Consider the following 57,671-nt stretch of genomic DNA (forward strand, 5'->3'; position numbering starts at 1 on the left):
TGATTGTTGAAAGGGTTGCGTCATGATTTCCGTTCAATAATGTGATGTTCCAACAGGCGATTGCGTGCTGCAAGAAAGCTCTCAAGGTCGATATTTGACTTCTGAATGATGTCGAAAAGGGTGTGTTTGCCGTCCGAATAGTTGAGCAACCACATCATGGCCTTCAGCTCATCCGACTTGTTTCCCACGGCACTCAACGTGGGATAGAGCCCTCGTTTGCCTAATTGCACTTCGCAATAGGGCATGAGATTGACGAACGTTTCGTTGTTCTCGAGGGTGTCGATGATGCGTTCAAGCAGGTCGGCTGAGCCCAAAATGGCATCAAAAGAGATGAAAGATTTGTCGTCTTTTGACGTGTGATATTCTTTGTATTGCTCATACATCGTTCGCGTGATGGAGCAGAAAGGAAGGTTGATTCCGGGCGAACAGTATTGTCGTTCGTCGCTTCCGCCTGAAGGAAAGAAGTCGATAAGCGTGCCTTTTGTTTGCTGAATGTAATAGCTTGCGATGCGGTCGATGTCGGAATCGCCTATTCGTGACTTCTTCAACGAGAAGTTTCCGCGGTCGCCTACGCAGGTAAGAACGATGCCTGCAAGCGTGTTTTGCTGCATCTTCCGATAGTGTTCAGAGAGATACCAAATGCTTCCGATGGTCTCGGGCATGAGCAAAAACTTATAGGTGTAGCGCAGATGCTTTCGCTTTAGGCGCTGATAGAGTTCCAAAAGCAGCAGCGGTCCCGACAATTCATTGTTGGCCATGGAGGGATGACAGATGTAAGAGGTGAGGTAAACGCACTTCTCCGAGTCGCCCTTTAAGGTGGCCTCGCCCACAGTCATGCTGCCTTTTTCGTCTAAACGGCTGTCAATGAACACCTCATACTGGGCGTCTTTGTCGAGCTTGTCGAACTGATTTTGCGACATACAAAAGCCCCATCGCCGTGCATAATAGGATGTGCGGTAGGGGATAGCGTCGGGGAAATCGGGCAAAGTGTAGAGGTGATTGCGCAACGATTCGAATGACATTGTCTCGTGAATCGGTATAGAATAGCCCAAAAGATGCAGGTTATTGTCTTTGAAATCGATAGCTTTTTCTCCTTTATCGTTTTTAATCCATGCCTCGGTTACGTTCCATTCGGGAGGAATAGTCCAATCAAAGCAGGTAGTTCCGCTGGGGATTTCGCGCATAGTGAAGGGCATATAGCGATTTAAAATGGCGAAAGACTGACGGTTACCTTCGCCCGAAAGACTTCGGTTTAAGGGCCAAAGTTCGTCGAAAATAGCTTCTAATTCGGTTGTATTCATGTCAATGGCAATTCACGATTTGCATTCATAATGATGCGTTCAACAAACTCTCGGAAGACACCTTCGCCTCCTTTTTTCTCTAAATCAATGCTGCCATAGGCGCGGATGTAGGCCGAAGCGCTACTTGGAACGCCCGTGATTCCGCCGGCATCGCGCACGGCTTTGAGCACAGACAGGTCGCCTAAATCATCGCCGATATAAGCGATTTCGGCAAGGGTGATATGAAGCTCGTGGCAAATCTCGTGCACCACTTTCAATTTGTCACTGATGCCTTGATAGAGAAAGTCCACCTTTAGTTTCTTGGCTCTGCGTGCAACAATCTCGGTATCTTCGCCTGTGATGATGCCAACGGGGATGGAAAGGCGGTGAGAAAACAGCACGCCTGCACTGTCGGCAGTGTTGAATCGTTTCCATTCATTGCCCGTCTGGTCGTAGTACATGCCGCCATCGGTCCACACACCATCAATATCTGTGAGGATAATTTTGGGGAGCTTTGTCATCAATCCAAATACTTAGGATAAATAATTTCGTTTTTGGGAACGGCCGTTTTGAGCGTCTTTCCGATGAGTTGCGTGCGCTCTGCCCATTTAAAACCATCGCCGGGGCTGAGCATGTGAATGTCATCTTCGGTGATGATGTGTCCCACTTCCAAATCTTTATTCGATGCAATGGAGCGTTCAAGTTTCACCTTTGAGGCGGCAACACTGCGGTCGATATAAAGGTCTTCTGTGCCTAACCAATGTTCAACCAAGCGGATATCGCGCACCATTCTGCGCACACCATCAGGACCTAAAGAGCCTTTTTGGTCGGTACCTTTCATGCCCCGGTCAATGGTGATATGCTTTTCGATAATCTTTGCGCCCATACCTACGGCTACAATTGGGGCAGCAATACCAATCGTATGGTCGCTAAAGCCAATGGTATATTGACCATAATGCTTCTGTAGATAGCGAATGGTGAGAAGGTTTAGATTATCGGGTTCGGTTGGATATTGCGATACACAATGCAGAATAGCGACGTTATCGTGATACTTTGTTATCACTTCTAAAGCTTCATCTAATTCTTTTTTACCCGCCATACCCGTTGAAAGAATAATGGGTATACGCGTTTCGGCTAAGGCTTCCAATAGCGGAAGGTTGGTTAAGTCACGACTGGCAACTTTCAATCTGTCGGGTGTGAAGAGATGAAGTAGTGACAAACAGCCTTTTGCACATAACGTTTCGACGAAGTCTAAGCCCAAAGACTTGGCATATTTATAGACCTCGTAGTGCTCTTCATCGCTGAGTTCTAAGAACTGACGATGCTCACCATAAGTCTTTCCAAAGGAGTTTGGCGTGTCATAGGGGCGATTCATCTGCGATGATGATAGCTCTTCTGCGAGGTCTCTCTTAGTCAGTTTGACCGCATCTATAGGCATAAGGGCTAAGCCGAAATCTTCTTCTGTAATCGGACGTGATACTAATTCTGTTAAAAGTTTGGCGATATCGACTGAGCCATTATGGTTTTGTCCAATCTCACCTATTATATATGTCGCTTCCATATCGTTACGTTTATTTGCTATTCTGCTTGATTTGCGCTTCCATTTGCTGATAGAATGCGGGGTGATGATCTAAGAAATCGATTACTTCGGCAATGGAAGGATAGGGGTTTTTGCTGCATAATGCACTATAAACCTGCTGTGCTGTCTCGAAATCCGAGCGTGTGTCGGTAGTTAATCTCACGTGAGAATGAGTAGCCAAAACCGCAGGACCGTCTAACCATTCAATGGAAAAATCATCGGGATGGCTATAGATGTAGTTCGTGACATGCTCGTGATAGAGTGGCTCTTGCGTGGCGTTCTTCACACATTCCAAGGCATTGCGCGTCACATATTCTGTCCAAAAGCCATAGTGTGTTTTAATCGATGGTGTTCCATTGATATTGAAACTCATATAATCGCAATTGCTCTGCCGTGCTTTTTCCACCAATTGCCGGATGGAATGAAGCTCTAAAAAGGGATTGTCAGAGCAGATGCGAATGAGTCTTTCTGCATCAAAGGCATGGGCCGCATCGATAAATCGTTGTAATACATCGTTCTCTTCGCCTCGGAAACAATGCACACCTTCTTGCTTAGCCAACGCTTCTATCGCATCGTTTTGCGGGTCCTTAGAGGTCGCTATCACGATATTCGTACCTTCAACCTGCTTGAGTTTATCAAGCAACAGTTGCAAAATACACTTGTTTTCATAGAAAGGCAGGAGTATTTTGTTGGGTAATCGCGTTGAACCCACACGCGCCTGAATCATAAATGTAATCATAAGCCCGTTCTTTTATTATAATTTCCAACCACTTGTCTTATTTTATTCTATCCTAATCTCTTCTGAACAAGTCTCTTGTATAAACCTTTTCTTTGACATCTTCCAGACAATTATCGTAGCGATTAGCTATGATAGCCTGACAACGCTGTTTGAACACGTCAAGATTATTAATGACTTTGCTGCCAAAGAACGTTGAACCGTCTTCAAGTGTAGGCTCGTAGATGATGACATCGGCTCCCTTCGCCTTGATACGCTTCATTACACCCTGAATACTTGACTGGCGGAAATTGTCGCTGTTGCTTTTCATCGTCAGTCGATAAACGCCGATGACACATTGCCGCTCTTGTTTTGAATCATAATCTCCACGATGATAATAGTCATAGTAGCCTGCTTTGTGGAGCACACGATCTGCAATGAAATCCTTACGTGTGCGATTACTTTCCACAATAGCCTCAATCAGGTTTTCAGGAACATCTGCATAGTTGGCCAATAACTGCTTCGTATCTTTGGGAAGACAATAGCCTCCATAGCCGAAAGAAGGATTATTATAGAACGTACCAATGCGTGGGTCAAGCCCTACCCCTTCAATTATATCCTTACTCTTGAGTCCTTTCATCTCAGCATAAGTATCCAATTCATTGAAGTAGCTGACACGCAAGGCAAGATAGGTGTTGGCAAAAAGCTTAACGGCCTCGGCTTCCGTCAATCCCATGAACAATGTTTCGATATTTCGCTTGATAGCACCCTCTTGCAAGAGGCTGGCGAAACAGTGTGCCGCCTTATCCAATCGCTCATCTCCTTCAGGTCGGCCGACAATAATGCGACTGGGATAGAGATTATCATAGAGTGCCTTACTCTCGCGCAGGAATTCTGGCGCGAAAATGATATTATCGGAATGGTATTTTGCACGAACGCCTTCGGTATAGCCCACAGGAATCGTGGACTTAATCACCATGATGGCCTGTGGATTCACCTGTAAGACAAGTTCGATAACCTCTTCCACATGCCGGGTATCGAAATAGTTTTTTACGGGATCGTAGTTGGTAGGCGTGGCTATCACTACGAAATCGACATCTTTGTAGGCCGAAGCAGCATCGAGTGTGGCTGTCAAATCCAGCTTTTTTTCGGCGAAATACTTCTCAATATACTCGTCCTGAATGGGTGAAACGCGCCTGTTCAGCACCTCCACTTTTTCGGGTATGACGTCTACCGCCACCACATGATGATGTTGTGCCAACAACGTTGCGATACTGAGTCCCACATATCCGGTACCCGCAATAGCTATTTTCATATTATTATTTTCCATTGATAACTTTTAATTTATGGCAAATTAGAATCCCGTCTATCCCCAACCGGATAGTAAAACCGTACTGACAAGAACTCTCCTCCTACTCACTCCATGCTTATGGAATAAGTAGTACGAGAACATGCACGTAATCAAACCACATATAAGAGCGTCCGTAAGGATAGAGAAAGAATGGCGTAGAAAGGCAAATCGTGCTAACTATATCTGCAATACACCTATAAATTTTGTCGTTTTATAACCTTATAATTCTCTAATTCCTTGCTCTGCAACCTTGTTTTATCTAAAATTGCGTCACAACCATCTTACAGTCTGATCAATAGTTTGTTCATAACAGACCTTGCAAAAATACAAAAAAAACACATAAAACCATCATAAGTCGGTCTGTAAAATCAATCACATGCAGGTTTCTTTGTGTTTTTTCTTTGCTAATAGCCGAATGCTGTATGTAAATATGGCTTACATTCCTTTCTATCTCCTCTGTTTTACGACACAATATGACCAAGCCAAGGAGGTGGCATCATTGGAATTGAATATATATACATGACTGTTTGAGCGGACACGTGAGCTGTACGTCCCTACAATTTATTCAAGCTGTTTGGAATACCAGTTATATTGACTATCAACAGCTTATGACTTGCATTTCAATCTCACCCATATTACGTTCTAATATCAGTCATTTTAGACTGTAATATCAGCTATATCAAGCTGTAAAATAGCTAAGATTACGTTCTAAATCTCACAACGTGAGTGTCACAACCGTATAAACAAAAAACATGAGTCCGATACACCACGTACCGAACTCATGCATTATTTATCTTTTAACTACCTTTTTTATCGGGGGGACAAGGATTCTGTCACCCCAAAAAGGTCCTCTATGGATTTAATTCTTGCTTTATTTTACGTAGATTATAGCAAGACGGTTAGAAGTAATGCCTTGAACACCCTTACCATCAGCCTTTTCTACGGTCACACCCTTATTCTTCAAGTAGTTAGCAACAACGTTTGCACGGTTCTGAGAAAGTCTATTGTTGAATGAGGTTGAGCCTTCAGGAGAAGACGTACCAACAATCTGAACCTTGCTACCCTGTGCAATATTATCAAGAACTTTCTTGGCATCGCTTGTAAGTTTAGACTTGCCTTGAGCGAATGTTACGAACAGAGGATTGGTGCAAGCAGTGTTTCCTTCAGCAGGAACTTCCTTAACAACCTCTCTGATAACCTCTTTTGGCTTCTTTGCAAGTTCGTCACGAAGATCACTAATCTGTGAATTGAGTGCATCAATTTCGCTCTGATCACGCAATGTTGCAATCTTGAAGTTATGAGTACCGTTAGAAGTCTTGAACTTGTAAACCAAACCGGCATTCAACTGCACAAAGCTGTGATTTACATTGTACTGGATAAGGTCGTTACCCAAGTTGTAAGGAGTGTTGGACCTGTCGTTGAGACCATAGATGATAGCCGGCTCGACATAAATCTGCCATGCTTTGTCTGCACCTAAGTTGAAAGCGAAGTCAAGTCCCAACTTTGAAGTAAGGTCATTGTGGCACTTAGCTGCTTTATACTGCTTCGTATTACCGAACAGATGGCCCCAACCAATACCGCCGACAGCAACAACTTCGAACGTACGTGGCTGACCTTTATAACCGCCAAACCAGTTGCTCAGATTAACAGTACCGAGAAGGCTTGTATTCAAAAAGCGAACAAATGTGCCAGTTGACTTCCAAGGCTTATTTGAGAAATAAGCATTGCTTTCAACAGCCAAGCCAAATACTGGGGTGAACCAACGACCTACGCGGATACCTGCATTGGGATCCAAAGCCTTCACAGCACCCTTTACTCCACCATTTTCTGTTGTCTTGGTTGCGACACCACCGTTGATACCAACATAGATGTTATCGAACGTCTTGCTCTCCTCTACAGTTTGCGCAGAAGCAGACACTGCTATAGTAGCCGCAGCGAACAATAAAACTAACTTTTTCATGTCTCTCTAAAAATTAATTAATGATTATTGAATTTATTCTTTTTCTTATTTTACGGGTACAAAGTAATTAAAAAATATTGGAACCACCAAATTTTTACAAATAAAATTATGCTACAAAGCATAAAAAGTGAGAAAAAACAATTGACTTTATCAATTTTATACCTTTTTCTCTATTGTTTCTTAAGTCATCATCGGTTCTTAGATAAGTTTTTATTATCTTCGCATCATGAAAAAAATTATACTGATTACCGGCGGACAACGGTCTGGTAAAAGCATGTATGCCGAACAATTGGCGCTATCGCTTTCTGACAATCCTATTTATATGGCTACAGCGCACATATGGGACGAAGAATTCAAAGAACGCGTAAACCGACATCGGGAACGTAGAGGAGCAAACTGGACGAACATAGAAGAAGAGAAATATCTGTCAAGGCACTATATATATAATAAGGTGTGCGTGATTGACTGTATCACGCTTTGGTGTACAAACTTCTTTTATGATAAAGATAGAAAAGTAGGAGAACAGCCCGGAGTTGACGAAGCCTTGGAGGCTATCGAAAGAGAATTCGATAAATTCACAGCCCAAGAGGCAACATTTATCTTCGTAACCAATGAAATCGGGAGCGGTGGCGTCAGTGATAATGCCATTCAAAGAAGCTTTACCGATTTGGAAGGCTGGATGAACCAATATGTAGCAGCCAAAGCCGACGAAGTTATCTTGATGGTTGCAGGGATTCCGGTTAAAATCAAATAGAGATGAAGTTCAATATAGAAGCACCCAAAGAGGATATCAAAGCTTTACTTGTCGAGAAGATTGACAATCTGAATAAACCTAAGGGTTCTTTAGGGAGATTAGAAGAACTGGCCCTGCAAATCGGACTTATTCAACAAACATTTTCTCCTACACTTTCCCACCCTTGCCATTTGCTCTTCGGAGGAGACCACGGCATTGAACGCGAAGGCGTATCGGCCTCTCCCCGCGACGTGACATGGCAACAGATGATTAATTTCACTAAAGGTGGTGGCGGAGTCAACATGCTATGCCGGCAGCATGGCTTCAAACTACATATCATTGATATGGGAATAGACCATGAACTCACGGCCTATCCCACCATCATCGACCGTAAGATAGCCTATGGCACTAAGAACTTTCTGCATGGTCCGGCCATGACGGAAGAAGAATTCGACCGAGCCATCAGTACAGGGAAAGAAATGACCGACCGCTGTTTTGAAGAAGGATGCACCGTTATTTGCATGGGAGAAATGGGGATTGCTAATACATGTCCGTCGAGTATCTGGATGAGTCTTTTCGGAAACATTCCACTAAGCGAATGTATCGGGGCCGGTTCGGGACTCGACAACGAAGGCATACGCTACAAAAAAAACGTTTTGAAGAATGCCCTAATCCGCTTTAATGCTCGTTCCTACCAAACAATTGACGCCATTCGCTATTTCGGAGGCTTTGAGATGGTAGGAGCTATCGGGGCTATGCTCCGTGCTGCCGAGCACCACATGATCATCATGGTTGATGGCTTTATTATGACGGCCTGCATGCTGGCGGCATCAAGATTATATCCGAACATTCTACATTATGCCGTCTTTGGTCATTGCAGTGGCGAAAGCGGGCACCGCAGAATGCTCGACTGCATGAACGCCAAGCCTCTACTATCCTTAGGTATGAGGCTCGGCGAAGGTACTGGAGCCCTGTGCGCTTATCCCATTATCGAATCTTCCGTACGCATGATGAACGAGATGAACAACTTCGACAATGCCCATATCACTAAATATTTCTGACCGATGAATATTCGTCTTCCATGGCGCGACCGCCTTTTCGCCGCTTTCATATTCTTCACTCGCCTACCTTTCTGGCGTATCTATCAACCCCGAAAAGAAGCCTACGAAACCGTAGTCGAACTATGGCCGCTCACTGGCTGGCTCACCGCCGGTTGCATGGCAGCCACCCTTTACTTTGGTTCGTTCATTGTGCCCACAGCGTTGGCCGCCACAGTAGCCATCATCGTGCGCATTCTCATCACCGGAGCCTTGCATGAAGACGGACTTGCCGACTTCATCGACGGCTTCGGTGGAGGCGGAACCGACCGCAGACGCATTCTCGACATCATGAAAGACAGCCACATCGGCACCTATGGCGTCGTGGGGCTCATCCTCTATTTCATGCTGCTCCATCAAAGTCTGACGATACTCCCGCCACGCATCACGGCACTGATGATACTTGCAGCAGACCCTTTCTTCAAGATGATGACCGCCCAACTCATTCAGATGATGCCTTACGCACGGACGGCCGAAACGGCAAAAGGCCAAGTAGTCTACCGCAAAATAAGCATCAAAGCCGGTTTGTTGCTCCTCATACAAGGCACACTTCCCGCCATCGGCTTGTGGTATTTCGCAGGCCTGCCCTACCTCTGCATCGCCATACCTGCACTCGTGTTCTATCTGCTCTACCTATTGATGCATCGCCGTATCAACGGCTACACAGGCGACTGTTGCGGAGCCGTGTTCCTGCTGACCGAACTCACTTTCTATCTCACCTACATCACACTCAATTCATGAAAGTAACACTCATCAGACATACCAAGGTGGCCCTCCCCGAAGGTACATGCTATGGCTGGAGCGACGTAGCTCTTGCCGACACATTCGAGCAAGAGGCTGCTGCCACCAAGTACAACCTTCAAAAGAACCTACCTTTCGATGCCATCTTCTCTTCGCCGCTGACGCGTGCCCGCCAGTTGGCGGCCTACTGTGGCTACCCCACCCCTACGCTCGACGACCGTCTCAAGGAGATAAACATGGGCGAATGGGAGATGCGTCGCTACGATGACATCGAACGCGAAGACCCGCATATTCTTGCGTGGTACGAAGACTATATGCACCTCGAAGCTACCGGCGGCGAGAGTTTTCCCATGCTCTACCGTCGCGTCGCGGCCTTTCTCGACCAACTCAAAACTCGCTCCTACAACCGTGTCGCCGTGTTTTCTCATGGCGGAGTCCTCATCTGTGCCGGCATCTACAGCGGTTTGTTCACTAAGGAAAATGCCTTCGAGAACCTCGTGCCATTCGGAGGAATCGAAGAGATTGAAATATAAAACTAAAATCTTGGAACAACACCAAGCCGTCATAACTCGGGCGACCCGTTGATTTATAGTCCTTGGTACAGACGATTTCCATAATACTTCGTAGGGGGAAGTCCGGTCGGTTATCCTGTCCGTCTGGGAGGAATGAGCACACCATCACCATGAGCTACAGCGGCAAGATGACGAAGGCATAAAACGCCAATCCCCCCGAAACAAGAAAACCAAAGGGGCGCGGGGCTTCCACCATGGTGGAAAGGGGGTGAACAGAGAAAAAACGCCCGTCTTCCATGGAAGAAATAAAAAAATGTAAAAAAGACGCTCGTCTTCCATGGAAGACGAAGGATATTTTAACGGAAAACATTTTCTTTCACGGGAGAAACAAAAAAATGTAAAAAGAACGGTCGTCTTCCATGGAAGACAAAGGATTTTTTAACAATCACCTCTTTTCTTCCATGGAAGACGACAAAAAAACAAGAAATAACCCTTGTCTTCCATGGAATACATTAAAAAAAGAAACAAAAAACATTCGTCTTCCATGGAAGATGACAACGAAAATAAAAAATATCACAGAGATACGGCAGATTGACGCTACTCGCGACGAATCGTATTGCGCCCTGCAATTCACAGTGCGGGCGGCCAAGCATCGCCGTGCGGCTGATAGTATCGTCGCTAATCATTCCACGCCCCACAATGCGGACAGCGTCCCTTTCGGCGCATCGCACGGCCACAGTTGCCGCAGATGAACGATGTGCCCGATTTTGTGGCATAGCGATACAGCGCAAAATAGACATAGGCCGCCAGCAGCAGATAGCCGATATAATAAAGCGACAAAATGCTGAAAACAATATAATCCACAGCGCAGACACCTATCAACCCACATATATAAAGCACGGCCTCGGCCGCAGGGAGTTTATGGAAAGTGTCGTCCACGGCAGCGATGCCCACGATAAGCATAGCCCATACGGAGGAAAGGAAGATAGCGAGCAACGGCGGAACGGAACAGGGATTGAGCGTCGGATGGAAATAGAAATGCCGCCACACGTCGGGGGCGAAGTTCTGTATGCCGGCATAGAGGGCTGCGGCCGACGCGACGATGAGGGTCAGCAACGTAGGGTAAAAGGAATCGATGTCGCGGAAATGCACCAGATGGGCATTCTTGCGCATGAGTTTGCGAATGACGTAGCCGGCCAATATCCCGACAATGACAATCAGGAATATCAGCAGATGGATATCGGAGAAGGTGGAGATGAACTGCGAAATCGGGTCGTCGGGCACCACCTTGGGCAGCAGATAGGATTCCCGTTGCCAGCCGAACGTGGATTGGTCGCGCGCCACCTGCACCCAGACCGAGTCTATCGAGTCTGTGGGCATGATTCTGATATCAGCCACGACCAGATGATCGTGCTTGCGGACATAAATCGTGTCGGTGGGTAGCAGGGCCGACACCTCTTCGGGCTGCTGTCGGATAAGGGCCAGCGAGTCGGCCTTCACAATGAAATTAAAATTGTTGGTGTAGTGGTGCTTGGTTTGAAACGACAGAGAGTCGAGCTGCTTCGCATTATACGTCACCGCAGCATCGTGCGTGGTCTGCTTGCGGTGGTAGCACGAGGTCAGCAGCAAGATTGCCGCCACCGCGCATGCACAGCGGAAAAGCTGTCGGACCGTATGGTTTCTGTCAATGTTCATATCTTTTTTTATTCTGCATAGATGTTCATTTGGCACGCCGCACAGTTGAATTCCAGTCGGAAACGTCGTCCGTCTCCCAACCGGAGATAAAGCGGCTCCGTCCATGTGGGTTGTTTGCCGCCTCGCTTGACACAAAAGCCCAGCGAATATTTAATGCAATGCCGGCACTGCATAATCAAGGGTTCCTTCGTCGGCGCCAATTCAAAAGCCGGACGGATGTTTTCTAATCCGTGCGCTTGATAAAAACGCTCAGCAAGGTGGTTGGAAATATTATAGAGATAGGGAAACTGCGCGTATTCCCGCGGCACGTCCCCCACTCCGCGGGCGCAACTTTCTGTCGGCTTCCGGTTCGGCGCTTCTTTGCTCAAGACCGTTTTTTGCGCCAATTGCCGGACGGCATCTCTCCGAAGTTCCGCCAACAGACTTGATGGAACAAACAGCCTTGCGGCCTCTTCCTCCACCTCGACATCGCTGCACGAATAGACGGTGTTACCCAACTTTGTCAGTTGCTTCTTTATATTATCGTATTGCGGCCGACGGGCCTCCTGATGCGCGAACGTTATTTCCGAGCGAACCTCTACCCCCGTCTCTACGCTTGCAACATGAAGCGCGAAACCATCGGCAGTCGCACGGAATTTCATTTTGACGGGGAGCCTGCGTTCGGCCGTTACACCCGACAGTAGCCGGGAAAACGCTACGTCGTTGTTGCGATAGAGGGCTACGCCGGGTTTTAAGTCGGCCGGCATTTTCAGCGGATAGAGTCTATTTCCGACAGCCTTGTTGATGCGAAAACCTTCCAACTCATGCCGGTCGTTGACGAAACACAGCCCGTCGCCATTCTCAAACGACGCCGTGCCGGCCACATTGAAAGAGCCGCCGCGCAACTCCTTCACCTTGCCCACATACTCGCCCATCGCTTTCGGCGTGTCGAAGCAAGCGATGTCGTTTTGGCGACCTTCCAGAAAATAATTGGTGAAACCGCGATTGAATGTCTTTCGCAGATTGGACTGGAACGTATAGTCTACTTTACCGTAGGAAGCGCGCCGATAGTCGTCGGGGCGTTTCGCTATGAGCTTGTCCAACTCGCGACTATACGCGCTGACCACGTTCTTCACGTATTCCACATCTTTCAGTCGGCCTTCAATCTTGAACGAGCAGGCACCGCTGTCGGCAAGCAATTCGAGATGGTCAATGCGGCACATGTCGCGCATCGACAGCAAATAGCGCTGACGCTCCACCGCTCTTCCGGCATTATCCAACAAGTCGAACTTCATTCGGCAGAACTGCGCACAGGCCCCACGATTTGCGCTTCTGTGGAAGCAATGCTCTGAAGCGTAGCACACGCCGGAATAACTGACACACAACGCGCCGTGCACAAAGACCTCTAACTCCATGTCGGGAACCTTTTCGCGGATTTCCAAAATATCCTTGGCCGAAAGTTCACGCGCCAACACGGCCCGCTTGAAACCAAGTTCCTGCAGCCATCTGACCTTCTCCGCAGAGCGGTTGTCGGTCTGTGTCGAGGCATGCAGTTCCATCTTGAAAGGTTCCGGCTCCCGCCACTCTGCCACCATTTCCAAGATGCCCATATCCTGCACCAGCAGTGCATCGACACCGCAGGCATTCAGGTTTTTCAGCAACAGCCGAGTAGCGGAGAGTTCGTCTTCGTAGATGATTGTATTCACGGTAACATAAACCCGTGCGCCATATGAGTGGGCATACTCACAGAGCCGGCGAATATCGTCGACGCTGTTTCCTGCAGCCGCACGGGCACCGAAGCGCGTGGCCCCGATATACACAGCGTCTGCCCCGTGGTCGATAGCCATCTTGGCGCATTCAAGGTTCTTGGCCGGAGCCAGCAGTTCCAGTGTGCGCATTTTTTATCTGATGTCGTCAATGTTATACGGAGTCTGCTGGTAAACGTAATAGTTTATCCAGTTGCTGTAGAACAGGTTGGCATGCGCCCGCCACGACACCACCGGTCCCGCTTCGGGGCGATTGTCACGATAATAGTTGACAGGCAGTTCCACGTCGTCGCGAACGTCTTTGTCGCGTCTGAATTCGCGATCAAGCGTATTCGGCCCATACTCCAAGTGCCCGGTGATGAAGAATTCCCGACCTCCACGCGCCATGACGATACTGACACCGCTCTCGGGAGACGCCGCAATGATTTCGAGTCCGGGCACGGCTTCGATGTCTTCGCGCCTCACCTCCGTGTGCCTGCTCTGCGGCATGAAAAAGCTGTCGTCAAAACCTCGGAATATGGGCAAAGCCTGTGACAAAGGGTATTGTCGGAAGATGCCGAACATCTTCTTCGGCAGCGCATATTTAGGAATGCCGTAGAAATGATACAGACCGGCCATCGCGCCCCAGCACAGATACATGGTGCTCGTGACGTGCGTGCGCGCCCAGTCGAATATCTCTCTGATTTCCGCCCAATATTCCACCTCCTCGTAATCCATCATTTCGATGGGTGCGCCGGTGATAATCATGCCGTCGAACTTATGCGTGGCCAGTTCATCGAAATCCTTATAGAACATCATCATGTGCTCCACGGGCGTGTTCTTGGGCGTATGGCTTCTGAGTTTCATAAAGCAGATTTCCATCTGCAACGGCGTGTTCGAGAGCAGACGCACGAGGTCGGTCTCCGTGGTTATCTTCAGCGGCATCAGATTGAGCACCACGATTCGCAGCGGACGAATTTCCTGACTGTGGGCTCGCGTCTCGTCCATGACGAAGATGTTCTCATGCTTCAGAATATCGATTGCAGGCAATCTGTCGGGTAATCTTAACGGCATATCTCGTTTTCTTATGAGTTCGGTGATGCAAAGATAACGGTTTTTATTCGAAAACGGAAAAGAGTATGCCGCAAACCCGCCGTATTCGCCGTTTTTGTCAGCCGTAGATGTTTTTTAAAACAGAGGGGGATGTCTTTCGAAACAGATGGGGATATCATGAGCATGAGACCCGGGTCTCACAAGCGCGAGAATGGGATGTCACGAGCGCGAGACCCGGGTCTCATGAACGCGAGAGGGGGATGTAAATGAAATTAGATCCCCCTCTCTTTTGAATTAGAGCTATGTCTCTTAAAAAACAGGTCGGTGACGGGCGTTCAAAACCTAAAGTCCACCTCCACGTCTATCACATTATAATTATGCGCCGTCTTCAGACCTCGGTCGTTGATGCGTGCATACTCGAGGTTGATTTGAAAGTTCTTGTGGAACAGATAGTCGGCTCCCACCTCATACTGCGTGCGCGCCCTGCCCCACTCCGCACTCGGTCGGTAGAGGTCGTAGCGCGCCTTCACGTGCAACTTGTTCCTGACGACGGGCGCGATGACCAAGCCGTAAAATCCGTCGGCCTTGCTGCCCAAGGTCTCGTTCACCTCGCAGTTCGTGAAGCCGGGGTCCTGTGCATTCGTGTTGCCGATGGGCTTTGCGAACGCGCGGCCTGTGGAGTGGACATACTCCGAGCGCAGTGTCCAGTCGTCGAACTTGTATTCGCCGCTTATGGCGTAGCGGTGCTTCGGCAGCGAACGAATGCCCTCATAACGCGTCGTGCCTTCGAGCCATTTGCCCTTGCGGGCCACAGAGCCTTCCCAGCCGAACACGCCGAGCCGCATGCCCGCCACGGGCATCACCCACAAGCCGCCGATAAGGTCTTTGCGCTGGTCTACATCTTTCGTGTTGATGCCTTGCCCGTTGAAGAGTCCGAGCTGATAGTGCAGCAGATGCCGACCGGCCGCATTCTTGAGGAAATCGCCTTGGATTTGCAGCCCCATATCGCGGCCGTTGCTGGGCTGTTCGCCGCTTCGGTCGCTGAAGCCGGCCAGTTTCGACACGGCCTGCCCCACGCCCATGAAGCCCTGATCGATGGGGTGCATGGGGTTCTCGAATGTGAACGGCCGCTTGTATTGACCTATCTTGACCTTAAAGAAATCATACTTCTGCCATTCGGCAAACAAATCGACGACGCGCGGACTACTACCCAAGGTCGATGTGTTTCCGTTGAACTGAATCTGCGTCTTCCAATAGAAATCGTTCAGGATACGCCCATCGAGCGACAAGCGGAGCAGCCGCAGATTGAACGTGTTGCTCTTGCTTCCTTCCTGGTCGCTGCATTGATACTGGGCCATGCCGTAGCCGGACAGCCTGACATTGCTGAACCATTCTTTTTGCTGCGCGCTGCCACTGAGCGCGGAGAGCGCAAGCAGCACGGCGAATAAAGTCTTTTTCATCTTTTTCAGTTGGTATTTTAGTTGTCTCTTTTTTCCAGTAAGACCACGTTCTCTACGTGGGGCGTGTGAGGGAACATATCGACGGGCTGAACCGCCGTCACCTTGTATGCCGCATCCATCAACTGTAAATCGCGCGCCTGCGTCGCGGGGTTGCAGCTCACGTAGACGATGCGCCGCGGGGCTGCGTTCAGTATGACGCGCACCACGTCGGGGTGCATGCCTGCACGCGGCGGGTCGGTGATGATTACGTCGGGGCGACCGTGTTCGGCGATGAAGCCGTCGGTGAGAATGTTCTTCATGTCGCCTGCGTAGAACAGCGTATTGGCGATATTGTTCACCTTGCTGTTTTCTTTTGCGTCTTCAATGGCCTCGGGCACATATTCTATACCAATGACCCGGCGGGCGCGGCGGGCCACGAAGTTGGCTATCGTGCCCGTCCCGGTGTAGAGATCGTAGACGAGTTCCTCGCCCGTGAGTGCGGCGAACTTGCGAGCGACATTGTATAAATGATAAGCCTGCTCGGTATTCGTCTGGTAGAAACTCTTCGGACCTACTTTGAATTTTAGGTCTTCCATCGTTTCATAGATAAAGTCCGTCCCCTTGAACGTCGTCAGTTCCAAGTCGCCGAAGGTGTCGTTTCCCTTTTGATTATCCACGTAAATCAGACTTGTTATCTGTGGGAAGCGGTCGGCGACGTGCCGAAGCAGGCTTTGTGCGCGTTGCTCGTCGCCTTCTTCGTCATAGTGAAACTGCACCAAAAGCATGAACTCTCCGGTATTGGAATTGCGCATCATCAAGCCACGCAGCAAACCGTGCTGTGCGCGGATGTCATAGAACGACATGCCTTGTGCTTTCGCATAGCGGCTTATCTCGTTGCGGATTTGATTGTGCAGGTCGTCCATCAGCAGACATTTCTCTATCGGATAGATTTTGTCGAATGCGCCTGTGATATGAAATCCGATAGCACTCTCGTTCAAATTGCCCTCCTTTCCCGCTTCACGGGGCGGCATCGCCTCTATTTCCTCCTTGGTGTACCAGCGTTTATTGGCACAGCCAAACTCTAATTTGTTACGATATTCTTTCGTCTTGACACTACCCATGATGGGATTGAACTCCGGGAGAGCAATCTTTCCGATACGTGTCAATTGGTCGAAAACCTGCTGCTGCTTGGCTTTCAATTGCTCCTCGTAGGGAAGGTTCTGCCATTTACATCCGCCGCAAATACCGAAATGAGTGCACATCGGTGTCTCGCGCACCTTACTATATTGTACTATCCGCACAATCCTGCCCTCCATGAAACTGTGTTTCTTCTTGGTGATTTGCACGTCCACAATGTCCCCCGGAACACAAAAAGAGACGAAGACCACTTTGTCTTCGTAATGGAAGAGGCATTTGCCTTCGGCTGCAATCGCCTCAATCACCACATTTTCTAATATAGGGAAAGGCTTATGCTTTCTTGTCATATCTGATATTGAATTTGTTTGCAAAAGTAGTAAAATAATCCCAAAGTCTGACGCGGAACTGCCATTTAATTCACTCATGCCTGCCTATATGGTGAAATGTAAGGTGCGGTTTACAAAAAAGAAACTAAAAGTTTGGTAACTTAATTTATTTATACTATATTTGCGATACAAAAAATAAATTTAACGAAATAAAACTATCAGACACCTATTCAACTATGAGTGAGAAAAGAGTTTATACTTTCGGAAACGGTAAGGCCGAAGGTGGAGCAGATATGAGAAATCTGCTTGGTGGAAAAGGAGCAAACCTTGCCGAAATGAATTTGATTGGCGTTCCCGTGCCTCCCGGATTTACAATCACGACAGACGTCTGTAACGAATACTTCGAGAAAGGCAAGCAGGAAGTTGTCAACCTGTTAAAGCAAGAAGTCGAAACTTCGGTCAAGCATATTGAGACCTTGATGAAGTCGAAGTTTGGCGATGTTGACAACCCACTGCTCGTCAGTGTGCGCTCCGGTGCACGTGCGAGTATGCCAGGCATGATGGATACCATCTTAAACCTTGGTCTTAATGACGAGGTGGTAGAAGGTTTGGCCCGCAAGACCGGTAATGAACGCTTTGCATACGACAGTTATCGTCGCTTCGTACAGATGTACGGAGATGTCGTCCTCGGCATGAAACCAGTCAACAAAGAGGATATCGACCCCTTCGAGGCCATCATCATGGACGTGAAGCGGCAGCGTGGAATTACGCTTGACAACGAAATGAACGTCGACGAACTGAAGCAATTGGTAAGGGCTTTCAAGGCAGCCATCAAGCAGCAGACGGGCAATGACTTCCCCACAGACCCGATGGAACAGTTGTGGGGTGCCATCTGTGCCGTATTTGATTCTTGGATGAACGAACGCGCCATTCTTTATCGCAAGATGGAGGGAATTCCTGCTGAATGGGGAACCGCAGTCAATGTTATGGCCATGGTTTTTGGCAACATGGGAAATACATCGGCTACCGGCGTTTGCTTCAGCAGAGACGCGGCCACAGGCGAGAATTGTTTTAATGGAGAATATTTGGTCAATGCACAAGGCGAGGACGTTGTTGCAGGAATTCGCACCCCACAGCAGATTACCAAGAAAGGTTCTTTGTGTTGGGCCGAACAACAATGCATCGACGAGAGCGTCCGTGCTTCAAAGTATCCGTCGATGGAGGAAGCCATGCCCGAGATTTATGCACAATTGAACGATATTCAGCAGAAGTTGGAAGCACACTACCATGACATGCAGGATATGGAGTTCACGGTGCAGGAAGGACACCTATGGTTCCTTCAGACACGCAATGGTAAGCGCACCGGCACTGCCATGGTAAAAATAGCCATGGATTTGTTGCGTGAAGGCGAAATCGACGAGAAAACGGCACTCCTACGTTGTGAGCCTAACAAGTTGGACGAGCTGCTTCACCCCGTATTCGATAAGGAAGCCCAACTCAATGCCAAGGTGCTAACGCGAGGCCTCCCTGCAAGTCCGGGTGCAGCCTGCGGTCAAGTCGTTTTCTTTGCCGACGACGCAGAGAGATGGCACGAAGAGGGACATCAGGTCATTATGGTTCGCATCGAGACGAGTCCTGAAGACCTTGCCGGTATGAGTGCAGCCGAAGGCATACTGACCGCACGTGGCGGCATGACCAGCCACGCCGCAGTCGTAGCCCGCGGTATGGGAAAGTGTTGTGTCAGCGGTGCCGGTGCCATTAATGTGGACTACAAGGGACGCACGGTCGAAATCGATGGCAAACTCATTCACGAAGGTGACTACATTTCCATCAATGGCTCCACGGGCGAAGTCTATCTCGGTGAAGTCAAGACCAAACCAGCCGAAGTCACGGGAGACTTCGCACAGTTAATGGAGTTATGCCAGAAATATACGAAGCTCGTTGTCCGTACAAATGCTGATACGCCCCATGATGCAGAAGTGGCACGCAATTTCGGCGCGGTGGGCATCGGTCTGTGCCGCACAGAACACATGTTCTTTGAAAATGAAAAGATAAAGGCCATGCGCGAAATGATACTTTCCGACTCCAAAGAAGGGCGCGAGAAAGCACTCGAGAAGCTGTTGCCCTATCAGAAGCAAGACTTCTACGGCATCTTGAAAGCGATGGACGGCTACCCTGTCAATATCCGACTGCTCGACCCACCCCTACACGAGTTCGTTCCCCACGACCTTGCCGGGCAGAAAGTCATGGCTGAGGAAATGGGACTTTCCGTCGAGGAAATCCAGCACAGAGTGAACTCCCTAAGCGAACACAATCCGATGCTCGGTCATCGCGGCTGCCGCTTGGGCAACACCTATCCTGAAATAACGGCCATGCAGACGCGTGCCATTCTCGGCGCAGCCATCGAGCTGAAGAAAGAAGGCTACCGGCCACAGCCCGAAATCATGGTGCCACTTATCGGCATCGTCAACGAGTTCGATATGCAGAAAGATGTCATTCGCTCAACGGCAAAAGCCCTTTTCGAGAAAGAAGGTGTCGAGATTTCGTTCAAGGTCGGAACGATGATTGAAGTCCCACGTGCCGCCTTGACAGCCGACTACATCGCCAAGGAAGCCGAATACTTCAGCTTCGGGACGAACGACCTCACGCAGATGACGTTCGGATACAGCCGCGACGACATTGCAAGTTTTCTGCCCGTATATCTTGAGAAGAAGATACTCAAAGTCGATCCATTCCAAGTCTTAGACCAGACAGGCGTAGGGCAACTTGTCGAAATGGCCGTAGAGAAAGGACGCTTCACCCGTCCGGACCTGAAGTGTGGCATTTGCGGCGAACATGGTGGCGAGCCTTCGTCCGTCAAATTCTGTCATCGCGTCGGTCTCGACTATGTGAGCTGCTCACCGTTCCGCGTACCCATCGCCCGATTGGCAGCAGCACAGGCAGCAATAGAATAAGAGCCTCCCTCCGAAAGCCTCTCCCCCGGCCCCTCCCCGAAGAGGGAGGGGAGTGAAATGCAAATAGACCTTGCGAACACTTTAGTTCACAAGGTCTATTTTGTTTATCATGCATTATCCATCATTAGCCCGCAAGCTCTCTTCTCCCCTCCCTTGGGAGGGGATGGGGGTGGGCTTTTGGGTGAGGCTTTCCGGGTGTGTATTAAAACGGGGAGGACACACAGACAAGCGAGTTAATCATAAGGTGAATTTTGATTTTGACTAAATACAGGTAAGTCGTGCGCCCTCCCCTTGAAACCTCCCCCAACCCCTCCGAAGGAGGGGAGCACAAACAGCGTGCAAACTAATTCCTCGCAAGCTCGCAGCTCCCCCTCCTTTGGAGGAGGTTGGGGGGAGGCTCTCCTCCCCTCCCTTCGGGAGGGGCCGGGGGTGGGTTTGAGGGCTCTCAATTCCCGTGCTGCCCTATCCCTCCTTTGCCTTTCTTCTTGTCTTCCACCTGTTCGAAGCTCGCGTCGTTCAGCTCGAAATACTTCTTCGAGGGCATAAGGTGGACAACGGGCTTCACGATGTGCTTGACAGCATTGAACTTCTCGTCCTTGGGCACCGCCTTACTCTTGAACGAAGGCAGCAGCGTTCCCATGTCGCCGAACTCCACCGTGTCGCCGTTGGCCACGAAGTTGCGTGCCGTGGCAATACTCATGTTCAGCACGGCGTGCACCTCCTCGGGCGAGAACGTGGTGTTGTTCGACACCGCCTTGCAAAACGAGCGGAAGTCAACTCGCTTGCGCCCCGTGGGAACGGCCACTTGCATGTCAACTCTGTTTTCCTTGCCTTTCACTTTCAGTTTGCGCAGTCTCAAGACAAACTGCAATGGACGATTTGCCATAGTTATTCCTTTCTTTTAATGCGGTTAAAAAATTGATTGTTATGATGATAAATCTCTCATTTCCTCTTGTCGCTTCCGGCCCTTCCCGCCCCTTTTTGGGAAACATCTAGATGTTTTTTAAAAAAGATCTAGATGTTTTTCCAAAAAGATCAGGATGTTTTTTCAAAAAGATCAGGATGTTTTTTCAAAAAGATCTAGATCTTTTTCCCATTACATCCCTATCTTTTTCCAAACGGGCGGAAATGTGGATTGCATTCGGGCCACAGTCTCACTCGAACGCCCGCACTACAAGACCAAGCCTACGGCTACTGCGACCCACGTACATGCTCGGGGTGCCGGCGCCGCCAAACCTGGAAAAATACAGGATGTACGCAGCTACAGGTTGCTGCGGATGGGCATTCGACGACCAATATTGACCCAGCACTCCTAAAGAGACTAGTATGTTCCCGCCGTAGCTGCCTGTCGTGGGTAGGAAGAAGTAGTCACCTGGGGTGGAAAGCGCGCTGGAACTGCTGATAATGGGAATGTAGCCCCCGGGAAACGAAGAGCCGGGAGTGATACGCCAATCTGTGTCGGTGCCGGGAGAAGTATTAGCCTGATAATTGCTCGGGAATCTATTCGAGAAGCGCGCTGTACCACCATTCGCAGCAGAGAAAGCCTGACCACTGCCACTGTTGTCGCGGATAATGGCGGCCTTCTTTTTCAACCACACACCACCATTAGCAACCAAGTGCCCGTTGCTGACGGCTATATTGCTCTGCCAATGAGGATCGCCCAGCGTGACATACCAGCACAGCTCGTTGACATTGGGGCAGATGGCGCACGACTGACTGGCTGTGATAACCCCGCTACCCTCGTGAAACCAGCGATTATTCAGCTCTCCCGGATTGTAGTCCTTGTCAGGATAATGCTGCCCTTGACCACCGTTAACTGTTGGTGCAAAGCTCTCGTAGCCATACCAGAAGGGATTTACGGCATCCCACATGTAGTAGCTCCCAACGACAGGGACAGGAACAGGCGTCTGTGGCGTGATGTCGTAAATAACGTCATTGATTTCACCCTTGTTCAAGGTGACATTTGTGAGTGTCTGCACGACGGGGCCTTCCACATTGTTCGCCCAGTCCCTTATCGTGTAGTCGATCAAAAAATCGTAGGTGCCGGGGGGAATGGCAAGGTAGGTAGCATTGGCCGTCTGGTTGGCGGTGGTAGAGAGAGGGAAGTTTTGGAGGGTAACTTCGATGTTGTTGTAGACAGGGGGAGTGCCTGTGCCAATATTCTCTCCATCAAAAATGAACAAACCAGAAATATGCCCACCATTGAGGACCGTGATTTTGATATTCTTCAGCTGCACATTGGGGGCCAAAGCAGCATTTCCGCAACGGGGCAGAAAACAGAGATAGGAGGACTTGTGCGACAATGTAAAGTTGAATTTGTCGGGATTGCCCGTGTTGTGTGCTACGCCCGAACCGCAGTCGCCCCAATCGCCAGCACGGCTGAAGTCGTTGGCCGAGAAGCGGCTCTGGTTAGTTGCTATCGATACAAGCATGTGTTTACCAACCGAAGGCAAAAAACCGGAAATTCCCGTATAGCGCACTTCGCAGCCGTCAGCATAGTCGGACTTACTGCCTGGCAGGGTGAACTCTGCGCTGGCGCCGCCATCGTGGAGTTCTATACCTATACTCTGTTGCCAATTCCCATTCTTGTCTTTCACCCAGATATTGTCGCTGCTTGTCCAATAGGCGTCGGCTCCGTTACCGGGTGTGTGTTTGATGTTCGTGCGTGTCTTCGCGCCGGCAAACTCGTCTTCATCTATGAAGCGGCGCTTTGCCGAAATCTTTGTGTCATTGGTCGCGAAGACTACGCCGCCTTTCGGTGCTTCCGTTCCGTTCTCTTTCTTTTTGTCCTGTGCAATTTCTTCATTGGTACAAGCTGCAAGCAATACCGCCATCATGAATAGTTGGCCAGTCTTTATTATTGTCTTTACTTTCATTTGCTCTTTCCTTTTAATTATTCTACAAGTTTATTCTCCCTCCCTTTGGGAGGACCGGGGTGGGTATTACTCTTCCCACACATTATAGCTTGGCAGGGTGTTCTCCCCTCCTTCGGAGGGGTTGGGGGAGGTCTCCTCCCATTCTTCATCACTATACTGCTTGGCATTGCCAAACGTTCCACCTTGTCCGATGTGCTTGTGCTGACCACTGACGGCCTGCAGGAGATAGTCTTCCTGCATCGGTATGACTGTGCACCGAGGGGCAATGTAATGTAGTCTTTCTTTCTGTTCTTTGTTCATAATCTCTAATTTATAGGGTAAATATTCTTTTGCTTTGTTTTCTTTGTCTCGTTGCATGCCTGGCGCATGTAGGGACGCACGGCTCGTGCGTCCGCTCCAATGGCTTGTTAACTGCCAACTTGTTAACTGTGGTGGGCGGACGCACGAGCCGTGCGTCCCTACATTTTGCTCCCTTATTTCGTTCATTTTTTGCTCATAAAGGGACACGAATATCCGAACAAAGGGAACTCCGAAAGGCCCTTTGTTTATTAGTGTTACGCACGCTTCGCGCGCGCGTACGTGAAGACGTTTAAACGCTAGATGCGCCTGTGTGTGTGTGTGTGTGTGTGTGTGTGTGTGTGTGTGTGTGTGTGTGTGTGTGTGTGTGTTAGCAAATTATTTGGAACTGCCAAATAATAAGCGTTAAAAGATGCAGAGAAATCAAAGTTTCTTTGCATCGGGCACGCACTGTGATGATATGTCGAGTTGTTTTTATTCATCGCGTGCAAAGGTAAGCAATTAATTTGTAAACAAGAAAGAAAAGCCGGAGAAATTTTCATGGTCTGCCATTACTTGACTTCGTCGGGCTTCGCCTGAACAGTCTTCTTGCTCCGTCTGAAGAGGTCGCTGAAGCTGTTGAAGTCTTTCTTCAGAATAAGCCCTATTCCTTGCGTGTTAAGACTGTTGCGGGTGAAATATCGGTCGTTGGTCTGATTGTACATGCGCACGGCAAAATTGCCGTTAGGGAACAACAGATAGCGCAGGTCGAAGTCGCCGATGAAGCTCGTCGTAGCATTGGCATTGTCGCGATAGCCGAACTGTCCGTTGAAGAGCAGTCGGTTGTTGAGCAGTCGGCCGCTCAGTATGCCCTCATACTCTGCGTTATTCCACCCCTCGTCACCCGTAGAGATGTTGGCCCCGAAGTTCCAATTCGTGTTATTGACAACACTACTCAACACATTGTTGATTTGCTGGCTGACCGTTCCACTGAGTAGGCTCTGCATGGCCAGACTGGTTTGACTCTGCCCCGTCTCCGTGGCAGCATTGTTGCTGCCTTGCGTGTAGAACCTGCCTATGGCAAGCAAATAGAGCACTTGTTGGTTCATTTCCTCTTCGCTGTTGATGAGGCTTAGAACCATTTGCTTGGCATCGTTGTTGAGCGTCGGCATATCGAGACTGAAGTCTACCTTGGGTGAAGCCGGCGTTCCTGTGATGTTCATCAGGCAATTCACGCGGATATTGCTGTTGGAGAAACTTCGGCCGATATTCAAGTCGGAGAGACTGACACCCTGCACGGTATATTGTGCCTTGAGGTTGAGGGCCGCAGCATAAGGGTCGCCACCAAAGCTGATGGTACCGCCCGGCATGAATTGGAAGTCTTTCTTGATGGCATTCTGGATTGTCAGCTTATAGATGCCATGGTCTATCAGATAGTTGCCGTAGAGGTCGAAGTTACCTTTATTATAATAGGTGGCACGTAACCCACCACTGCCGTTGAGGGCAATATAGTCTCCGCTGACGGGGTCCATGAGCAATTTGAGTGTAGCCTCGGGCGACACATTCATCAGGAAATTGATATGTATGTCGGTCGGTATATCATGGACTGCATCTTCTGTCTTTTGCTCTTGCGATGGAGATGCTTGTACGTGCAAATCGTCTCGGTCGCTCCAATGAATGAACTCCTGCTTAGAGACAGACGCTGGGCTTGCCACGTTATATACGATTTGACTGCCACGCTCGGCAGTGGCATTCACATCGATGACAACCTCTCCGCTCTTCCCGCGTATATTGCATTTACCGGTGGCATAGGCCGTACCATAAAACGTGTTGTCGCCGAAAGCGTGCGTATCATAGGAGAGCAGATTCCGGGCATCGACATTGATATCATAGCTCATCTTGGTCAGGTGTTGATGATACAGCGCACCGCTTAGAATGCCCTGATGCCCGTCACGGTCATAGATGGTGTCGTTAAGGAAACGAATTTCATTGGGGATAGCACGCACCTTGGCATGCTTTAGCGTGTATGACGTGTTGAGTGCACTTAGATGCAAGCTGCCATTGACAATGAGTTCCCCTGTGAGATTAATCTTGTCCAACGGTCCCGCAACTTGGACATTGCCATTGGCAAACGCATCTACACGATCGATGAAGCTGCCACAAAAACTTTTGAGGAACTCTATCCGCGTGCCGTTGGCCTTAATGTTCAATTCGATATTGTTCTTGCGGGGAGAAACGTAGCCTTGGATACTCGTCTCCAATGGCACATATCGTTCTCCCATACGATTGAGAACCGTATCCTTGGCGATGGCGTCTATATCTATCTGTCCTTCCTTTTCATTCCACCGTGAATCGGCATACAGCGTTCCCATACGACCGTCTTCAAATCGGAAATCATCGATTTGCAGTCTGGCAGAAGCAGAGGGCTTATTGAAAGCCGAGGCAATATAAGCCTTTCCACTTGCCTTACCGCTGAACTCCACCGCATGGAAGTTCACGAGATTGAGAATATACGCAATGTCCACATTCTTGAGCTCGGCGACGACAGAGTCTTTGGGATTAGGAGTAGCCAAGCCTGCTATAATAATATGTTGATTGCCATGCGTCACGGCAAAGTGGTCAATAGTAAGATGCTTGGCATGATAGACGATGTCGCCGGGTTGCACGACCCATGTGGTGCCATCGACAAGCACCTTGGACGTATGCACATTGACATGAGCCGCAGCCTTGCCCTGTATGTTGAAGAAATCGGTCTCTGTGTGCAACGACCCCGATATATTCTTTCCTTTCAGGTTCTTCCATGTCAGCACAGAGTTCAACTTATTATCGGCAGCCTTGGCTTGAATGTTCCAATACATGCCCTGCCCGTCTTCGCTCAATCTCCTGACATGAACGTTTGCCTTTAGCGTATCCGAAGGCGAAATTATCTTTACGTAACCGTGCTCGAAACGGTTACCGGCATAAGTGAATGCGGGGAGTTGAGCCGTCAGACTCATTTGTCGCCGATGGTCGTTGACAGCAGCCGACAAGCTTACAGGTCGTTCCAAATGGATATCTATGCCGAAAAGCTTTTGCAGCCAATCGCTTTTACTGATATTAGCATGAAGCACGAAGTTATTCCCACCGACTTGCTTTACGCGCGGCAATCCGGGAAGCGTCGGAAGACTGCCAGCCACGATGTTAATAATACTATTGGGCAAAGCTGCATAATTGCAATGCCCGATAAGCTGCAATCGGGCGAAGTCGCTCTGCAAGGTGACCGTGTGCTGAGCCCCACTCTGCACAGCCTCCAACTGCAGATTGTCCATACGATAACTGCTGTGAGGCGCCTGCATCTCAAAGTCTTTTATCGTTATCGTACCGTTCGCCGTGTTCAAGTCTTTTCCGCGGATATTGGCCGCAACTTCCATGCCGAAGCTCGTCGAGGGATACAGACTCGTCAGTTTCAAAGCCTGCGGATTGAAATGAGAAATACGGGCCGTGATGTTTGCTTCGGGCACACGCCCCATATTACTGAAACTTCCGTTGATTTGCAGCTTACCGTTGGCGTCGTCTATACCGAACTTCCCATTGAAACTCAACTGCCGGTTACGCTTTCGTATGACGGCATCAAGGTCGATATTGCGATAGGTGTAGCGGTTGTAATCGATATGACGGACCGTTCCCTGCGCCTTGACCTCCAAGAGCTGCTCTTGCACATGGCCATTTACTGAAAGCTTTGCGGCCATCGTTCCCAGCCGGTCGTCAGCGATGATTTTGCCCAGTGCTATCCCCTCCGTTTCGATACGCCCGTTGAAGCGCTTCCCGTTCAATCCCACAGACAGCCGTGCGTTTCCGGCATCCGTCCGCAGCACGCCCGTCATAGCAACGTCCTTCCCATAGCCGCCCGCGCTTCCCTTGAACTTCAGGTTGCCCAGCCGCGTGACTTCCAAAGGAATATTGACGCGCTTGCCTAAATTCTCGCTGATGAACTTAATGCCGTCGCCCCGCATGCTGAGGCTGTTGATATCTGCCGCCCAGCGCATCTTGTCCTGCCAATTGCTCACGGAGCCTTTAGCTGAAAGATAGATGCTCCGCCCGCTCACCTGCAACGAATATACCCTGACGGAACTGCTTGTGCCGCCAAGCGACGCAGAAACGTCTATCTTACGTTTGAACGATTTGAGTTCGGGAAGCAGGAACGATACGTCCGATGGCCGCACCACAGACCGGTCCAGCGTTGCTCTGTAACGGAGAGAAGGAAGTTGCAACCGACCGTCTTCAAAAGAATAATCGGCTGTCCCGTCTTTGATGCAAATGCTTGTGCCGGGCATCTTGACATTGAGATAAGCCAACACCGCCCGCCGTTTGTTGGCCGTGAACCTTGCAGACAACGAACGAAGCTCCGGCCCGCTCGCCTCTTTGAAAGCAAGTTTTTTTACGACGATATTGACACTGTCGTCGGTCAATGCGTTGAGAATGACATGCGCACTGATATCCGACACGTTCAGATGATTCAAATCCAACTGCCGCGCACCCTTGGCAGCAGCATCCAACTGGTTGTATTTCAGCCGGCCGTTGCGGACGATGAGCGACCCGATGCTCAAATCAAGCCCTCCCCCAGCGCGCTTGTCTTTCGAGGCCAGCGAGTCGAGCACGAACTGATAGTTAGGCTCGGCCGAGGCCGTGGGACGATAGGCATTGACCGACGCGCCGAACAGTTGGGCCGATGAGATGGCGACGCGCCCCTCGAACAGGGAAAAGACGTCTACCTTCACCGACACACGCGAAGAGGTCAGCAACTGCCGCCCCTGCCGGTCGCAAACCACCACATCGTCAATCACCAGACGGTTCAGAAAGCCCAGATCAACCTTGCCGACAGAGACCTTCGTCCCCAACTTCTCCTCCAGTGCACGTCCGGCCTCTCGCCCCACGAAGCCTTTGATTGCCGGAATGTGCAGCAATACGACGAGCGCAAAATACAGTCCTGCCAAGGTCCATACAGCGGCGTTAATAATATGTTTGAGTCTGTTCAGTTTATCCTCTCTAATGAAATTGCGTTGCAAACTTACACAAAAAATCTTGAAATCCGGGCCGGTTGCCCGAAAAAAGTTGGAACCACGCCCGGCGAAGCATAACGGGGAAAATGCACGATATACACGAGGATTCATCTCGATATGCGGGGCCGATAAAGTTGGACTGCGGTGGCCAATCGATTGTAAACCGCATTAAATTAATTGTAAACCGCATTACAATTAACGAATATTGTGAGCCGTGGAATTTCCTCCCGCAAGAAAATTTATTTTCTCCCGTATGCCCGAAAATTTCTTCCCGTATATAAATTTATTTTCTCCCGCAAAGAAATTTATTTTCATACGGGAGAAAATTTATTTCTTCCCGCAAGGAAATTTTCTTCCTCCTGTATGCTGAAAAATTTCTTTCCGTATGCCGTGAAATTTTCATCCATATGAAACTACAGTTTCAACCGTATGAAACTAAAGTTTCAACCGTATGGAACTTTTTCTCCTTCCGCAAGGTATGATAAGGCGGCGGGGTCGTCTTTTGACGGCGACGGTAGTTTTGTGGCAGGAATACACGGCATTTTTGACTTCTATGGGAATATATTGCCTTTTTTTCTTTCTTTTATGCTTATTTTTCCCTAATTTTGCAGCGGTCATTCAGACGGTTTTTTAAGCGAAAAGAATTATTCAATAGATAAATGTAGTTATGGCAAATGTTATTAAATTACGCAAAGGCTTGGACATCAACCTGCGGGGACGCGCCGACAAAGGAACCGTAGAACCGGTGAAGAGTGCCGATTGTGCACTGGTGCCGGAAAGTTTCGGAGGAGTTGTCCCCAAGGTGGTCGTGCGCGAGGGCGACAGCGTCAGGGCCGGCGACGCCTTGTTCGTGGACAAGAAACACCCGGAGGTGAAGTTCGCCTCTCCGGTGAGCGGAACGGTAGAGGCGATAGTGAGAGGCGACCGGCGCAAGGTTCTATGCGTTAAGGTGAAGGCCGACGAGGTTCAGCAATACGTGGCGTTCGGCCCGAAAGATGTTGCTTCGCTCGACGGCGAGGCCGTGAAGCAGGCCCTGCTCGAAGCGGGCTTGTTCGGGTATATCCAGCAGTTGCCTTACGCCGTGGCTACGACGCCCGACACCACGCCGAAAGCCATCTTCGTCTCTGCTTTCCGTGACATGCCTTTGGCCTCGGACTTTGAAGTGGAGTTGAAAGGCTATGAGAAGGATTTTCAGACTGGACTGACGGCTCTGTCGAAGATACAAAAGACGTATCTGGGAGTCGGCGTGCGGCAAACGGCATCTGCGCTTGTCGATGCAAAGGATGTCGAAATCAACGTTTTCGACGGCAAATGCCCGGCAGGAAACGTCGGCGTGCAGGTGAACCACGTTTCTCCTGTCAACAAAGGGGAAGTGGTTTGGACGGTAGACCCGGCGGCCGTTATCTTCATCGGCCGTCTGTTCAATACGGGAAAGGTTGACCTTCGCCGTGTCATTGCCGTTGCAGGCAGTGAGGTGAAAACGCCTTCCTACGTAGAGACGTTGGTAGGAACGTCGCTGGGAGCCGTACTTGAAGGTCGGCTGAAAGCTACGGAGCACGTGCGCATCATCAATGGCAATCCACTGACGGGGCGCAAGTCTACGCTCGAAGACTATGTCGGTGCGCACACTTCCGAAGTAACGGCTATTCCCGAAGGCGACGACAACAACGAACTGTTGGGGTGGATATTGCCGCGCGTCAATCAGTATTCCACGTCACGCAGCTATTTTTCTTGGCTCTTGAGAAAAAAGGAATACGACCTCGATGCCCGTGTCAAAGGTGGCGAGCGCCACATGATCATGAGCGGAGAGTACGATAAAGTGCTTCCTATGGATATCTATGGAGAGTATCTTATCAAGGCCATCATTGCAGAAGATATCGACAAGATGGAGCAATTGGGTATTTATGAAGTAAGCCCGGAAGACTTTGCTGTAGCTGAATTCGTTGACTCTTCCAAGTTGGAATTGCAAAAGATAGTACGTAATGGTCTTGATATGCTTCGTAAAGAGAATGCTTAATATTTAAGGATAAAAGAATTATGAGTCTAAGAAAATATCTTGATAACATCAAACCTACATTTGAAAAGGGTGGTAAACTCCATGCTTTCCGTAGTGTGTTTGACGGTTTGGAGACATTTCTGTATGTGCCTAATACCACATCAGTGAGTGGAACCAATATCCATGATGCGATTGATTCGAAGCGTATCATGAGCTTTGTTGTGATAGCTTTGCTTCCAGCTTTGCTCTTTGGAATGTATAATATAGGCTATCAGAACTTTGCTGCAGCAGGAAAATTGGCAGAAGCGTCTTTCTGGAACATGTTCATGTTTGGCTTTTTGGCCGTTCTCCCCAAGCTGATTGTCAGCTATGTTGTCGGCTTAGGCATTGAATTTGCATGGGCACAATGGAAAGGAGAAGAGATCCAAGAAGGCTATTTGGTCTCTGGTATTATCATTCCGATGATAGTTCCTGTCAGCTGTCCTTTGTGGATGTTGGCCTTAGCGTGTGCTTTTTCAGTGGTTTTCGTAAAGGAAATCTTCGGTGGAACAGGTATGAACATCTTCAATGTGGCAGTTGCTGCCCGTATGTTCTTGTTCTTCTCTTATTCAAGTGCAATGACAGGTGACCGCGTTTGGGTAGCTACCAACTCTATTTTTGGCTTGGGCAATACGCTTCCTGATACCTTTACCGCAGCTACCCCGCTTGGCCAATTGGCAACAGGTAGTATGCCTGATACATCATTGGCTGATATGATTATTGGCTTTATACCAGGTTCAATAGGCGAAACCAGCGTTATTGCTATTGCCATCGGAGCTGTTATTTTGTTATGGACAGGCATTGCCAGCTGGAAAACCATGGGCTCAGTATTTGCCGGTGGTATTGTGATGGCAGTGTTGTTCCATGCTTTGGGCATGACTCCTATACAATGGTATGAGCATATTGTGTTGGGTGGTTTCTGCTTTGGTGCCGTGTTCATGGCTACTGATCCTGTTACTTCTGCTCGTACAGAGACGGGAAAATACTACTATGGTTTCTTCATTGGTGCACTTGCAGTGATAGTTCGTGTGATGAATCCAGGTTTCCCCGAGGGCATGATGTTAGCGATTTTCTTCGGCAACATGATTGCTCCACTCATCGACTATTGCGTTGTTCAGTGCAACATCTCTCGTCGTGCAAAACGTGTAACGAATGAAAAATAAATAAGAGATTGATTATGAAGACAAATTCAAATTCATATACGATTATCTATTCTGCCGTTATCGTAGTCATTGTTGCTTTCCTTTTGGCTTTCGTATTTCAGGCTTTGAAACCAATGCAGGATGCCAATGTGGCACTTGATAAGAAGAAGCAGATACTGAATTCACTCAACATTCGTGACCTTAGCAATGAAGAAGCCGATGCCAAATACAAGGAAGTGGTCATTGCCGATGAAGTGATTGATGAAAAAGGGAAGATTGTTGAGGCTGGAACGCAAGGCGGTGAAAAAGCCGGTTTCAAGCTTGAAAGCAAGGATTATAAGGCAGGTAAGTTGGCTTTATATATCTGCAAAGTCAACGGTTCTCGCAAATATGTAATCCCTGTTTATGGTATGGGACTCTGGGGGCCTATCAGTGGGTATATCGCTTTAAATGAAGATAAGGCTACGGTCTACGGTGCCTATTTCAATCATGAAAGTGAGACTGCAGGCTTAGGTGCAGAAATTAAGGACAATGTTGCTTGGCAGGAAAAGTTCCAGGGCAAGAAAGTTTTTACGTCAGGTGACGATAAAACTATTGCACTTGGAGTTGAAAAGAATGTCACCGACCCTGCAACACAGGTTGACGCCGTAACAGGTGCTACACTGACCAGTAATGGTGTGCGTGACATGTTGCATGAAGCTTTGGGCAAGTATCTGACATTCTTGAATGATAAATAACCCTTATAATAACAGCAGAAGATGAGTTTATTCAGTAAACAAAATAAAGAAGCATTTATCAATCCGCTGAACCTTGATAACCCAATCTTAGTTCAAGTGCTTGGTATCTGCAGTGCATTGGCTGTCACTTCACAGCTGAAGCCAGCTATTGTCATGGGACTTGCCGTTACAATCATTACGGCTTTCTCTAATGTTATCATTGCTTCTATCCGCAAAACCATTCCAATGCGCATCCGTATCATTGTTCAATTGGTGGTCGTTGCTGCTTTGGTAACTATTGTCAGTCAGATATTGAAGGCTGTAGCTTATGATGTCAGCGTGCAGTTGTCGGTCTATGTCGGGCTGATTATCACCAACTGTATCCTCATGGGGCGTCTTGAGGCTTTTGCAATGATGAATAAACCTTGGCCAAGTTTCCTTGATGGAGTAGGTAATGGTTTAGGGTATGCGTTGATTTTAGTTATTGTAGGTGCTTTCCGTGAATTGTTGGGACGTGGCAGTTTGCTTGGTTTCCAATTGATACCGCAGTCAGTCTACGATGCAGGTTATATGAATAATGGTATGATGACGATGCCGGCCATGGCCTTAATTCTTGTAGGTTGTGTCATTTGGGTACATCGTGCCTATTTTTATAAAGAGAAATAAATAAAGTAGAAATAAGATGGAACATATCATTTCATTGTTTTTCCGTTCGATATTTGTCGACAACATGATCTTTGCTTTCTTCCTCGGCATGTGTTCATTCCTTGCCGTAAGCAAGAATGTAAAGACTTCCTTCGGGCTTGGTATGGCTGTAACCTTTGTGCTGTTCGTAACGGTTCCGGTTGATTATCTGCTCCAAACCAAGGTGCTTGGGCCCAACTGTTTGATTGAAGGAGTCGACCTTTCCTATTTGAGTTTCATTCTCTTCATTGCTGTTATTGCCGGCATTACGCAGTTGGTAGAGATGACAGTTGAAAAGTATTCGCCGTCACTTTATTCAGCTTTAGGTATTTTCTTGCCTTTGATTGCCGTCAACTGTGCTATCATGGGAGCCTCTCTCTTCATGCAGCAGCGCATCAATCTTGATCCAAGCAACACGCAGTATATCGGCAATGTGGCTGATGCTGTCGTCTACGCTATCGGTTCCGGACTCGGCTGGACATTAGCTATTGTGCTCATGGGTGCCATTCGTGAAAAGATGCAGTATAGTGATATTCCAAAGCCACTGCAAGGGCTTGGCATCACGTTTATCACCGTTGGACTCATGGCAATGGCCATGATGGTGTTCAGCGGACTTAAAATATAATAAGGTATATGGAACAGTTCATTTTATCAAGCATAGGGGTATTCCTCATCATCATACTCCTTCTCGTCGTTATGCTGCTTGTAGCCAAGAAATATCTCAGCCCAAGCGGTAACGTAAAAATAGAAATCAATGGCGATAGAACGATAGAGGTGCCACAGGGCAGCAGCGTGATGGCGACCCTCAACGAGAATGGTATTTTCCTGCCTTCTGCCTGCGGTGGTAAGGCCAGCTGTGGGCAATGCAAGTTGCAGGTGCTTGAAGGTGGTGGTGAAATCCTCGACTCTGAAAAACCTCATTTCACGCGGAAACAAATTAAAGATCATTGGCGATTAGGCTGTCAGTGCAAGGTAAAGGGCGACTTGAAAGTCAAAGTTCCCGAGAGTGTCATGGGTGTAAAAGAGTGGGAGTGTACTGTCATTTCCAATCAGAATGTAAGTTCTTTCATCAAGGAATTCAAGGTGTCATTGCCTCCCGGAGAGCATATGGACTTCATCCCCGGCTCGTATGCACAGATTAAAATCCCAGCATACGATTGCATCGACTATGATAAAGACTTCGATAAGGCACTCATTGGCGAGGAATATATAGGTGCATGGAAGAAGTTCAATATCTTCTCTCTCAAAGCACATAACCCCGAACCTACCGTTCGCGCTTATTCCATGGCCAACTATCCTGCCGAGGGCGACATCATTACGCTTACCGTCCGTATTGCCACAACGCCTTTCCTTCCACGTCCGCAAATAGGTTTCCAAAACGTGCCTACAGGTATCGGATCCTCTTATATCTTCTCTCTCAAGCCTGGAGATAAGGTGATGATGAGTGGGCCTTATGGCGACTTCCACCCGAATTTCACTTCCGGTAAGGAGATGATTTGGATTGGTGGTGGAGCGGGTATGGCACCGTTGCGTGCACAAATCATGCACATGACAAAGACGTTGCATACAACCGACCGCGAAATGCACTTCTTCTATGGTGCACGAGCCTTGGGTGAGGCTTTCTTCCTTGAGGACTTCTGGGAGCTTGAAAAGGAATATCCAAACTTCCATTTCCATCTTTCGCTCGACCAAGCAGACCCGAAGGCTGATGCAGCGGGTGTGAAATACTATACAGGTTTTGCTGTTAATTGCATTCGTGACACCTATTTGAAGGATCATGAGGCACCTGAAGATTGCGAGTATTATCTCTGTGGTCCTCCAATGCTTATCAAGACAGTGACCGATTATCTGGATAGTCTTGGTGTTGATCAAGATGCAATCATGTATGATAACTTCGGTTAATCCAACCGGAAATCCATCAACGAGGGTGCATCAAAATATAGATTTTGATGTATTCTCTTTCCCCGTTATAATTTAACGATTGCCCCAATAGGCGATTTTGTAGTCGAAGGACTACAAAGTATAATTTTTGTTTTTCAATCATCCGACGTCTCGGACGACCATTCTTTTTTACATTTTTTATCTTCCGCCGTGGTGGAAGAACATTTCTTTTACGTTTTTTATCTTCCGCCATGGCGGAAGAATGTTCTTTTTACATTTTTTATATTCCGCCGTGATGGAAGAACGTTTCTTTTACATTTTTTATCTTCCGCCATGGCGGAAGAACGTTCTTTTTCGATTTTACTATCTTCCGCCACGGCGGAAGAACGTCCTTTTCTTATTTTCCTATCTTCCCCCGTAGAGGAAGAATATTCTTTCTCCATTGGCTTTATCGAACTCACATTTTTTTAAGTATATGAGGAAAAATCCTAATGAATTGGTTGGGTTAACAAAGTATTTGAAGAATGCGCTCGGCGCTCCGGCCGTCCCATCGATCGGGTAGAGTGGCTTTCTTCCATTGTCCTGACATCATATCGGAAACAGAGGAAGACAACAATTCGGGGTCTTCGCCCACCAGAACATTTGTTCCCTGCTTCACGGTCTCGATGTGTTCCGTATAACTGTTGACCGTGATGCACGGAACCTGATTGAAAGTAGCCTCCTCTGCAACGTTCCCGCTGTCGGTAATAAGCCCATAGGCATTGGCCGTAATATATGCAAAGTCAAGATAGCTCTGCGGTTCGATCAATATAAAGAATGACGGACTACCGATTTCTGCCAATATTTCTTTCACCATCATGGCCGCTTCCGAACGCAATGGAGCGAGTATTGGCATGGCTGTGCCTTTCATTCCGTTGATCATCGCTTTGATGAGCAGAGACAAATGTGGCTTGTCGCCTATAAGGGCCTTACGGTTGAGTGTGAAAACAAGATATCCCTTCTCTTTGAGTCCGACTCGGTCTAATAGCTTTGGACGTTGCAAACGATTGTGATAATAGCGCAGGTTGTCAATCAAGATATTGCCCACCATGTAAACCTTGCTAAGCTCTGCGCCTTCCTTGTTGGCAATGTTATTGTTGCTTATGCCTGCCGTAAAGAGGATATCACTCAGACCGTCTATGACTAAACGGTTGATTTCTTTCGGCATGGCGATATCGAAGCTGCGCGTACCTGCTGCAATATGAGCCAGCTTGATGCCTTGCTTTTTTGTGACAATGGCTATTGCCATCGTGCTGGCAAGGTCGTCTACGACGATAACAACATCGGTGGGATATTTTTGCAGATAGCGTTCGAACTTCGACATCACTTGCCCTGTAAGTTCATTCAGATTCTCACAGTCCACATCTAAGTAAAAATCGGGACGATCTATCTCAAGGTCTTTGAAAAGCGAGTCCTCGAGGGTAGGATCGTCCTGCTTTCCCGTATAAATAAGCCGAGAGTTAATGGTTTCGTAGCTCTTATTGTTTCTAATGGCTCGAATAATCGGAGCAACCTTCATAAAATTCGGACGAGCTCCACAGACAATTGCAATATTCATAACTTATAGCATTTTGTCACAAAAGTAGGAATTTATAATGAAACCATGAAACAAAAGCGGAACCATTTTCAATCAAGCTTGAAAAGTTCTTTAATTCCACCGATGCTTCCCATGAGATTGGTTGCCTCATAGGGAAGAAAGACCGTCTTTGTCTTGTCTCCATGTGCAACCTCCTGCATCATCTGAATATATTTTTGGGCAAGGAGATAGTTCGCCGGATTCGTACTTTTGCCTACTGCTTCTGTAATCTTACCGATTGCGATGGCCTCCGCCTCGGCCTTACGTATCCGAGCCGTTGCTTCACCCTCTGCATTAAGGATAGCCTGTTGTTTGGCCGCTTCCGCCTTGTTAATCATGGCTGCCTTGTCGCCTTCACTCTGCAATATCTGTGCCTGCTTATCGCCTTCACTTGTCAAGATTGTGGCACGCTTGTTACGTTCTGCCTGCATTTGCTTTTCCATGGCCTGAAGCACACTTTGTGGAGGAGTTATGTCTTGGAGTTCAACTCGGTTGACCTTTATTCCCCACTTATTGGTGGCATCGTCAAGCACGCCGCGCAGTTTCGTGTTAATGATATCGCGGCTGGTGAGTGTTTGATCCAATTCCATTTCTCCGATAATGTTACGCAATGTTGTCTGCGTCAGCTTCTCGATGGCGTTAGGAAGATTGTTGATTTCATAGACCGCCTTGAAAGAATCAACTATCTGGAAATACAACAAGGCATTGATCTGCATTTGGATATTATCCTTGGTTATCACATTCTGACGGGCGAAATCATACACTTGCTCGCGCAGGTCAATGGTATTCGTATAGACATAACGCCCATTATGCATTGCCACGATGGTTTTGGCACGATCTATAAAAGGTATGATAAGATTGATACCCGGCTTGAGCGTAGCATAATATTTACCCAAGCGTTCGACTATCTTTGTTTCACTCTGTGGAATAATCACCACGGTCATTTTGATAAAAATGATAGCCAATACGACGATGGCCAACAATGCATAGAATCCGATATTCATAATTCAACGTATTAAATGGTTTTATATTATATCACTCTTACGGTCACGATAATGGAGTCGCGACCTATGATTTCGACCTTTCTCCCCTGCTCTATCGTCTCCGGCATTTCTGCGACAGCCTTCCATTCGTCACCATCAACCTTCACATAACCACTGTGACCGGGAGAAATCGGTGCAATGACCGTTCCTATACGTCCAATCAAAGCATCGGCGTTGCTGAGACGCTCCTCACCACCGGCATGCAACCGCCGGAGAAGTTTTGGTCGGATAAACCAGATACTCAGCACAGAGCAAACGGCCCATACCAAGACCTGTGCCCAAAAAGGAACGATAAACGAAGCTCCCATGGCTATCAAGGCACCAATAGCAAAGCACGTGACGAAGAAATCACCCGAACTCAATTCCAAGATAAGACAACCAAACATGATAATTGCCCAAATTAGCCATAAATTTCCTACGATGTAATCTATCATGGTTCGAATATTTGATATTGTTCTGTTCATCAAAATATGCCTGCAAATATAAATCAAAAACCACTAACAACAAAACCTTTTGACAATTATTTGCAAGAATAAACCACAGAAAGCTTTATTCTATGAGTTGACACGGACGTATCCGCTCACAAATTAGAAAGTGTCCCGAGACATCGGATTGACAGAAAACAAAAAGGGAATGTTCGTCCGACTGCTCGAATGATAAAAAAATAAAGAAGCTTTAGGTCACAGCTTATTTCATCGATTCGTATTCAACATGGAAAAAGGGTAATTGAAAGTCAGAATGGTCTGATTCAAATAATAGGAACGCGACACAGAACGGCCGATTATTAAATGCTTAAAAGTGTTAATTAAACATGTATGACATGAAAAACGAGGGGAAGAAAGATACAAGTTGTTTCAAAAAGTAGTAAATTTACACCCAAAATATTAATTCACCTAAATAATCACTCATGTTTATGAGAAACTTAAAAGGACTTTTATTCGGAGTGGGAATGGCAAGTATGCTGTTCTCCGCATGCGATACAAAGCATGCACAGCTGACTGTTTCGGGTCTGAACCCTACAGCTTTTGACTCAATTATCAATGGTAAAAAGACCGAGTTGATAACGCTTTCCAATCAAAATGGTATGGAAGTATGTCTGACAAACTATGGTGGACGCGTGGTATCCATTGTTGTTCCCGACAAGGATAACCAGCCTACAGACGTAGTTTTGGGCTATGACAACCTTGCACAGTATGCAGACACCATCAACAGTCCGTCAGATTATGGTTCAACCGTGGGGCGTTATGCCAATCGTATCAAGGATTCAAAAATCAGCGTGAATGGCAAGGAATACCATTTGAGAGCGAATGATAATGGCAACAGCCTCCATGGCGGTGGGAATACGGGGTGGATGCATCAGATTTATGCCATTAAGGCAAAGACTGACAGTTCGGTTGTCTTCAGTCTTACGGCAAGCGACGGCGAGAACGGCTTCCCCGGAACCGTTAAAGTAACGGCCACCTATACCGTGAAAAGCGACAACACGCTTGATATCGTCTTTGAAGCAACCACCGACAAGGAGACCGTCATCAACATGACCAATCACTCTTATTTCAATCTAAATGGTGACCCGTCAAAAGAAGGCTTCGACCAAGTAATGTACATTAATGCAGACAAGTTCACTCCAAGTGACAAGCTTTATATACCAACAGGCGAAATTAAGAATGTTGCAGGAACACCGATGGATTTCCGTAAACCCACTGCCATTGCCGACAAATATGACACATCGTTCGACCAAATCAAGAATGCAACAGGCTTCGATCATAATTGGTGTCTGAACACCTATAAGAACGGAAAGGGTGACGACAAGACCGTTGCTGCAAGCCTTTATTCACCAAAGACAGGTATTTTACTCCAGGTCTTCACCAATGAGCCGGGCCTACAAGTTTATACTGGCAACTTTCAAGGCACGGGCATAGCCTGCAAGCACAGCATCAAATACCCCAAGCACGTGAGCGTCTGCTTTGAAAGTCAGAAATATCCCGACTCTCCAACGAAGATTGTTACAAAGACAAAGGGTTGGGAGCTCTCCAATCCTTACCTCAAACCGGGCGAGAAATACTATAGCCACTTGGCTTATAAGTTCTCCGTACAAGAAACATCTACGAAATAATCTTATAGCAAAAACCTAATAACAAACTAACAATGAACAGTATTTCAGAAGCAATAAGCCTATCGGGCTTCAAAACCGTCGATATGCTTATCCTTGTATGTTACCTTGTATTGCTGGTAGGCCTCGGCCTGTTCCTCAGCCGCAACAAGGATGGAAAAGAAAAGAGTGCAAACGACTATTTCCTTGCCGGCAACACACTGACATGGTGGGCCGTAGGAGCCTCGCTGATTGCCGCCAACATCTCTGCCGAGCAGTTTATCGGCATGTCGGGCACGGGTTTTCGCGACGGCATCGCCATTGCTGCCTACGAAGTGATGGCCGCAGTGACCTTGATTGTCATCGGTAAATTCCTTTTGCCCGTGATGCTCGACCGCAAGATTTTTACGATTCCACAATTCCTGCGCGAACGCTACAATGATGGTGTAGGCCTTGCTTTCTCCATTCTGTGGCTTTTCCTCTACGTCTTCGTCAACCTCACCTCGGTGGCTTGGCTGGGCGCATTGGCCATCGAACAGATTTTGGGCCTGCAAGGGCTTTCGGTCAGCATCTTCGGACTAACGGTTTCCATGCGTATGCTGATTATCCTCGGTCTGTTCATCGTCGCCGGACTCTACTCTATCTATGGCGGTCTGGCCTCAGTTGCATGGACCGACGTAATGCAGGTGACGTTCCTTGTGGGCGGTGGTCTGATTACGGCCTACATTGCTTTGAGCGAGATGGGCAAAGTGTTCGGAACCGACGCACTCGGCGCCTTGTCTCGCGTTTATGCAGACCTGACAACGGGCACACATGCCAACGACGTGCACTTCCACTTGGTCATTCAAGAGAGCCACAACGCGCAAGCCTTCAGCAACGTGCCGGGTATCGCTGCCGTGGTGGGCGGTGTCTGGCTGACGAACTTGGGCTACTGGGGCTTTAACCAGTATATCATTCAGAAGGGATTGGCCGCCAAGAGCATCAACGAAGCCAAGAAGGGCCTTGTCTTCGCAGGCTTCCTGAAGATTTTGATACCCTTCATCGTCGTCTTGCCGGGCATCTGCGCCTATTATATCATGCAGGATCCGCAGGCATTTTCAAGCATGCACCTTGCCGGCAACATTGAGAGAGCAGATGATGCATACCCATGGCTTATCCGCAATTTCACCCCGACGGGCATCAAGGGCCTGAGTTTCGCAGCTTTGGCCGCAGCCATCATCTCGTCGCTGGCTTCAATGTTCAACTCCACCTCTACCCTCTTCACGATGGACATCTACAAGAAATACATCAACAAAGAGGCGAAAGACAAGACGCTGGTCAACGTGGGCCGCGTGGTGGCCGTAGCCGCATTGGTCATCGCCTTGATAGCCGTAGAGCCGCTGTTGGGCGGGCTCGATCAGGCATTTCAGTATATTCAGGAATACTCGGGCTTCATCTATCCGGGCATTATCGTCGTGTTCGGACTGGGACTCCTATGGAAGCGTGCCTCTTCCACGGCCGCCGTATGGACCGCCATTCTCACCATTCCGATGGGCGTGCTGTTCAAGGTGATGCTGCCCGACGTGGCCTTCCAATTCCGCGCGGGCTACATCTTCATCATTCTGTTTGTCTTCTTCGTCGTCGTGACCTATCTCGACAAGCAATACATTCAATGCGAACTCCCCTCGGCAGCCGACCGACAGCAGATGTTGCGCTGGGCGAAAGTCTTGGGCGGGGCAGGCATACTGATGATTGTTGCCGCGGCAGTCGTCACCGTTCTCGGTGTGCTCCGGCCGGGCGGCAACCCCGACACGAGCACGATTGCCTATCTGAATGACATCGGCTTTCAGGCCTTCTACTTCTTCGGCGTGCTCACGGGCTCGTCTGCCGTCTGGCTGTACAGCAACTCGAAGGATACGGTGCAAGACGTAAAGGCACTGCCCGTCAACCTGAAACTCTTTGCAACGGACAGGGCATACACATTAGGCACATGCGGCATCGTGCTCATCACTTTCCTGCTGTATGCCCTTCTGTGGTAAGAACGCACCGAGCAGGCATCTCCAATCAGAGCCGTCTCTCTTTTCAAAGAGAGGGGGATGTAATTTAAATTAGAGGGGGATGTAATTTAAAAGAGAGGGGGATGTAATTTAAATGAGAGGGGGATGTCGCGAGCGTGAGACCCGGGTCTCGCAAGAATGAGACCGGGATGTCACGAGCGTGAGACCCGGGTCTTGCGAGAATGAGACGGGGATGTAGTAAAAACCAGTGGGAGAACGGTGTCGCTTTCGGCATACCACTCCCGTTCAAACAAAAAGCAAATAAAGATATGACAAATTATTATGGTGAACATGCCAAACAATATGTATCGGTCGATTGTATCGTGTTTGGCTTTGAAGAAAACAAGTTAAGACTACTTCTCGGAAAACGAAATATGGACCCGGGACGCGGTGAGCTCTCGCTCTACGGCGGCTTCGTCGGAGAGAAGGAAAGCCTTTCCGATGCGGCCTCGAGGGTGCTGCAAGACCTGACGGGATTGAGCAAACTCTACATGAAACAGGTCGGGGCCTTCGGCAACATCGACCGCGACCCCGGCGAGCGTGTGATTTCAATCGTCTATTGCGCACTCATCAATGTCAAAGACTATGACGATCAGCTGCGCATTCAGCATGGATTGGAATGGGTGAATCTGGATGAGATGCCGAAGCTCTACTCCGATCACAACATCATGGTCGACAAGGCGATTACGATGCTCCGCCGCCGTGTGAACACCGAACCGCTGAGTTTTAATCTGCTTCCCGATCTGTTCACGCTGACCCAGCTGCAACATGTTTACGAGGCTATTCTGGGTGAAGCCATCGATAAGCGCAATTTCAGAAAGCGCATCAAGCAGATCGACTTCATCGAAAAGACCAATCAGATAGACAAAATAACGTCGAAACGCGGAGCCGCACTCTATCGCTTCAACAAACGCGCATACGAAGACGACCCGAATTTCAAGTTATAAAGACAAAACGAAAAATATCAGAACAATGTTAGAAGAACTAAAAGAAAAGGTTTTCAAGGCAAATCTTGACCTTGTGACGCACCGGCTTGTTATCTTCACATGGGGAAATGTTTCAGGCATCGACCGCGAACGGAAATTGGTTGTTATCAAACCCTCCGGCGTTGATTACGACAATATGAAGGCTTCGGACATGGTTGTTGTCGACCTGCAGAGCGGGAAGGTTGTCGAGGGCGACCTCTATCCGTCGTCCGACACCCCGACACATCTGGAGCTCTACCGCAGCTTCCCGGAGATAGGCGGCATTGTCCACACCCACTCCACCTACGCTACGGCGTGGGCACAGACGGGCTGCGACATTCCCAACATCGGCACGACGCATGCCGACTACTTCCACGATGCTATTCCCTGCACCGACGACATGGTGAAGGAGCAGATGGCCGATTACGAACTGAACACGGGTGTGGTGATTGTCGACAAGTTTAGAAAAGACAATATCAACTACGTGCACACACCCGGCGTCTTGGTGAAGAACCACGGCCCGTTCTCTTGGGGAAAAGACCCCGATAACGCCGTATATAACGCTGTTGTGATGGAACAAGTAGCCAAAATGGCCTTCATCTCTTTCAGTATCAACCCACAAACAACCATGAACCCATTGTTGGTGGAGAAGCATTTTAACCGCAAGCACGGCCCTAACGCCTATTACGGGCAGAAGAAGAAATAAGTATCAACACAACTAAAAACATAAAACAATGATGAAAGCATTTGAGAATTTCGAAGTATGGTTTGTAACCGGTGCACAGCTTCTTTACGGAGGTGATGCCGTGAAGCAAGTTGACGGGCATTCAAAGGAAATGGTTGACGGGCTCAATAACTCCGGTCTGCTTCCTATAAAGGTTATCTATGCAGGAACGGCCAATTCTTCTAATGAAGTTGCCGACGTTATGTCACGCGCCAACAACGACAAGAAGTGTATTGGTGTCATCACATGGATGCACACCTTCTCACCGGCCAAGATGTGGATAAAGGGTATGCAGATTCTACGCAAGCCATTGCTGCATCTGCACACGCAATACAATCGACAAATACCGTGGGAGACTATGGATATGGACTTTATGAACCTGAACCAGAGCGCGCATGGCGACCGCGAGTTCGGCCATATCCTTTCTCGTCTCCGCAAGAACCATAAGACGGTTGTTGGCCATTGGAAAGACGAGAAGACACAGAAACACATTGCCGTTTGGGAACGCGTATGTGCAGGCTGGGCCGACGCGCAAGACTGTCTGATACTCCGCTTCGGCGACCAGATGAACAACGTTGCCGTAACCGACGGTGACAAGGTTGCTTTCGAACAGATATTGGGCTACCACGTGGATTACTGCCCCTTCTCTGAAGTACTGTCTTATTTCGATAAGGTGAAAGACGCTGAGGTTGACGAACTGGTCAAGGTATATTTCCGTGACTATGCGCACGACGGAAGGCTTGAAGACCGGAACACCGAAGAATATAAAAAGGTATGGAACTCCGCAAAGGCTGAACTTACCCTACGGGCCATACTGAAGGCATACGGTGCAAAGGGCTTCACAACTAACTTCGACGACCTCGGCGACGTCAATGTAGAAGAGACGGGCCACGGCTTCGATCAAATTCCCGGTTTGGCTTCGCAGCGGTTGATGAGCGAAGGCATCGGCTTCGGGGCAGAAGGAGACTGGAAGTCGGCCGCCCTCTATCGCACCACATGGTTCATGAGTCAGGGCTTAGCGGGCGGAACCTCGTTCCTTGAGGATTACACCTTGAACTTCGACGGAGAGAATACTTCTATCCTTGAGGCCCACATGTTGGAAATCAACCCGGACATTGCCGAGGAAAAACCGCGCTTAGAAGTCCACTTCCTCGGCATCGGCTATCGCAAGAGCCCGACGGCCCGACTGGTTTTCACCAGCAAACAAGGTCATGGTATCACTGCAACGATTGTTGACATGGGCAACCGTTTCCGATTGATTGCAAACGACGTGAACCTCATCAAGTCTAAGCCTCTGCCGAAACTCCCCGTCGCCTCTGCCCTTTGGGTTCCCGAGCCATCGTTCGAAGTCGGTGTTGGCTGTTGGCTCAACGCCGGCGGAACGCATCACTCTTGCTTCAGCTTCGGACTCACTGACGAATACTGGCGCGACTTTGCCGAGATTGCCGATATCGAAGCCCTCATCATCAACAAGGAAACGAACTACGAGCAGTTCCGCAAGGAATTAAAGTTCAATGAGGTTTATTACATGTTGAACAAGGCACTTCACTAATACCATCATGGACGCAAAGAAGACAATCGAATCAGGGAAGGCCGTCCTCGGCATCGAGTTTGGCTCTACCCGCATTAAGGCTGTCCTTATTGACAGCGAGAACCGACCCATTGCACAGGGAAGTCACGAATGGGAGAACCGACTGGTCGACGGACTGTGGACCTATGACCTCGATGCCATTTGGAACGGACTGCAAGACTGCTATGCCGACCTGTGCAAGAACGTTAGGAAGGCCTACGACACGGAAGTCGAAAGGCTTTCGGCCATAGGCATAAGTGCCATGATGCATGGCTATATGGCCTTTGACGAGCATCAGAAGCTTCTGGTTCCCTTCCGCACTTGGCGTAACACCAACACGACTAAGGCCGCCGAAGCGTTATCGAAGTGCTTCGACTTCAACATTCCCCTGCGTTGGAGCATCTCCCACCTCTACCAATGCATGCTCGACAAAGAGGAGCACGTGAAAGACATCAAGTTCCTGACCACATTGGCTGGCTATATCCACTGGCAGCTAACGGGCAAGAATGTGCTCGGCATAGGCGACGCTTCGGGCATGCTGCCTATTCATTCGGAGACCAAGGACTACGACGCAACGATGGTTGAGAAGTTCGAACAGCTTGCCGAGCCTTTCCACTTCAGTTGGAGACTTCGCGACGTTTTGCCGAAGGTGCTGCTCGCCGGTGAAGCCGCCGGGCAATTAACCGAGAAGGGTGCGGCCCTGCTCGACCCTTCGGGACGCTTGAAACCGGGCTGTCCCTTCTGTCCGCCCGAAGGAGACGCCGGCACGGGCATGGTGGCAACCAATGCTGTCAGGCAACGCACCGGCAACGTGTCGGCCGGAACATCGTCGTTCTCCATGATTGTGCTGGAGAAGAGCCTCTCCAAGGCCTACGAGATGATAGACATGGTAACAACGCCCGACGGAAGCCCCGTGGCCATGGTGCATTGCAACAACTGCACGTCGGACCTCAATGCTTGGATCGGCCTCTTCAAGGAGTATCAGCAACTGCTCGGCGTTGAAGTAGACATGAACGAAGTGTTCGGCAAGCTCTACAACCATGCGCTCCGGGGCGACAAGGACTGCGGTGGGCTCATCGCCTACAATTACGTTTCGGGCGAACCCGTGACGGGATTGGCCGAAGGTAGGCCGCTGTTTGTTCGCTCGGCCGAGGACACGTTCAACTTGGCCAACTTCATGCGTGCCCAGCTCTTCGCGGCCGTGGCTGTACTGAAGATAGGCAACGACATTCTGTTCAACGAGGAGCGCATCAGCGTTGACCGCATCACCGGACATGGCGGACTGTTCAAGACCAAGGGCGTGGGGCAACGTATTCTCGCCGCTGCGCTCAACTCTCCCATCTCCGTCATGGAGACGGCGGGCGAAGGCGGGGCATGGGGCATCGCGTTGCTGGCCGGCTATCTCGTTGGCAACGAGGAACGGCTGTCGCTGGCAGACTATCTCGACCGTCACGTCTTCAGTGGAAACACCGGAACGGAGATAACGGCCACGCCGGAGGAGGTTAAGGGCTTCGCCGCTTACATTGCCAACTATACGAAAGGGCTGAACATTGAACAAGCAGCAGTCAAGTTCAAGTAGGATGTTAAAATTGGACAAACGTGTCCAGCGAATTGGACAAACGTGTCCAATGGATTGGACAAATGTGTCCAATGGATTGGACAAACGTGTCCAATGGGTTGGACAAACTTGTCCAATGAGTTATACAAACGTGTATAATAAGTTATACTAACGTGTATAGGAAGCATATCTAATTATAATCCAGAGGACGGATAAGGGTGAAAGCCTCGTCTGTTCATATTATCTTAAAAACCAATAACAAAATGAGAAAACAATTGATGACCTTTGTCGTGCCGGCGCTGGCGCTCGCTATGAACGTTTCGGCACAAGATGTAAAGATTACTATTCACGCGAACCAAGGTAGGGATAAAATCAATAAGGAAATCTACGGTCAGTTTGCTGAGCACTTGGGCTCGTGCATCTATGGCGGACTGTGGGTTGGGCCTGAGTCGAATATTCCGAATACCGATGGCTATCGGACTGACGTGCTTCAGGCCTTGAAAGCCTTGAAAGTGCCTGTGCTTCGATGGCCCGGTGGTTGCTTCGCCGACGAATACCATTGGATGGACGGTATCGGACCACGTGAACGGCGACCCAAAATGCAGAATAACAACTGGGGCGGAACCATCGAGGACAACTCGTTCGGTACGCATGAGTTCCTGAACCTTTGCGAACGCTTGGGGGCGGAACCTTATATCAGTGGCAATGTTGGTTCGGGAAGCGTGGAAGAGTTGGCCAAGTGGGTTGAATATATGACCAGCGACGGCGATACGCCCATGGCTAACCTGCGCAGAAAGAACGGACGTGAGAAGTCGTGGAATGTGAAGTATCTCGGTATCGGGAACGAGAGCTGGGGCTGTGGCGGCAATATGCGGCCCGAATATTACAGCGATCTGTTCCGTCGCTATGCCGTTTATTGTCGCAACTACGACAACCATCGGCTCTATAAGATTGCTTCGGGTGCCAGCGATTACGACTACAATTGGACGAAGGTGCTCATGGACAACGTCGGCAACCGCATGAACGGGCTTTCGCTCCACTACTACACCGTGACGGGCTGGAGTGGCAGTAAGGGTTCTGCTACGAAGTTCTCCAAGGACGATTATTATTGGACGCTGGGCAAATGCCTTGAGATTGAAGACGTCATCAAGAAGCACTGTGCCATCATGGACGGGAAAGACCCCGGGAAGAAGATAGGATTGCTTGTCGATGAATGGGGCACGTGGTGGGACGAAGAGCCCGGCACGACAAGAGGACATCTCTATCAGCAGAATACGATGCGCGATGCTTTTGTCGCAGCGTTGTCTCTGAATGTCTTTCATCGCCATGTAGATCGTGTGAAGATGGCCAATATTGCACAGATTGTCAATGTGCTTCAGAGTATGATTCTGACAGACACGAAAGGAACGGGACACATGGTGCTGACCCCGACGTATCATGTATTCCGCATGTATCAGCCATTTCAGGAAGCAATGGCTCTGCCTTTGGACGTGAAGTGCGACTCCATGAAGGTGAGGGATAACCGAACTATCCCGATGGTGTCGGCAAGTGCGGCTAAGACAAAAGACGGAGCCATTGTCGTTTCTTTGGCCAATGTGAGCCTTGACAAGGCACAAGAGGTTGAGTTCGCCATTGACGGCATGACCGCAAAAGCCATCAATGGAGAAGTCCTTGCGAGCAAAAACATCACGGATTATAACGACTTCGCACACCCCGAAACGGTTAAACCGGCAGTGTTTAAGGAGGCAAGCATCAAGAAAAACATAGTAAAGGTTAAAATCCCGGCCGCTTCTATTGTCGTTTTGAATATAAAGTAGTACATTTGTAAAAACAATCACACAAACATGAACGATATCAAAGTAATGAACCATGCGGCAGACAATATCCGCATCCTTGCTGCTGCCATGGTAGAGAAAGCGAACTCTGGTCATCCGGGTGGCGCTATGGGCGGTGCAGATTTCATCAACGTACTCTTCTCTGAATACCTTGTCTACGACCCTGCAGATCCAACATGGACCGGTCGCGACCGTTTCTTTCTCGATCCGGGACACATGAGTCCGATGCTCTATGCAGGCTTGGCGCTTCGTGGTTTCTTCTCGCTCGATGATCTTAAGGAGTTCAGGCAATGGGGCTCAGTAACTCCCGGGCATCCCGAACTTGACCTTGTACGCGGCATAGAGAACTCATCAGGTCCGCTTGGCCAAGGCCACGCAATGGCTGCCGGTGCAGCTGTGGCAGAGAAGTTCCTTGAGGCACGCTTAGGCAAAACGATGATGCAGCATAAGATTTACGCCTACATCAGTGATGGCGGTGTGCAAGAAGAGATTTCGCAAGGCGTAGGTCGCATCGCAGGCAATTTGGGACTGAATAACCTCATCATGTTCTACGACTCAAACGGCATTCAGCTTTCTACCGAGTGCAGTGTTGTTATGCACGAAGATACTGAAATGAAATACAAGGCTTGGGGCTGGAACGTTCTGAAGATTAACGGCAATGACGTTGCCGATATCCGCAAGGCTCTTGATACAGCACAGCAGGAACAGAACCGCCCTACCCTCATCATTGGCAAGACTATCATGGGTAAAGGAGCCTTGAAAGAAGATGGCACAAGTTATGAGTATAATATCAAGACCCATGGTGCACCACTCGGAGGCAATGCCTACGCTAACACCATCAAGAATCTGGGGGGTGACCCTGAGAATGCATTCCTTGTCTTTGATGATGTTAAAGACCTCTATGCAAAGCGTACAGAAGAATTAAAGAAAATAGTTGCTATACGTAAGGCTGCCGAGACCGATTGGCGTAAGGCTAATCCTGAGAAGGCAGCCCAAATGGAAGAATGGTTCAGTGGCAAGGCACCGAGAGTCGATTGGAGCAAAGTAACCCAAAAGGAAGGCATAGCTACACGTGCAGCCAGCGCAACCTGTTTGAGCGTACTGGCAGAAGAAGTGCCCAATATGATTTGTGCTTCTGCAGACCTCAGTAACTCTGATAAGACCGACGGCTTCCTCAAGAAGACCAAGAGTTTCGTGCGAGGCGACTTCAGCGGTGCTTTCTTCCAAGCCGGTGTGGCAGAGCTGACCATGGCCGACATGTGTATCGGTATGATGCTTCATGGCGGTGTCATTGCGGCAATGGGCACATTCTTCGTGTTCTCCGATTACATGAAGCCTGCCGTCCGCATGGCCGCATTGATGCAAGTGCCGGTGAAGTTCATTTGGACGCACGATGCGTTCCGGGTGGGCGAAGACGGACCGACGCATGAGCCTGTTGAACAGGAGGCACAGATCCGACTGATGGAGAAACTCAAGAACCATGCAGGCAAAGATAGCATACGCGTGTTCCGCCCTGCCGATGCAGACGAGACCACAGTTTGTTGGAAGCTCGCGATGGAGAACACCGAGACGCCGACTGCCCTTATCTTATCTCGGCAAGGCATTGCCAAACTGCCCGAAGGAAACGACTACGAGCAGGCGGACAAAGGAGCTTACATCGTTGCAGGCGCCGACGAGAGACCCGACGTTATCTTGGTAGCGAGCGGTTCCGAAGTGTCGACCTTGGTCTCGGGCTGCGAAGCCTTGCGCAAAGATGGTATCAAGGTGCGCGTCGTCAGTGCGCCTTCAGAAGGACTCTTCAGAACGCAAAGCAAGGCATATCAAGAGGCTGTGCTGCCCTACGACGTCAAGAAGTTCGGCATGACGGCCGGACTGCCCGTGACGCTCGAAGGCCTTGTCGGCATCGGACCGAACAGCAAGGTGTTCGGCATGCCGAGCTTCGGCTTCTCTGCCCCCTACAAGGTGCTCGACGAGAAGCTCGGCTACACGGGCGAGAACGTCTACCGGCAGGTGAAGGCCTTTCTTGCAGAATAGAGAACGATTATCGGGGAAAGGTCGGACGGCCTTTCCCTTTAACCTTTTAAATATATAAGCCTATGGAAGTTAAAACTGTTGGAATTGCCTGCGACCACGCAGGTTATCCGTTGAAACGATTTGTGCTCGAATACCTTGAGAAGAAAGGCTATGCGGTAAAAGACTTCGGCACATATAGCGACGAGAGCGTTGATTATCCGGAATTTGCCCACCCTTTGGCCGAGGCCGTCGAGCGCGGCGAGGTTTATCCCGGCATCGGCATTTGCGGTAGCGGCGAGGGCATGGCCATAACACTCAACAAACATCAAGGCGTGCGTGCCGGACTTGCATGGAACAAAGAGACGGCACAGCTCATTCGTCAGCACAACGACGCCAACATCATCGTCCTGCCGGGGCGCTTCATCGACAACAAAACGGCAGAGGCGATGCTTGATGAATTCTTCTCGGCAACCTTCGAAGGCGGGCGTCACGAGCGTCGCGTGAAGAAAATCCCATTGAAGTAAGCCCCCACCCTATATCAAAGGGGCATCGCGCAAACATTGCAAACAAGTAGGCTCGGCAACATCTTTTTGCCGGGCCTTTTTCCATGTCTTGAAGCATAAAGGGATTGTGAACACGAAAGCCTTCCTATAAGGAAGACGATACCTTTCCTTATAGGAAGACAAGACACTTCCTTATAGGAAGACGATACCTTTCCCAATAGGAAGACAAGAGGCTTCCCAATAGGAAGACCTAACAGTTCCCAATAGGAAGACCTAACAGTTCCCAATAGGAAGACCTAACAGTTCCCAATAGGAAGACAAGACCTTTCCCAATAGGTATACAATCCATTTCCTTATATAAGTCCAATAGGACTTTAAGTATAACTCCTAAAGGACTTTAAGTATAAGTTCAAGAGGACTTTAAGTATAAGTCCTATCGGACTCCTTATATAACTCCTACCCGACTCCTTATATAACTCCTATCCTACCCCTTATATAAGTCCTATTGCACCTCCAGTGGAAGTCCTATTGCACCTCCAGTGGAAGTCCTATTGCACCTCCAGTGGAAGTCCTGTCTGACCTCCAATGGGAGTCCTGTCCGACCAATAAGATGACGGGAACGAGGCCGATTATTATTGTCAAACGTCCATTGCCCTAAAAATAGAAAGGCCTGCAAACTGATTTGCAGGCCCTTCGTGATAGCGTATGTGGATAAGATTATGCAATAACCTCGCTCCAATCTTCTTTGCTCTTGCGCTGATAAGTCTGATAGCGCAGCTTGGCCATCTTCTCGGCCTCGGTGAACAACTCCTCTGCTTCATTAGGATAAGCCTTTGCCACAGAAGAATAACGCACCTCACCCATGAGGAACTCGCGGAAGTCGGCCCAGTTCGGCGCCTTGGAATCAAGCTGGAACGGGTTCTTTCCCTCGTCGGCCAAGCGCGGATCGTAACGCCACAGATGCCAATAACCGCAATCAACGGCCAGCTTCTCTTCGTTCTGGCTGCGACCCATGCTGCGCTTCATGTTCTTCGTGCCCTTGATACCGTGGTTGATACATGGCGCATAGGCAATGATCAACGATGGTCCGGGGTAAGCCTCGGCTTCGCGAATAGCCTTCAACGTCTGTGCATTGTCGGCACCCATGGCAATCTGTGCCACATATACGTAGCCGTAGGTGGTCTGCATCAGACCAAGGTCCTTCTTGCGAATGCGCTTACCTTGTGCTGCGAACTGTGCGATGGCACCGAGCGGTGTTGATTTGGAACTCTGACCACCAGTGTTGGAGTAAACCTCGGTGTCGAGCACGAGGATATTCACGTCTTCACCCGTAGAGAGCACGTGGTCGAGACCGCCGTAACCAATATCGTAAGAGGCGCCGTCGCCACCGATAATCCACTGGCTGCGCTTAACGAGGTAGTGGTCGAGGGTCTGGAGCTCTTTGCAGATTGGGCAACCGGCTTTTGCCCCTTCTTCAATGAGTGGTTTCAATGCTGCAGCTGCAACCTTGGACGCGTCGGCATCATCTTTGCCGTCTATCCAGTTCTGTGCGGCTTCCTTGAATGCAGCCGAAACCGTATCGTCGGCTATCAGTTGTGTCAGCAGAACAACGATGCGTTCTTTCATCTTCTTATTGCCCATGGCCATACCGAGACCGAACTCACAGAAGTCCTCGAACAACGAATTGTCGAAAGCCGGACCCTGTCCCTTGTCGTTGGTCGTATAGGGCGTAGAAGGAATGGACGCCGAGTAGATGGACGAACAACCCGTTGCATTGGATATCATCTCACGGTCGCCGTAGAGTTGGGAAATCAACTTCACGTAGGGCGTCTCGCCACAACCCGAACATGCACCCGAGAACTCGAACAAAGGCTGGGCAAACTGGCTGTTCTTCGGACTTTGTTTGATGTCGACAAGGTCTTGCTTCGAAGTAACTTCCTTTACCATGTAGTCCCAGTTCTTCATCTCCTTCACCATGTCGGGCGCATCAACATTGAACGGAACCATGACGAGCGCCTTCTCGCCCTTCTTGCCCGGGCAAACGTCGGCACAGTTGCCGCAACCGAGACAGTCGAGCACGTCGACCTGAATGCGGAATTGCATGCCTTTGAGTTGCTTCGGAGCAAGGATATCCATGGTTGTGCCGTCAAATCCGGCTTTTTCTTTCTCATCTAATACGAACGGGCGGATTGTTGCATGAGGACAACTGTAGGCACACTTGTTGCACTGGATACAGTTCTCCGAATTCCATACGGGAACGAATGCTGCAACACCACGCTTCTCGTAAGCGGCCGAACCATTCTTCCATGTGCCGTCTACGGTATCATACTTGACAAAGTCGGAAACCTTGAGCAAATCTCCGTTTTGAGCATTTATCGGACGAACGATTTCCTTGATGAAAGCAGGAGCATCATCGTTGTCATTGCTCTCAACAGAGAGGTTAGCCCATGCCGGATCGATAGCCAACTCCTTGTATTCACCGCCACGGTCAACGGCAGCATAGTTCTTGTCGACGATGTCTTGTCCTTTCTTGCCGTATGATTTCACAATGAAAGCTTTCATCTGTTCAACGGCAAGTTCTGTCGGTATGACTTGCGTGATGCGGAAGAATGCTGATTGAAGAATGGTATTGGTACGGTTGCCAAGGCCTATCTCCTGTGCAATCTTTGTAGCATTGATGTAATAAACCTTGATATCGTTCTTTGCAAAGTAAGCCTTCACCTTATTCGGAATGAAGTTTACGAGCTCTTCGCCATCGAAAATCGTATTCAACAGGAAGGTACCGTTCTTCCGAAGACCTCGTGTCACATCATACATGTGGAGGTAAGCCTGCACATGGCATGCCACAAAGTTAGGTGTATTCACCTGATAAGCAGAGTGAATGGGGCTATCACCGAAGCGAAGATGCGAACATGTGAAGCCACCAGACTTCTTGGAGTCGTAGCTGAAGTAAGCCTGACAATACTTGCTTGTATTGTTACCGATAATCTGCACCGAGTTCTTGTTTGCTCCCACGGTACCGTCGGCACCAAGTCCGTAGAACTTAGCCTCATAAAGGCCTTCGCCGCCCATCGGAATTTCCTCTACCTCGGGCAAGGAAGTGAAAGTTACGTCATCAACAATACCAACCGTGAAGTGGTTCTTTGGCTCTGGCATTTCAAGGTTGTTGAATACGGAGATGATTTTGGCCGGTGTCGTATCAGAAGAGCCAAGACCGTAACGACCACCAACAATAACCGGCTTGCGTGGATCGTCATAAAGTGCACTCTTAACATCAAGATACAAGGGCTCACCTTCTGCTCCCGGTTCTTTCGTACGATCAAGAACTGCAATACGTTTTACTGTAGCAGGGATGGCTTCGCGGATAGCTTCGACAGAGAACGGACGATACAAATGGACCGCAACCATACCAACTTTCTTGCCTTGCTTAACAAGATAGTCGATAGCCTCGCGAGCCGGCTCTGTGGCAGAACCCATCAAGACAATGATGTTCTCTGCATCTTTTGCACCATAATAGTTGAACAAGTGATACTCACGACCAGTAATCTTGGAAATCTCACCCAAATACCTCTCTACGATAGCTGGAATACGATCATAGTATTGATTGGAAGCTTCACGATGTGTAAAGAAAGTCTCTGGATTCTCTGCCGTACCACGAGTTACAGGACGCTCTGGAGTAAGCGCACGATCACGGAACTTCTTAATAAATTCAGGATTTACAAGGGGTCGAATGTCTTCCATGCTCATCTCTTCAATCTTATGATACTCATGAGAAGTACGGAAACCATCGAAGAAGTTGATGAATGGAACCGAGGATTCTAACGTCGCCAAATGCGGAACTGCAGAAAGATCCATCACTTCCTGAACCGAACCGGAGCAGAACATGGCAAAGCCTGTCTGACGACAAGCCATCACATCCTGATGATCACCGAAGATACAAAGAGAATGCGATGCCAATGTGCGGGCTGAAACGTTGAATACGCAAGGAAGTAATTCACCGGCAATCTTATACATATTGGGAATCATCAACAACAACCCCTGCGAAGCTGTGTATGTAGAAGTTAGTGCTCCGGCCTGAAGCGAACCGTGCACAGCACCGGCTGCGCCGGCCTCAGACTCCATTTCTTGAATTGAGACAGTCTGCCCAAACAGATTCTTGCGGCCTTTGGCGGCCCATTCATCTACATGCTCTGCCATCGGAGATGACGGAGTAATAGGGTAAATAGCAGCAACCTCAGTAAACATATAGCTTACATGAGCGGCAGCAGTGTTACCATCACAAGTGATAAACTTTTTTTCTTTAGCCATTTTATGATTGATAAAATATTAATAAATGTTTTTGTATATAATTTGTATGATTTGTTTTCCTTATTATATATCGTCAGTACAAGAAACCTAAAAGCCAAAGCGGAATGCGGTTGTCCTTTCCGACTTCAGTATGGTAACGTGCATAGATGATATCCGGGTTATAACGTAACTTATAATCGCTTTGCGAATCGGTTATCTTGAATTTCTTAATGCCGTCAACCATAAAGCAATGGTCTCTTGATGCTTGATTAACCTTGTGGTCTTTCCAAAGCGAATTGACAAAGAACGTTTCCATAAGTTCCTGCTCATTCGCTTGAATAGGATAAATTGCATACATCAAATTAGAGTTATGCATCATCACTTTACCGGGCTTTTTGGGGAATTCCTGCCCCATAGGATAAATGATATTGATAAGTCTTGCATCGGCAAGATACTTGATATAATTCATCACCGTGGCACGACTGGTTTGTATTTCTTGCGCCAAGTTACTGATATTAGGTGCCTTCGGCCCTTCAACTGCAAGTAAATAAAAAAGCTTTTTGATTTTAGTCAGGTACTTCAAATCAATTTGTTTGATGAGCAGAATATCCACCTCTGTCATCATATTCATTGTCTTAAGCAAATTTTCTGAGAAGTTTCTATGTTCTAAAAAGAAGGGATAAAAGCCATGATGAATATAATCAAGAAAGTATTTTCGGGGACTAATCGTTGGAAGAATATCTTTGACGATATGCTCATGATATCGCAATATATCGTCTAAGGCATAAGGTTGGAAGTTACTTCCTGTCATGAGGTTGATATACTCACGGAAAGAAAACCCACGCAAGTTGTAGCTCTTAACGATGTTGTTCAATTCGGGATTCTCTTCCTTCAGTCGCATGACGCTACTTCCGGTGAATACAATCTTCAAATCACGATAAGTGTCATAGCATTTACGGAGCTCTCTGCTCCAATTATGCTGTTTGAACACCTGATCTATGAGTAAAACCTTTCCCCCATTATTCACAAATTCTCCTGCAAACTCAGCAATTCCTTTTCCTTGGAAATAGAAATTGTTCATGTTGACATACAGACACTGCCGGTCTTGTGCCCCAAACTTCTCTTTGGCATACTGCAGAAGAAATGTCGTCTTTCCCACACCGCGCGTCCCTTTAATGCCAATCATACGGTCGTTCCAGTCAATCTCATCCATGAGCGTACGACGAACGGGCACGTTTGTATGTTCGACAAGATAAGCATGTGTACGAAAGAAAGCTTCCATATATTATATTGAGTTCCGGCTTTGTTTATCTAAATACCCTGCAAAGATAATACTTATTTCCAAATTTGCAAACTGTAGATTGCAAAAAGTTTGAGTTTTTTCATCTTTTAGCATTGAACGGGTGTATAATATCAGTTATATTGCGTGGTAATATGGCTCATTTCAGCGTGTAATATCAGCCACTTTAGCGTGCAAAATGGGTCATATTGTACGGTATAATGGCTGATATTGAAATGCAAGGCGTAAGTGATTGATTAAAACAACATGTTTCTTAAAACATAAAAAAGAGACTGACGCGCATCACTGCGTACCAGTCTCCAAAAATTAGAGAGTTATAAAAAAATCAAGTCTTAAGGTAAAAAATTATATGTAATATGCTTTTTTACTTGCTGCCAATGTATTCTTCATCAACGAACAGATGGTCATCGGCCCCACCCCACCGGGAACGGGTGTTATGAACGAGCATTTGGGAGCCACTTCGTCAAACTTGACGTCGCCGTTTAAGCGGAAACCACTCTTGCGTGTGGCATCGGGGACACGCGTCGTGCCCACGTCAATAATCACCGCATCGCTCTTTACCATGTCTTCCGTGACGAAATCAGGGTGTCCGATGGCAGCAATGATGATATCTGCCTCGCGACATTCTTTCTTCAAATCTTTTGAATGACTGTGACACACCGTCACCGTGGCATCACCGAAGTTCTTTTGCATCATCAGCTGTGCCATGGGCTTTCCTACAATATTGCTGCGTCCGAGCACGACACACTTCTTCCCACTCGTCTCAATATGGTAATGCTGCAGCAAAGTAATGATGCCCAAAGGGGTGGCAGAGATGAAGCAAGGTAGTCCGATAGCCATTCGACCTACATTTATGGGGTGGAAGCCGTCCACGTCCTTGCGATAATCAATTGCCATAATCACCTTCTGCTCGTCGATATGTTGCGGCAAAGGCAATTGAACGATAAAGCCGTCTACGTCTGTATCCTTGTTCAAGCGGTCTACACATGCGAGAAGTTCTTTCTCCGTCACATCATTTTCAAAACGAATAAGAGTCGATTTAAATCCGCATTGCTCACAAGCAATAACCTTATTTCTCACGTAGGTTTCAGATCCTCCATCATGCCCCACCAATATGGCAGCCAAATGGGGTTGCTTACCTCCGGCAGAAAGAATCTTATCGACCTCTTCTGCGATATCTGCCTTGAT

43 protein-coding genes (2 of these 43 cut by a window edge) are annotated in these 57,671 nt (G+C 48.6%); 20 read left to right on the top strand and 23 right to left on the bottom strand.

What is annotated here, in order from left to right:
• The 7 genes from H164_RS0103300 to H164_RS0103335 form a co-directional block, all read right to left on the bottom strand.
• On the bottom strand, window positions 1-24 hold the start of the coding sequence (locus H164_RS0103300) for a hypothetical protein (protein WP_019967298.1). The gene continues 984 nt to the left of window position 1, outside the view; only the first 24 of its 1,008 coding nucleotides appear in the window; it begins with the start codon at window positions 22-24; the stop codon falls past the left edge of the window.
• Window positions 21-1,301: a DUF4910 domain-containing protein gene (locus tag H164_RS0103305; protein ID WP_019967299.1), complete on the bottom strand. Its 1,281-nt coding sequence runs from the start codon at window positions 1,299-1,301 to the stop codon at window positions 21-23. The genes H164_RS0103300 and H164_RS0103305 overlap by 4 nt, the downstream gene beginning before the upstream one ends.
• Complete coding sequence (locus H164_RS0103310; protein WP_019967300.1) at window positions 1,298-1,801, bottom strand: KdsC family phosphatase; 504 nt, start codon at window positions 1,799-1,801, stop codon at window positions 1,298-1,300. The genes H164_RS0103305 and H164_RS0103310 overlap by 4 nt, the downstream gene beginning before the upstream one ends.
• On the bottom strand, window positions 1,801-2,841 hold the full coding sequence (locus H164_RS0103315; protein ID WP_026356216.1) for an N-acetylneuraminate synthase family protein: 1,041 nt from the start codon (window positions 2,839-2,841) through the stop codon (window positions 1,801-1,803). Before H164_RS0103315 ends, H164_RS0103310 begins: the two co-directional genes overlap by 1 nt.
• A 10-nt stretch (window positions 2,842-2,851) precedes the next feature.
• Window positions 2,852-3,598 (bottom strand): cytidylyltransferase domain-containing protein, encoded by a 747-nt coding sequence (locus H164_RS0103320; RefSeq protein WP_025830010.1) that lies wholly within the window; start codon window positions 3,596-3,598, stop codon window positions 2,852-2,854.
• 52 nt (window positions 3,599-3,650) lie between these two features.
• Window positions 3,651-4,904, bottom strand: coding sequence for a nucleotide sugar dehydrogenase (locus H164_RS0103325; RefSeq protein WP_019967303.1), 1,254 nt, complete (start codon window positions 4,902-4,904; stop codon window positions 3,651-3,653).
• An 892-nt stretch (window positions 4,905-5,796) separates the two neighbouring features.
• On the bottom strand, window positions 5,797-6,885 hold the full coding sequence (locus H164_RS0103335) for an OmpA family protein (RefSeq protein WP_025830009.1): 1,089 nt from the start codon (window positions 6,883-6,885) through the stop codon (window positions 5,797-5,799).
• A 226-nt stretch (window positions 6,886-7,111) separates the two neighbouring features.
• Here H164_RS0103335 and cobU point away from each other — a divergent pair, with 226 nt between their 5' ends.
• The 4 genes from cobU to cobC are packed head-to-tail and all read left to right on the top strand — an operon-like array spanning window position 7,112 to window position 9,989.
• Complete coding sequence (gene cobU / locus H164_RS0103340; RefSeq protein ID WP_019967306.1) at window positions 7,112-7,639, top strand: bifunctional adenosylcobinamide kinase/adenosylcobinamide-phosphate guanylyltransferase; 528 nt, start codon at window positions 7,112-7,114, stop codon at window positions 7,637-7,639.
• A 2-nt stretch (window positions 7,640-7,641) separates the two neighbouring features.
• Window positions 7,642-8,679, top strand: a complete 1,038-nt coding sequence (gene cobT / locus H164_RS0103345; RefSeq protein ID WP_019967307.1) for a nicotinate-nucleotide--dimethylbenzimidazole phosphoribosyltransferase — start codon at window positions 7,642-7,644, stop codon at window positions 8,677-8,679.
• 3 nt (window positions 8,680-8,682) lie between these two features.
• Window positions 8,683-9,456, top strand: a complete 774-nt coding sequence (gene cobS / locus H164_RS0103350) for an adenosylcobinamide-GDP ribazoletransferase (protein ID WP_019967308.1) — start codon at window positions 8,683-8,685, stop codon at window positions 9,454-9,456.
• A complete protein-coding gene (gene cobC, locus H164_RS0103355) occupies window positions 9,453-9,989 on the top strand; it encodes an alpha-ribazole phosphatase (RefSeq protein ID WP_019967309.1) in 537 nt (178 codons plus the stop codon). The genes cobS and cobC overlap by 4 nt, the downstream gene beginning before the upstream one ends.
• 657 nt (window positions 9,990-10,646) lie before the next feature.
• Here the strand turns inward: cobC and H164_RS0103365 are convergent.
• From H164_RS0103365 to rlmD, 5 genes are all read right to left on the bottom strand, one after another.
• Entirely contained in the window at window positions 10,647-11,663 is a 1,017-nt protein-coding gene (locus H164_RS0103365; RefSeq protein WP_019967311.1) for a beta-carotene 15,15'-monooxygenase, read from the bottom strand.
• 8 nt (window positions 11,664-11,671) lie between these two features.
• Window positions 11,672-13,540, bottom strand: a complete 1,869-nt coding sequence (locus H164_RS0103370) for a peptidase U32 family protein (protein WP_019967312.1) — start codon at window positions 13,538-13,540, stop codon at window positions 11,672-11,674.
• A 3-nt stretch (window positions 13,541-13,543) separates the two neighbouring features.
• Window positions 13,544-14,461, bottom strand: a complete 918-nt coding sequence (gene metA, locus H164_RS0103375; RefSeq protein ID WP_019967313.1) for a homoserine O-acetyltransferase MetA — start codon at window positions 14,459-14,461, stop codon at window positions 13,544-13,546.
• A 314-nt stretch (window positions 14,462-14,775) separates the two neighbouring features.
• Complete coding sequence (locus H164_RS0103380; RefSeq protein WP_019967314.1) at window positions 14,776-15,900, bottom strand: porin; 1,125 nt, start codon at window positions 15,898-15,900, stop codon at window positions 14,776-14,778.
• 17 nt (window positions 15,901-15,917) lie between these two features.
• Window positions 15,918-17,363, bottom strand: a complete 1,446-nt coding sequence (gene rlmD, locus H164_RS0103385) for a 23S rRNA (uracil(1939)-C(5))-methyltransferase RlmD (protein WP_019967315.1) — start codon at window positions 17,361-17,363, stop codon at window positions 15,918-15,920.
• A gap of 215 nt (window positions 17,364-17,578) precedes the next feature.
• Between rlmD and ppdK the strand changes: the two genes are divergently transcribed.
• On the top strand, window positions 17,579-20,296 hold the full coding sequence (ppdK, locus tag H164_RS0103390) for a pyruvate, phosphate dikinase (RefSeq protein WP_019967316.1): 2,718 nt from the start codon (window positions 17,579-17,581) through the stop codon (window positions 20,294-20,296).
• Window positions 20,297-20,741: 445 nt separating this feature from the next.
• Here ppdK and H164_RS0103395 read toward each other — a convergent pair whose 3' ends face one another.
• From H164_RS0103395 to H164_RS0103410, 4 genes are all read right to left on the bottom strand, one after another.
• On the bottom strand, window positions 20,742-21,182 hold the full coding sequence (locus tag H164_RS0103395) for an HU family DNA-binding protein (RefSeq protein ID WP_019967317.1): 441 nt from the start codon (window positions 21,180-21,182) through the stop codon (window positions 20,742-20,744).
• A 268-nt stretch (window positions 21,183-21,450) separates the two neighbouring features.
• Entirely contained in the window at window positions 21,451-23,172 is a 1,722-nt protein-coding gene (locus H164_RS0103400) for a hypothetical protein (protein WP_025830435.1), read from the bottom strand.
• Between the two features lie 66 nt (window positions 23,173-23,238).
• Window positions 23,239-23,658, bottom strand: a complete 420-nt coding sequence (locus H164_RS15845; protein ID WP_019967319.1) for a hypothetical protein — start codon at window positions 23,656-23,658, stop codon at window positions 23,239-23,241.
• A 362-nt stretch (window positions 23,659-24,020) separates the two neighbouring features.
• The gene (locus tag H164_RS0103410; protein ID WP_019967320.1) at window positions 24,021-28,598 is read right to left on the bottom strand and encodes a translocation/assembly module TamB domain-containing protein; all 4,578 of its coding nucleotides are present in this window, start codon (window positions 28,596-28,598) and stop codon (window positions 24,021-24,023) included.
• Between the two features lie 556 nt (window positions 28,599-29,154).
• Between H164_RS0103410 and H164_RS0103430 the strand changes: the two genes are divergently transcribed.
• From H164_RS0103430 to nqrF, 6 genes are read left to right on the top strand one after another with little or no spacing between them, the layout of a single operon-like run.
• Complete coding sequence (locus tag H164_RS0103430; RefSeq protein ID WP_019967324.1) at window positions 29,155-30,504, top strand: Na(+)-translocating NADH-quinone reductase subunit A; 1,350 nt, start codon at window positions 29,155-29,157, stop codon at window positions 30,502-30,504.
• A gap of 20 nt (window positions 30,505-30,524) precedes the next feature.
• A complete protein-coding gene (locus tag H164_RS0103435) occupies window positions 30,525-31,685 on the top strand; it encodes an NADH:ubiquinone reductase (Na(+)-transporting) subunit B (protein ID WP_019967325.1) in 1,161 nt (386 codons plus the stop codon).
• A gap of 14 nt (window positions 31,686-31,699) precedes the next feature.
• Window positions 31,700-32,401 (top strand): NADH:ubiquinone reductase (Na(+)-transporting) subunit C, encoded by a 702-nt coding sequence (nqrC, locus tag H164_RS0103440; RefSeq protein ID WP_019967326.1) that lies wholly within the window; start codon window positions 31,700-31,702, stop codon window positions 32,399-32,401.
• Between the two features lie 21 nt (window positions 32,402-32,422).
• A complete protein-coding gene (locus tag H164_RS0103445) occupies window positions 32,423-33,046 on the top strand; it encodes an NADH:ubiquinone reductase (Na(+)-transporting) subunit D (protein ID WP_004374977.1) in 624 nt (207 codons plus the stop codon).
• 16 nt (window positions 33,047-33,062) lie between these two features.
• On the top strand, window positions 33,063-33,689 hold the full coding sequence (gene nqrE / locus H164_RS0103450) for an NADH:ubiquinone reductase (Na(+)-transporting) subunit E (protein WP_019967327.1): 627 nt from the start codon (window positions 33,063-33,065) through the stop codon (window positions 33,687-33,689).
• An 8-nt stretch (window positions 33,690-33,697) separates the two neighbouring features.
• On the top strand, window positions 33,698-34,966 hold the full coding sequence (gene nqrF, locus H164_RS0103455; protein ID WP_019967328.1) for an NADH:ubiquinone reductase (Na(+)-transporting) subunit F: 1,269 nt from the start codon (window positions 33,698-33,700) through the stop codon (window positions 34,964-34,966).
• Window positions 34,967-35,184: 218 nt separating this feature from the next.
• On the opposite strand, the gene H164_RS15425 is transcribed toward nqrF, so the two are convergent.
• From H164_RS15425 to H164_RS0103470, 4 genes are all read right to left on the bottom strand, one after another.
• A complete protein-coding gene (locus H164_RS15425) occupies window positions 35,185-35,388 on the bottom strand; it encodes a hypothetical protein (protein ID WP_154652097.1) in 204 nt (67 codons plus the stop codon).
• Window positions 35,389-35,450: 62 nt separating this feature from the next.
• Window positions 35,451-36,542, bottom strand: a complete 1,092-nt coding sequence (locus H164_RS0103460) for a UDP-N-acetyl glucosamine 2-epimerase (RefSeq protein ID WP_019967329.1) — start codon at window positions 36,540-36,542, stop codon at window positions 35,451-35,453.
• Window positions 36,543-36,610: 68 nt separating this feature from the next.
• Window positions 36,611-37,564, bottom strand: a complete 954-nt coding sequence (locus tag H164_RS0103465; RefSeq protein WP_008564170.1) for an SPFH domain-containing protein — start codon at window positions 37,562-37,564, stop codon at window positions 36,611-36,613.
• Between the two features lie 26 nt (window positions 37,565-37,590).
• Window positions 37,591-38,037: an NfeD family protein gene (locus H164_RS0103470; protein WP_019967330.1), complete on the bottom strand. Its 447-nt coding sequence runs from the start codon at window positions 38,035-38,037 to the stop codon at window positions 37,591-37,593.
• 479 nt (window positions 38,038-38,516) lie between these two features.
• Here H164_RS0103470 and H164_RS0103475 point away from each other — a divergent pair, with 479 nt between their 5' ends.
• The 9 genes from H164_RS0103475 to rpiB all read left to right on the top strand — a co-directional run bounded on the left by H164_RS0103475 (window position 38,517) and on the right by rpiB (window position 50,917).
• Window positions 38,517-39,716 (top strand): aldose epimerase family protein, encoded by a 1,200-nt coding sequence (locus tag H164_RS0103475; protein ID WP_025830224.1) that lies wholly within the window; start codon window positions 38,517-38,519, stop codon window positions 39,714-39,716.
• A gap of 32 nt (window positions 39,717-39,748) precedes the next feature.
• Window positions 39,749-41,710, top strand: a complete 1,962-nt coding sequence (locus tag H164_RS0103480; protein WP_019967332.1) for a sodium/sugar symporter — start codon at window positions 39,749-39,751, stop codon at window positions 41,708-41,710.
• A gap of 287 nt (window positions 41,711-41,997) precedes the next feature.
• Window positions 41,998-42,675 (top strand): NUDIX hydrolase, encoded by a 678-nt coding sequence (locus tag H164_RS0103485; protein WP_025830222.1) that lies wholly within the window; start codon window positions 41,998-42,000, stop codon window positions 42,673-42,675.
• 25 nt (window positions 42,676-42,700) lie between these two features.
• Entirely contained in the window at window positions 42,701-43,399 is a 699-nt protein-coding gene (locus H164_RS0103490) for an L-ribulose-5-phosphate 4-epimerase (RefSeq protein WP_019967334.1), read from the top strand.
• Between the two features lie 28 nt (window positions 43,400-43,427).
• On the top strand, window positions 43,428-44,969 hold the full coding sequence (gene araA, locus H164_RS0103495) for an L-arabinose isomerase (protein WP_019967335.1): 1,542 nt from the start codon (window positions 43,428-43,430) through the stop codon (window positions 44,967-44,969).
• A 7-nt stretch (window positions 44,970-44,976) separates the two neighbouring features.
• Window positions 44,977-46,566: a xylulokinase gene (locus H164_RS0103500; RefSeq protein ID WP_019967336.1), complete on the top strand. Its 1,590-nt coding sequence runs from the start codon at window positions 44,977-44,979 to the stop codon at window positions 46,564-46,566.
• 242 nt (window positions 46,567-46,808) lie between these two features.
• Window positions 46,809-48,362, top strand: a complete 1,554-nt coding sequence (locus tag H164_RS0103505; RefSeq protein WP_025830221.1) for an alpha-N-arabinofuranosidase — start codon at window positions 46,809-46,811, stop codon at window positions 48,360-48,362.
• A gap of 27 nt (window positions 48,363-48,389) precedes the next feature.
• Entirely contained in the window at window positions 48,390-50,414 is a 2,025-nt protein-coding gene (locus H164_RS0103510; protein ID WP_019967338.1) for a transketolase family protein, read from the top strand.
• 62 nt (window positions 50,415-50,476) lie between these two features.
• A complete protein-coding gene (gene rpiB / locus H164_RS0103515; protein WP_008564184.1) occupies window positions 50,477-50,917 on the top strand; it encodes a ribose 5-phosphate isomerase B in 441 nt (146 codons plus the stop codon).
• A 696-nt stretch (window positions 50,918-51,613) separates the two neighbouring features.
• Here rpiB and nifJ read toward each other — a convergent pair.
• The 3 genes from nifJ to folD form a co-directional block, all read right to left on the bottom strand.
• Entirely contained in the window at window positions 51,614-55,204 is a 3,591-nt protein-coding gene (gene nifJ / locus H164_RS0103520) for a pyruvate:ferredoxin (flavodoxin) oxidoreductase (protein ID WP_026356220.1), read from the bottom strand.
• Between the two features lie 73 nt (window positions 55,205-55,277).
• Window positions 55,278-56,465, bottom strand: coding sequence for an ATP-binding protein (locus tag H164_RS0103525; protein ID WP_008566644.1), 1,188 nt, complete (start codon window positions 56,463-56,465; stop codon window positions 55,278-55,280).
• A 363-nt stretch (window positions 56,466-56,828) separates the two neighbouring features.
• Window positions 56,829-57,671: the 3' portion of a bifunctional methylenetetrahydrofolate dehydrogenase/methenyltetrahydrofolate cyclohydrolase FolD gene (gene folD, locus H164_RS0103530; RefSeq protein WP_019967340.1), read on the bottom strand. It continues 36 nt past the right edge of the window; only the last 843 of its 879 coding nucleotides appear in the window; the start codon falls outside the window, past its right edge; its stop codon occupies window positions 56,829-56,831.

It is taken from the genome of Segatella maculosa DSM 19339 = JCM 15638 (assembly GCF_000382385.1).
In the GTDB taxonomy this organism is placed as follows: Bacteria; Bacteroidota; Bacteroidia; order Bacteroidales; family Bacteroidaceae; genus Prevotella; species Prevotella maculosa.

Excerpts from the sequence above, each read along its gene's own strand:
- H164_RS0103305 (WP_019967299.1), bottom strand. The coding sequence starts at position 1,301 with ATGAATACAACCGAATTAGAAGCTATTTTCGACGAACTTTGGCCCTTA.
- H164_RS0103310 (WP_019967300.1), bottom strand. The coding sequence starts at position 1,801 with ATGACAAAGCTCCCCAAAATTATCCTCACAGATATTGATGGTGTGTGG.
- H164_RS0103315 (WP_026356216.1), bottom strand. The coding sequence starts at position 2,841 with ATGGAAGCGACATATATAATAGGTGAGATTGGACAAAACCATAATGGC.
- H164_RS0103320 (WP_025830010.1), bottom strand. The coding sequence starts at position 3,598 with ATGATTACATTTATGATTCAGGCGCGTGTGGGTTCAACGCGATTACCC.
- H164_RS0103325 (WP_019967303.1), bottom strand. The coding sequence starts at position 4,904 with ATGGAAAATAATAATATGAAAATAGCTATTGCGGGTACCGGATATGTG.
- H164_RS0103335 (WP_025830009.1), bottom strand. The coding sequence starts at position 6,885 with ATGAAAAAGTTAGTTTTATTGTTCGCTGCGGCTACTATAGCAGTGTCT.
- cobU (WP_019967306.1), top strand. The coding sequence starts at position 7,112 with ATGAAAAAAATTATACTGATTACCGGCGGACAACGGTCTGGTAAAAGC.
- cobT (WP_019967307.1), top strand. The coding sequence starts at position 7,642 with ATGAAGTTCAATATAGAAGCACCCAAAGAGGATATCAAAGCTTTACTT.
- cobS (WP_019967308.1), top strand. The coding sequence starts at position 8,683 with ATGAATATTCGTCTTCCATGGCGCGACCGCCTTTTCGCCGCTTTCATA.
- cobC (WP_019967309.1), top strand. The coding sequence starts at position 9,453 with ATGAAAGTAACACTCATCAGACATACCAAGGTGGCCCTCCCCGAAGGT.
- H164_RS0103365 (WP_019967311.1), bottom strand. The coding sequence starts at position 11,663 with ATGAACATTGACAGAAACCATACGGTCCGACAGCTTTTCCGCTGTGCA.
- H164_RS0103370 (WP_019967312.1), bottom strand. The coding sequence starts at position 13,540 with ATGCGCACACTGGAACTGCTGGCTCCGGCCAAGAACCTTGAATGCGCC.
- metA (WP_019967313.1), bottom strand. The coding sequence starts at position 14,461 with ATGCCGTTAAGATTACCCGACAGATTGCCTGCAATCGATATTCTGAAG.
- H164_RS0103380 (WP_019967314.1), bottom strand. The coding sequence starts at position 15,900 with ATGAAAAAGACTTTATTCGCCGTGCTGCTTGCGCTCTCCGCGCTCAGT.
- rlmD (WP_019967315.1), bottom strand. The coding sequence starts at position 17,363 with ATGACAAGAAAGCATAAGCCTTTCCCTATATTAGAAAATGTGGTGATT.
- ppdK (WP_019967316.1), top strand. The coding sequence starts at position 17,579 with ATGAGTGAGAAAAGAGTTTATACTTTCGGAAACGGTAAGGCCGAAGGT.
- H164_RS0103395 (WP_019967317.1), bottom strand. The coding sequence starts at position 21,182 with ATGGCAAATCGTCCATTGCAGTTTGTCTTGAGACTGCGCAAACTGAAA.
- H164_RS0103400 (WP_025830435.1), bottom strand. The coding sequence starts at position 23,172 with ATGAAAGTAAAGACAATAATAAAGACTGGCCAACTATTCATGATGGCG.
- H164_RS15845 (WP_019967319.1), bottom strand. The coding sequence starts at position 23,658 with ATGAACGAAATAAGGGAGCAAAATGTAGGGACGCACGGCTCGTGCGTC.
- H164_RS0103410 (WP_019967320.1), bottom strand. The coding sequence starts at position 28,598 with ATGAATCCTCGTGTATATCGTGCATTTTCCCCGTTATGCTTCGCCGGG.
- H164_RS0103430 (WP_019967324.1), top strand. The coding sequence starts at position 29,155 with ATGGCAAATGTTATTAAATTACGCAAAGGCTTGGACATCAACCTGCGG.
- H164_RS0103435 (WP_019967325.1), top strand. The coding sequence starts at position 30,525 with ATGAGTCTAAGAAAATATCTTGATAACATCAAACCTACATTTGAAAAG.
- nqrC (WP_019967326.1), top strand. The coding sequence starts at position 31,700 with ATGAAGACAAATTCAAATTCATATACGATTATCTATTCTGCCGTTATC.
- H164_RS0103445 (WP_004374977.1), top strand. The coding sequence starts at position 32,423 with ATGAGTTTATTCAGTAAACAAAATAAAGAAGCATTTATCAATCCGCTG.
- nqrE (WP_019967327.1), top strand. The coding sequence starts at position 33,063 with ATGGAACATATCATTTCATTGTTTTTCCGTTCGATATTTGTCGACAAC.
- nqrF (WP_019967328.1), top strand. The coding sequence starts at position 33,698 with ATGGAACAGTTCATTTTATCAAGCATAGGGGTATTCCTCATCATCATA.
- H164_RS15425 (WP_154652097.1), bottom strand. The coding sequence starts at position 35,388 with ATGGAGAAAGAATATTCTTCCTCTACGGGGGAAGATAGGAAAATAAGA.
- H164_RS0103460 (WP_019967329.1), bottom strand. The coding sequence starts at position 36,542 with ATGAATATTGCAATTGTCTGTGGAGCTCGTCCGAATTTTATGAAGGTT.
- H164_RS0103465 (WP_008564170.1), bottom strand. The coding sequence starts at position 37,564 with ATGAATATCGGATTCTATGCATTGTTGGCCATCGTCGTATTGGCTATC.
- H164_RS0103470 (WP_019967330.1), bottom strand. The coding sequence starts at position 38,037 with ATGATAGATTACATCGTAGGAAATTTATGGCTAATTTGGGCAATTATC.
- H164_RS0103475 (WP_025830224.1), top strand. The coding sequence starts at position 38,517 with ATGAGAAACTTAAAAGGACTTTTATTCGGAGTGGGAATGGCAAGTATG.
- H164_RS0103480 (WP_019967332.1), top strand. The coding sequence starts at position 39,749 with ATGAACAGTATTTCAGAAGCAATAAGCCTATCGGGCTTCAAAACCGTC.
- H164_RS0103485 (WP_025830222.1), top strand. The coding sequence starts at position 41,998 with ATGACAAATTATTATGGTGAACATGCCAAACAATATGTATCGGTCGAT.
- H164_RS0103490 (WP_019967334.1), top strand. The coding sequence starts at position 42,701 with ATGTTAGAAGAACTAAAAGAAAAGGTTTTCAAGGCAAATCTTGACCTT.
- araA (WP_019967335.1), top strand. The coding sequence starts at position 43,428 with ATGATGAAAGCATTTGAGAATTTCGAAGTATGGTTTGTAACCGGTGCA.
- H164_RS0103500 (WP_019967336.1), top strand. The coding sequence starts at position 44,977 with ATGGACGCAAAGAAGACAATCGAATCAGGGAAGGCCGTCCTCGGCATC.
- H164_RS0103505 (WP_025830221.1), top strand. The coding sequence starts at position 46,809 with ATGAGAAAACAATTGATGACCTTTGTCGTGCCGGCGCTGGCGCTCGCT.
- H164_RS0103510 (WP_019967338.1), top strand. The coding sequence starts at position 48,390 with ATGAACGATATCAAAGTAATGAACCATGCGGCAGACAATATCCGCATC.
- rpiB (WP_008564184.1), top strand. The coding sequence starts at position 50,477 with ATGGAAGTTAAAACTGTTGGAATTGCCTGCGACCACGCAGGTTATCCG.
- nifJ (WP_026356220.1), bottom strand. The coding sequence starts at position 55,204 with ATGGCTAAAGAAAAAAAGTTTATCACTTGTGATGGTAACACTGCTGCC.
- H164_RS0103525 (WP_008566644.1), bottom strand. The coding sequence starts at position 56,465 with ATGGAAGCTTTCTTTCGTACACATGCTTATCTTGTCGAACATACAAAC.